Here is a 55523-nt window from a genome sequence, read left to right as displayed (position 1 = left end):
GGCGAGGTGCCGATGCTGGTGCAGGCGAAGCATTACCTGAATCCCGATTATGCCTATACCTGCTGGGATACTCTGTACCGCGCTCCGGATTACCATTTCGGGGGGACTCTCTGGCATCCGTTCGATCATCAGCGCGGCTATCATCCCGATACGTTTTACGGCGGTATTCTGGATGCGTTCCGCCAGCCGAAGCTTTCCTATTATGCGTTCATGTCGCAGAGGCCTGTCGAGCAAGGGCCGATGGTTTATGTGGCCCATTCGATGACGCCGTTTTCTCCGAAGGATGTGACGGTGTTTTCCAATTGCGACGAGGTGCGGCTGACGGTGCAGGATAAGCCCGCCGTGACGCAGCCGACGAAGAATACGGGGCGCGGCCTGCCGCATCCTCCCGCCGTGTTCAAGGATGTGTGGGATTTCCAGAAGAGCAAGCAGATGACCCGCAATGGGCAGGAGGGCAAGGACAGGATCGTGGCCGAGGGTCTGGTGAACGGGCAGGTGGTTTGCCGCCACGAGGTGGCTCCTTCCCGCAGACCGGACCATCTCAAGCTGGAGCTGGATACGAAGACGGAGCTTGTGGCAGACGGTTCGTCCGTGGCCGTGGTGGTCGCCAGCATGGTGGATGCCAACGGTTCAGTGAAGCGTTTGAATAACGAGGAGATCGTGTTCGATGTGCAGGGTCCTGCTTCGATTGTGGGCGGGGAAGAGCAGCAGCTTAATCCGAAGCGTATCCAGTGGGGTACGGCTCCCGTGCTTGTTCGCATGGGTACGGAGCCCGGCAAGGTGACGGTGAATGCCTCGCTGAAGCACCGCGGTACGCAGACGCCGAAGTCGGGTTCCGTGACGTTCGATGTGAAGCCCGATGCTGGCAGGCGCCTGTTCAAGGAGCAGTACGTTCCCGGCAAGGATGGCGAGCGTGCAACCGATGGTGCCGATTCCGCCCGAGTGAAGGAGCTGGAGAAGAAGCTTGAGACGGTGACGCACGAGCTGAACAAGCTGCGCAATAAGGAAGTGGAGCGCGATCAGGCGGATTTCGAAGGCAACGCCAGGAATAAGTAACGCATACGGTTTCCGGAAGAAGATGGAGCGCTCGAAGACGATCAATATCATGATGCTGGTCCTCCGCGTGGGGATCGGCGCCTTTTTCCTGCTGGAAGGGCTGCTGAAGGTGGCCGTGCTGGCGGGCTGGGGGCTTGTGCTGCGTATGATGGGCATCGTGCATGTGAATGCGATGGAGGCCGATCTCGTGCGGTTCGATGTGTTGCCCTCCTGGGCGGATTATCCTGTGGCCGGCATCGGGCTAGCCATGGAGATTGTCGTGGGCGCCTGTCTGCTGTTCCGGTGGATGTACCGGGGGGCGGCGTGGCTGGGTGTGCTGATGACGAGCGTGTATGTGATTCTGCTTTCGCAGGCGTGGGCGCGCGGGCTGGAGTTGAGCTGCCACTGTTTTGTGCAGGAGCATAGTATTTCGGATTATCCGACGGAGATCGCGCTGCGACTGCTGTTCCTTTCTGCGATGATTGTGCTGCTGTGGGATTCCGGCCGGAACCGGCAGACGCCTTGGCAGTACAAGCGTTACGATTTTAGCGAGGTGTGAGCGTTTTTCCACTTGCATTTTCATGCGGCGGGAGCAGAATGGCGGTGGAGGATATGTTTCCTCCACCGTTTTTTCTTTACCCTTTACCTATGAAAGCTTTTGTTGTTGCTTTATGTTGTCTGCTGCCAGTGTTGCGGGCGCAGGAGGAGCTCGCTCCGTTTCCGATGCCGTCCGGGGATGAGGAATATGTTGCCTTGTCGGCGGTGCAGAAACCTTTTTCGGATGAAGAGAAGGAGGCGCTGCATGCGCTGGTCGAGAGCCGGCTGCAGCAGTTGGAGAAGATGATTCCCGATGTGCGGCTGGCGACGGATGAGCAGCTGCAGCTTCTCCGTATGTGGGAGGAGGCGTACCGTTTTGCCCCGGGCAGGGAGGAGGAGTGGTTCACTGCCATTCTCGCCGACGAGGATGAAGGGAGGGGAAGAAGCGAGTTCGCCGTGGATTACCGGTACGATCTTGCCTTGAGATGGAGTATGGGGCAGGGGGATGAATGGTCGGGTCGATTGCTGGTGCATCGGTTCCGTTCGTCGGTAGAAGGCAAATGGATCGAGGAGAGGATGGGAAAGGCTTACAAGATTCAGCTGCTGTATGACGTATGGCAAAAGGCAACGAAGCCGGAAGTGGCCGGCCGTGTTTATCAAGCCTTTCAGAGGGCGTTTCCCGATGTGATGGCGGAGGGGATGTCACGCAAGGAGCAGATGGATGCGGCCCTCCTGTGGTATCATGAGCACTTTTCCAGGAAGCGTGATTGGGACTATGTGCCAGTGAATGGAAGCCGAAGCGGAGATGCCCGGCCTCTTTTTCGGTGGAAGGTGGATTGGAAGTCCATCAAGGATGAATATGGCTGGCCGGTCGTGATGAGTCCGGACGAAGAGTATGCGGTGATGTATCACTGCAATTTTTCCGGAGCGGTTTCATGGGAGTTGTATGTGTTTCGCCGATCAGCGCCGGAGCAGTACGAACATATTGCCGTGTACAGGGTCTGCACCCGGTATGCCAATACGATGGGCCGTGATGAGGAAGATGTCGGCAGCAGTCTTGTTTTTGCCGAAGATTGGTTGGAGTTTCTGCTGAAGGATGAGAAGGGTGTTCATCGGCATCGGTTTCCGTATGCTTCCGAGACGGGGAGCTGGCACTACCGTTCGGAGAAGGAACAGTAGTAATCATGTGATGGCGGTGGGTGCGGTTTTCCGTTGCTTTCGTCCGGAAACCCGTTAGAATGGCTGTATGGGTTTCATGGCCTTTTTATTCGGCGGCGCACGGGGCGATGCGGAGTTGCCGGATGCCGAGCGTTGGGAGAAGCGCGCTCCGGGCTGGCGGCTGCGCTGCCGCCGGTGTACATTCGACGAGCCGTTCGGCAAGTACGGTTTCCGCAAGTATGCTTGCGGGGCGAAGTTTCTGCTCCGCCGTTGTCCTCAATGCGGGAGGCTCGGCTGGATGAAGGTGTGCCGGTGAAGGGCGTTCGGTTGTGTGGACCGGGCGGAGTGCAGTGGGATCAGAGGTAGCGGAAGTAGAGGTAGATGCCCGCCATGACGATGGAGAGGAGCATCAGGGGGAAGGCGATTTTGAGGTATTCGATGAAGCTGACTTTGAGGCCCCGTTGCGAGGCCATGCTGAGGGCGACGACGTTGGCGCTCGCGCCGATGATGGTGCCGTTGCCCCCGAGGCAGGCTCCGAGGGCGAGCGCCCACCAGAGCGGTTCGAGGTTGGCCATGCCCATGGTTCCCATGTCCTTGATGAGGGGGATCATGGTGGCGACGAAGGGGATGTTGTCGACGAAGGCGGAGAGTAGGGCGCTCATGCTCAGGATCATCATGGTGCTGGAGGTGGTGTCTCCCTGGGTGACGGCCATGGCTTCGGTGGCGAGCATGTTGATGACGCCGCAGTGTTCCAGCCCGCCGACGAGCATGAAGAGGCCGATGAAGAAGAAGATGGCAGTCCATTCGAGGTGGCCGAAGGCGCGGTTGAGGATGCGGGGCTTGTCCGCCAGCGTGAGGAGCATGAGGAAGGTGGCCCCCCAGAGGGCGACGGTGCCGGATTGCAGGTGCAGCGAGCCGTGCAGGGTGAAGAGGGTGAGCGTCATGGCGAGTACGAAGAGGCAGCGGCGCAGCAGGGCGTGCCGTTTGATGGCTTTGCGGGCGTTGAGCTGCATGACTCGTTCCTTGAGGGCCTGCGTTGTTTGGAGGTCTTTCCGGTAGATCAGTGCGAGAATGAGGATGGTGGCGATGAAGATGAGTGTGCAGATGCCGCCCAGGTTGGTGATAAAGGCCATGAAGTCCAGTCCGGGCACTTTGCTGCCGATCATGATGTTCGGCGGGTCGCCGATGAGGGTGGCCGTGCCGCCGATGTTCGAGGCCATGATCTGGGAGATGAGGAAGGGGCGCGGGTTGACATGGAGCTGGCTTGTCATTTTGAACATGACGGGTACCGTGAGCAGGACGGTGGTGACGTTGTCCAGAAAGGCGGAGCAGACGGCGGTGAGGGTCGCCAGCAGGATGAGGAGCCAGAGGGGGTTGCCCTTCGCCAGATGGGCGGCTTTGATGGCCAGATAGTTGAAGAATCCGGTCTGCCCGAGTACGTAGACGATGATCATCATGCCGACGAGCAGGCCGAGGGTGTTGAAGTCGATGGCACTTAATGCCTGGTCCTGCGAGAGGATGCCCGTGATGACCATCAGCATGCCTCCAAACATGGCGGCGATGGTGCGGTGAATGCGTTCCGATACGATCAGTGCGTATGAGCCGATAAAAATGGCAATGGCCAGCCAGGCAGTGAAGTCCATAAACAACGAAGCGTTGAGCACGGGGTGCCGTGTTGGGAGGAAGAGGAAGGCCCAGCCCCGGCAGAGCATGCAAGCGCGTTATTCCTAGCAGGAAGCGGCGGGGGTGTCAAGATGGCTTTGGGGCATGTCGCCGATTGAGGCGATATTCTGCCTGTTTGGGTGTTGTTCGGCATATTGTGCTGTATGGCAATGGATGATGGTTTTTTGTTGTGCATCCGGTACGATCCTGTACAGGGGGCTGGCGGATGGTGGCCGGCTGCTGCCGGCGGGGGCTGAAATGGTACTTGACTTCACCGGGGCATGGCCTTATGATGACCTGCACCCAGATCATTTATGAATGACCGTAGAATTGTAATTACAGGCATTGGTGTCCTCTCCCCGCTCGGCAACGACCTCCAGTCCACATGGGAAGCCATGAAGGCCGGACGCAGCGGGATCGCACCCATCACGCTGATGGATACGACGGACTATCCCGTGAAGTTTGCCGGTGAAGTGAAAGATTTCGATCCCACTCCCTATTTCAAGAAGAATCCCCGCGATGCTCGCCGCGTCGACCGTTTTGAAGCGTTTGCGCTGGCCGGAGCCGCGATGGCGATGGAAGATGCCAAGCTCGATCTCGATGCGGAAGACAAGACCCGCATCGGCGTGATGATCGGCAGCGGTATCGGCGGTCTCGGCATCCATTCCGAAGAAGCCGAGAAGCTGTTCAAGGGCGGACCCCGCCGCGTGTCTCCCTTCCTGATCCCGTACATGATCACGAATATGGGCGCAGGCCTCGTTTCCATCGAGTACGGCCTCGGCGGCCCGAACATGAGCATTTCCACCGCGTGCGCCACTTCGAACCATTCCATCGGTGAAGCATGGCGCATCATGAAGTTCGGCGATGCCGACGTGATGATTTGCGGCGGTGCCGAAGCGACCATTCTTCCGATCGGTCTTGCAGGTTTCGCCAATATGAAGGCTCTCAGTACCCGCAATGATGAACCCGAACGCGCCTCCCGCCCCTACGATGTGGATCGCGACGGTTTCGTGATGGGTGAAGGCTGCGGCATCGTGGTGCTTGAGACGCTTGAGCACGCCCAGGCGCGCGGCGCGCGCATTTATGCGGAAATCGTCGGCTACGGCCTCAGCGCGGATGCCTACCACCTGACCTCCCCCCTTCCCGAAGGCGAAGGCGCGAGCCGCTGCATGCAGATGGCTCTCGACCATGCTGGCATGAAGCCTGAAGATGTGGATTACATCAATACGCACGGCACGTCCACCCAGCTGGGCGATGTGTGCGAAACGAAGGCGATCAAGCGCACGTTCGGCGATTACGCGAAGAACGGCCTTGCCGTCAGCTCCACGAAGTCCATGACGGGCCATCTTCTCGGAGCGGCCGGCGGCATCGAACTGGCTGCCTGTATCATGGCGATTCAGGACGGTGTGATTCCGCCCACGATCAATGTGGACAATCAGGATCCCGAGTGCGATCTTGATGTGGTGCCGAATGTGGCCCGCGAGGCCAGGGTGGATGTCGCTTTGAGCAATTCCTTCGGTTTCGGCGGACACAATTCGTCGATCATCGTCAAGCGCTTCGAGGCCTGACGCATTTTTTGCAGCCACTTTGCCCAGTGTGAGGTGGCTGCACTGTTTCCCGGGATAATTCCATGTTCCGCCATTCTCCAGCCCATGCGAAACGCCATGACGCCCTTCTTTTCTGGTGGGCCGTCTGGAGTTGCCTCGGCATGGTGGCCGTCTGCACGCTGTTCGGGCTGGGTGTGTTCGCCGAGTGGACGGAGGGGTTGGGATGTCTGTTTACCGGCAATCCGTTTTATTTGGAGCCTTCCGCGATGAATGCCCCGGTGATGTCGCCGGGAGTTGCGTTCACGGTGGCTTTGCTGCTGGTTTTCTATACTGTGGTCGTGATGCTGCGCGAGCCTTCGCGCCTGCGGCGGCTGTGCGTCTGGGCCGGGATGCTGAGCGTGCTGGCTCTCACCTGTATGGTCGGCGTGCTGTGGGATGTTTATTTCAATGTGCTGAGTTCCGTGACGGCTGTGGCCGTGGGCGGGTTGGGCGCGCTGTTTTCTCCCGGTATCCATGCTTCCGCCCACGCGGCGGATGCGCTTGCCGAAGAAGGGAAGAAAGAGGATGAAGGCTCTTGATTATCCGCAACCTGTGCAGGAGCTGATCGCTTCCCTGAAGAAGCTGCCGGGCATTGGCAGCCGTGGGGCGGAGCGTCTTGCGCTGTGGTTGCTGCAAGGCGGCAGGAGTACGGGGAGGGAGCTGGCTTCCGCTCTGGTTGCCGCCGCGGATTCCGCCGGGCGCTGCCCGGAGTGCGGTTTTTTTAGCTTGGAAGGGCAGCGGTGCGCCGCCTGTGCCGATCCCGAGCGTGACCGGCGTATGTTCTGCGTGGTGGAGCAGCCGACGGATGTGCTGCCCGTGGAGCGGTGCGGCGTGTACCGGGGGCTGTACCATTGCCTCGGGGGCAAGCTGTCTCCGCTGGATGGGACGATGCCCGAAGATCTTTCCGTGGAGCCTTTGTTGCGCCGCGTGCATGAGACGTCCGGCTGCGAGGTGATTCTGGCGATGGGGAGCGATGTGGAGGGTGAGGCGACGGCCTTGTATCTGGCGGAGACGCTTGCGTTGCTGCCCTGTACGGTGACTCGGCTGGCGCAGGGGATGCCTGCGGGAGCGGGGCTTGGCCATGCGGATGCGGTGACGCTGATGCGGGCGATGGAGGGAAGAAAGGGGGTTCTTTGAATGGACGCAGGGCATGCCGGTTCGGCGCGCCGCAAGGCATGCAGCTTTTTGATGGTGGCTCACGGGGGCGATGATCTGCTGTGGGAGCGGGATTTATGCCCGTGCACCGCTGTGGCCGCGGAGGACGGGCCACACAGGATTTACCGCGCATTCATGCGCAGAAGCGTTCTGCAGATGCTGGACGGTTTGCCTCCGGCCGATGTTCCAGTGGTCGTGCTGCCGTGGTTTTTGCAGAGCGGATGGATTGTGCGGGAGAATTTGCCGAGGGCTTTGGCTCATGCCTATGAGTCTGTCGGAGAAGTTCCGTCTTTCGTGATTCGCCCTGTGCTGGGCGGCGATCCGTTTTTGGCCCGTATGGTGGCGGATGCGGTGGTGGAGCGCATGAGGCCGGGCGATGCGCTGCTGCTGATGGCCCATGGGAACCGTTCTTCGTTCGGGTTGCCTCCTGAGCCCGAGTTGGTGCTGGGGCGTCTGCTCGATGTGGCGGCGGCGCGATTCGGCGAGCGGCCGGAGGGTACTGTGGCCTGTTTTGACGGTGAACCATCCGCTGCGGATGTGGTTTCCGGGTTGGGCGCAAGGAGGATCGCGGTGCTGCCCTATTTGATGGCGAATGGGATGCACGCGCGGGAGAGTATGCCCGGCAGTGCGCTGGGGGCTGCGCTCGGTTGCGAGTTCGAGGTGTTGCCGCCGATCGGCGTTTTGCTGCGCCGGAGGCTGGCAGGGGATGTTCTGCCGCTGCCGGAGGTTTGGCGCGTGTGAGGGGAGAGCCCTTTTTTAATGCCGCAGGTCGGCAAGGAGTTTGATGGCGAGGGCGGCTACGCTTTCGGGGTCGTTTTGCGGGCCGCGGGCGACGATGCGCCGGGGGATGCCATGGGGTGAGATGTGAAGGACGCGCAGGACGATGGTTTGTTCGACGATGCGGGCATAGGCTCCGACGGGGGTGGAGCAGTCAGCACCGAGGAGGCGGAGGAATTCGCGTTCGGTGCGGGCGCAGGTCATCGTGTCGGCATGGTTGAGCGGGGCGAGGATGTCGAGGACGCGGCGGTCGCCCTTGCGTACTTCGATGGCGATGATGCCCTGGCCGACGGCGGGCGGGAAGGAGTCCCGCGGGAGGTCGTGGACGGTGAGGGTGGCGCCGTCGATGGTGAAGGTGGGAGAGGTGTAGCCGAGGCGAGTCAGTCCGGCGCGGGCGATGATGATGCCGTCCAGCTCGGGATCGGCGGCCAGTTTGCGCAGGCGGGTGGGTACGTTGCCCCGCAGGTCGCGGCAGCGTGCGGTGCCGCCCCAGTAGGCTTTGGCGAGTTCGATGCGGCGGACGCTGCTCGTGCCGAGGCAAAGGCTGTTGATGTCGCACCCCTGTTTGAGGATGAGTGCGTCGTGGATGTCCGCGCGGGGCAGGACGGCGGCGAGTTCGAAGCGGGGGTCGAGTTCGCCGGGCATGTCTTTGAGGCTGTGGACGGCGCAGTCGATGGTTCCTTCGGCCAGAGCCTGTTCGATTTCCTTGATGAAGACTCCTTTGTCGATGATTCCGCTGGCTGCGGCGACGGCGGGCAGGGGGACATCCGTCCGTTCGTCGCCCAGGGTGCGGATGATCCGGCGGTTCAGGGAGAGGCCGGGGGATGTGGAGGAAAGCTGTTCTTCGACGAGTTCCGTCTGGCGCAGGGCCAGTTCGCTGCCGCGGGTTCCGATGGTGAGGGTGGTGCTCATGGACGATGGTGGAGGGATTCGATCAGGTCGTTGCGGTTTTCGTGGATCCAAGTATCGATCATCAGTTCGCAGTTGGCAATCTCTTTTTCCCGGTTCTTGCGGGTTTCGTTCGCCAGCTGGCTCATGGTGTCGATGTCGTAGACGTGTACTCCGTCCACATCGGCGCATACGGGGTCGATGTTGCGCGGTACGGAGAGGTCGATCAGGAAGTGGGGGCGCTGCCCGCGGCGTTCCTGAATGGGCTGGATGAGGGAAGGGGTGATGATGTAGTGGGGGGCGGCGGTGGAGACGATGACGATGTCGATCGTTTCGAGGAAGGGTATCCATTCGTCGAAGCGGATGGCTTTGCCGCCGATGCTTTGCGCAAGTTCGAGGGCGCGGTCGAAGGAGCGGTTGGCGACGAAGATGCTTTCCGCGCCGCGCGATTTGAGGGCCTGCGCGGTGACTCGGCTGACGTCTCCCGCGCCGACGATGAGGACGCCGGCGCCCGAGAGGTTGCCCAGGATGTTTTCCGCCATCTGGACGGAGGCCGCGCCGACGGAGGTGGGGCCGACGGTGATTCTGCTGTTGCTGCGGACGTATTTGCCGAGGGTGAAGGCGCGCTGGAAGATGCGGTTGGAGCGGCCGCTGGTGAGCCGGGCTTCAAGGGCGGTGCGGTAGGCATCCTTGACCTGGCCGAAGATTTCCGTTTCTCCGACGACCATGGAGTCAAGTCCGCTGACGACGCGGCAGAGGTGGCGCAGGGCGTTTTCTCCGTGTTTGAGGTAGAAGTGGGATTCGAGGTCCACACGGTCGGCTGCGCTGCCGAGGAAGTAGTGGAGTATGAGGTGGGCGGATTCCCGTGGCTGTTTCGACCAGAAGTAGACTTCCACGCGGTTGCAGGTGGAGAGGAGGACACATTCGTCCACGAAGGGGATTTCCCTGAGTTTGGCACCCGCTTCGGCAAGGGCCGTGCGGGGGACGGAGAATTTTTCGCGGATGGAGACGGGCGCCGAGCGGTGGTTCAGCCCGAGGCAGAGCATGTCCAGCATGGGTTCTAGTCCTTCTTTTGATCGCCCAGCGTGCGCTCGATGACGGCGTATGCCTGATGGTTGTGAATGGATTCGAAGTTTTCGGCCTCGACCCGGTACCAGCTGAAGGCGTTGTACGATTCGGTACGGATGGCGATGTTGCGCACGAGGTCTTCGACGAAGACGGGGTTGTCGTATGCCTTGTCCGTGACCCATTTTTCATCCGGCCTTTTGAGCAGGCTGTATACGGGGCAGCTCGCGCATGCTTCGATGAGGTCGATGAGGTCTTCGATCCAGACTGGGCCGGAGGTGAAGCGGACCGAGTAGGTGACGATGCCGCGCTGGTTGTGCGCGCCGCGTTCGCTCATGGCCTTGGAGCAGGGGCAGAGTGTGGTGACGGGTACGGTGACGGTGAGAAGGAAGTCCACAGGTTCACCCAGACGTTCGTCGATGACGAAGGAGACGCCGTAGTCCATCATGCCTTCCATGCCGGTGACGGGTGCCGCCTTGCTGCGGAAGAAGGGGAATTCGATTTCGACATGGGCCCGCTTGGCTTGCAGGCGTTCCAGCAGTTTGCCGGGAAGCTGGACGGCGGAGTGTACGTCCAGATGCCGCTTGTGGTCCTGAAGGACTTCGACGAAGCGGCTCATGTGGGTGCCTTTGAACTCTTCGGGCAGGTCGACCGCCAGCGAGATGGTCGCTACGGTGGATTGGCGGCGATGCTCCTTGTCGCGTACGACAATGGGGTATTTCAGGCCTTTGACGCCGACTCTGTCAATGGATACCTGCCGGGTATCGCGTTCGTTCTGCGTATCCTTGAGTTCTTTCATGGCACCTGTCGGATGGATGGAAACGGGAGTTTGCCCTCGTTGGACAAACTCCCGAAAAAAGTCAGCAACCTGCCGAAAATTCCCTTAAGTTTTCTTAAGGAAGGAGATTGACGGCACGGGCGCGGCGGATTTCGCGAGTGATCTTGCGATGCATTTTCGCGGAGACGCCGGTCACGCGACGGGGAAGAATCTTGCCCGTTTCGGAGGTGAATTTGGAGAGGAATTCCGGGTTCAGCATGTCCACGGCATCCTTCGGGATGTCGAGGCGACGACGAAGCATCGTCTTATTGCACGTACGGAAACGGATGCGGCGTTGGACGCTCTTGAATTCGTTGATCATATTGCTTGGTGAGTTGCAGTTGAGCGATTAGCGCATTTCGCGATGCAGAGTGCGGCGCTTGAGGAAGGGGTTGAATTTGACCTTCTCAAGGCGGCCGGGCGTGCGCAGGCTCTTCTTGTTGCGAGTCGTGACGTAGCGGGACGTGGGCTTGCCTTCAGCCTTCGCTTCGGTGCATTCGAGGATGATGATATCTCTGGGCATAATTGCGTATTGATGAATGTGCGGGGGCAGAGTATACACTATTCGGCGTCATCGTCAAGAGAAACTGTAGATTCGACATCATTTTGTACTCCCGCGTAGCCGACGAGGCGGGAATCCTGAGGCCGAAAACGGGCGGCGGTGCCGTGTTTCTTTTCGTATTCTTCCTGGCATTTGACGGTGAGGCGGCAGTACGGCCGTACTTCGAGTCTGCCTTTGGGGATGAGCTCGAGGGACATTTCGCAGATGCCGTAGGTGCCGAGGCGGATGCGCTCCAGTGCGGCATCGATTTCGTAGAGGGTTTCGCGGTCTTTGGCGAGGAGGTTCAGGGTGAGGTCGCGGTATTCGGCTTCGGAGCCGGCGTCTGCGGTGTGCTGTCCATTGGCGGATGCGGCGGCGGAGTCTCCCGAGCGGAGGGTGGAGCGGGTCGTTTCCGTGACGGTAGGAAGGATTTCATCGCGCAGGCGCATGAGTTCGTCTTCCTGCTGGGCGAGGAATTTTTTCCAGGTGCGGTCTGCTTTGAGGATAGCTTGGGCTTCTCGGATTTTCCGTCTGCGCTCTTTTTCCTCGGCTGCCGAGACGACGCTGTTATCCTTGGCGGGAGCTGTTTTCGGCGCGGCCGGCTGTGTGTTCTTGGCGGATGCGGCAGGCTTCCGGGCCGTGGACGGTGTGTTTTTGGGTGTGGCCATGGTAAGGAAGGATGGTAGGTATATGGATGGTTTTGATCGGGAAACGACGGAGTCACCGCTGTGGACGACACTGTAGTACGTACCAAAAATGACGAAAATGTTCAAGGTGAAATGATGTTTCGTGTGTCTTATTTTTTTTGGCACAAAAAAATAGGAGTGAAAGTTAGCGCTTGTCAAGAGGACGGAAATGTGGCAGTCTCTGGGGCGACCTCTCTCTATTTATCTGCGCGCACTATGAAGTTATCCATTATCGGCACCGGCTATGTAGGCTTGACCACAGGCACCTGCTTCTCCGAAGTAGGGCACGAAGTCGTTTGCGTGGATAATAACCGGGAGAAGGTGGAAGCCCTGCTGCGCGGCGAGATTCCGATTTACGAACCCGAGCTTGAGGAGCTGGTGACGAAGAACGTGAATGCCGGGAGGCTTCGTTTTACGACCAGCATTCGCGAGGGGGTCGAGAATAGCGATATTATTTTCATTGCGGTGCCGACTCCTCCCCAGCCGGACGGTTCCGTGGATCTTTCCTTTATCGAAAAGGTTTCCCATGAGATTGCCCTGTGCCTGACTCCGGAACTCGGCTACCGCATCATTGTGGACAAGTCCACCGTACCCGTCTGCACGGGCAGCAAGGTGATGCAGACGATCAAGCGCTACGCACCCGCCGGGGTGGATTTCGATATCGTGTCGAATCCCGAATTCCTCCGTGAAGGATGCGCTGTGCAGGATTTGCTGAATCCCGACCGCATCGTGATCGGCGCCGATTCCCAGCGCGCGATGGATATGATGAAGCGCGTGTACCAGATGTTCCATGCGCCGATCGTGGAGACGGATCTCAGTTCTGCCGAGCTGATCAAGCATGCGGCCAATTCTTTCCTGGCTCTCAAGATTTCCTATATCAACGCCGTTTCCGCCATTTGCGAACGCAGCGGAGGCGATGTCGAACTCGTCGCCCGAGGCATCGGGATGGACAAGCGTATTTCGCCCCACTTCCTTGCCGCAGGGCTGGGTTATGGCGGTTCCTGCTTCCCGAAGGATGTGAAGGCTTTCATCCACATCAGCGACGATCTGGGCGTGCCGTTTACCCTCTTGAAAGAGGTGGAGCGCATCAACCAGACGCAGCTCGACCGCTTCATGAACCGCCTGCGCGAGAAGCTGTGGATTCTGCGCGATAAGCGGATCGCCGTCTGGGGGCTTGCCTTCAAGGAGAATACGGACGACGTGCGCGAGTCCGTGGCTGTGAACCTTTGCCGCCGCCTGTGCGAGGAAAAGGCCATCGTGTCCGCCTTCGATCCGAAGGCCAACGAGACGGCTGCCCGCGTGCTGGGCGATGCGCCCGTGACCATCTGCGACGATATGTACGAATGCGCCCGCGGCGCGGAGGTGCTGATTATCGCAACGGAATGGAAAGAATTTGCCAATGCCGATCTGGTGAAACTCAAGGAGCTGATGCATCTGCCGATTATTTTCGACGGCCGCAATCTACTCCATCCGGCCAATGCGGTGCATGCCGGGTTCGAGTACCACTCGATCGGACGCGCATCCGTTTACCCTGAGAAAAAACAGTAATATAAAGGGCTCGTAGTTCAATGGATAGAACATCGGTTTCCGATACCGACGGTGTGGGTTCGATTCCCGCCGGGCCTACCACTGCTTCCTGACGGAAAGGTGGTTGATCGGATTGTTGCAGGGCGTTTGCGTGACGTGGGGAAGAGTTTTGATCTGCATCGAATATGGATAGGCCGTTGAAGCTTTTGGGTGAGTATTTTCTGATGCCTGCGCTGGATTCCGGCCAGCGGGAGTGGTTGAAGCTGGAGCTTTGGCTGGATGGGGAGAAGGCGCGTATTTATCCGAGGCTGTATGCGCGGGATGAGTTTCGCGTCGTGTCCGGCGACGATGAGCCGCGAGAGTTGAAAAAGTGGTTCTGGTTTGAGGAGTGCGGCTGGTTTCTGCCGTGGGGATGTGCCGTGCTGACTATCTCGGAGGAGGAAGCGGTATGCATCGTGCAGGAATATGTGGAGCGGCGTATGCGGGGGGAGGATGTGCCGGAGGAGGTTCAACGCATGCTGTATGAGGAGCGCTGATGGTTGTGTTCAAGAAAGAGCGGTGCGAGCTTGTCGAGCCGGAGCCGGGAGTATGGAGGCGGACGGTGCTTTACCGCGAGTTTCAGGGGGAGAGGGTTCTGTGTGTGGAGGAGTCGCTGGTTTCTTTCGATTTGCGGCCGGTCGGCGTGTGTTATCCGAGCCGGTGCCCTTGCTGGGTAGTGGATGATGCCGTGATTCGGGATGCACAGGATGAAGGCGTTTGACCGTGATGCATTTGTTTCCTTGATGTGGTGGTCTTGTACCGGTTTGGGGTCAACATCAAAATCGGTGGGAAGAGAAATTTTGGAGAAAGAAGCATCGATTAAATGCCCCGCATTCGGCCAGTATACGCAGACGGTAGTTTTCAAAGTTGAGATACCCGTACGCCTGCCCTGAATGAGGTTCATTTTTCTGTGGAATTCCTCTGTGATTCCATTGTTTTGACGATGCGTCAAGATTAAGTTATTTAATTTTATTGAAAAATAGGCTATTTTTATTAATATTAAATAAAATATGGAATTGATATTTTTAACCTTTACCAGACTAATACCGAAAGGCATGATCGCAGGGATGCTTTTGGCAGGGGCTGCGTGGGCGGACGATTCCGCGGCTACGGCTGCGAAGGCGGAGAAAGCGAAATCTCCGGAGGAGCGTATTTTCCCGTCGGCTCCGTGGAAAAAGCTGGATGTTGCCGTGCCTCTGGTCGGAGAAGGTGGGCCGCCTCTTTGGAAAGAAGGTGAAATACAGGAAGATACGGGAGAGCTCATGCTTTCCCAGCGGTTGCAGCGGGCCGATGAGCTGCTGCTGGTCTGCTATTTCGAGTCGAAGTATGTGCCGCAATACAATGCTCGAAATGGAAAATTTACATGGCGATGGAGAATCCATTCAAGAGGTCGCGTTGTGCAGGCTCTTCGCGGAAAAATCCCGGTGGGGAGCATCATTGAAGTGATACAGGCGACAGAAGAAACGCCGCCCGGCACATCGTACACCCGAAAGGATTTTGTCGCCAACAAGGTTCAGGAGAAGACCGTTTCAGAGCCTGGGGTTCTCGTGTATCTTCTGATGGAGCGCGAGGAGGTGAAGAAGGAAGGAGGCATTTACGTGTATCGTAAGTTGGATTACCTGACGGAACGCCCTGCAAAATTTTACACCGAAGATCTTGGACGTTTCATCAAGGTTCGTCCCGCCAGCATCGTGGAAGAGAGCGTGCATGCCAGGCTTCTGCCGGGAAGGTGACGGTTCTTTCAATCAACACACTGCCGACATGTGCAGTATAACACAGAAATAAAAATATGAAATCGATCTCTACAGCATTGATCCGGCAAATGCCGAAAGTAATGATCGCGTGGATGCTTTTGGCCGCGCCTGCATGGGCGGCAGAGTCCGCGGCTACGGCTGCGAAGGAGGAAAATGCACAATCTCAGGAGGATCGTATTTTACCTGCTGCGAAATGGAAGAAACTGGATGTTGCCGTGCCGCTGGTCGGAGAAGGCGGGCCGCCTCTTTGGAAAGAAGGTGAAATACAGGGAGATACGGGAGAACTCATGCTTTCCCAGCGGTTGCAGCGGACTGATGAGCTGGTGCTGGCCTGCTATTTCGAGTCGAAGTATGTGCCTTTATATAATGAGAAGAAAGGAAGACGTACATTGCGCTGGGATCTGCATACAAGAGGTCGCGTCGTACAATCGCTTCGAGGGAATATCCCGGTGGGGAGCATTATTGAAGTGATACAGGAGACCGACGAAACGCCGCCCGGTACATCGTACACCCCGAAGGATTTTGTCGCCAACAAGATTCAGGAGAAGACCGTTTCAGAGCCTGGGGTTCTCGTGTATCTTCTGATGGAGCGCGAGGAGGTGAAGAAGGAAGGAGGCATTTACGTGTACCGTAAGCTGGACCACCTCAGGGAACGCCCTGCAAAATTTTACACCGCGGATATGGAACGTTTCATCAAGGTTTGTCCCGCCAGCATCGTGGAAGAGAGTGTGCATGCCAGGCTTCTGCTGGGAAGGTAACGGTTGTTGCCATAAACTCGCTACCGGCATGTGCGGCAGCGAGTTTTGTTGAGGGTATGTATTCTATTTCCGGGGTTCGTCCCAACATTCCCGATGGAGTACCCAGACATCGCCTTTTGGCATGCTCGCAGCAACATGGAGGTTCCCATCTACAGTAAGTCCGGCATGTCCACCGCTAGCAAAGATGACGATATCGCCCATTTTGTCTTGCTCATAGCTGTCGTATTGCGCTCCCCCTTCATAATAATCCGGGGCAGTACAGGCAATTTTCTCGCGAAGGAATCTTTTCATGTTGGCTGCACTCTTAAGGATATGTTTTCCCCATGATGCATCGGGCGTGTCTGAAGGCGCTTCAGGATTTAGGACAATCAGGTCGCTCCCGATGGTTTGCATGTTGTCGGAAACCTGGTTGCCATTGATCATGTAAGCGCCGATGCGGTATCCTGCGCGATTAAGCGCCACGCTGAGGCGAGAGGCGCAGGGTTCATCGGCCAGTGCTTTTTGATAGGCTGCTTCAGGTAGGTTGAATTTTCCCCAGAAGTTTTCTCTGCCCGGAGCTCCGATATAATCCACCGGTCCGCGCGGATCCGATGCAGGATTTTGCTCAATCTGTTCAGCAGGTATGTAGGAGCCCGTATAGCCTTTTTTGATAGCTTCCGCTTTGTCTTTGGGCATTAAATTGACTGCTCTCAGTGCGCCGAATTTGACTCGGGAGCCATTGAGGCATACTTCGCATCGCGCCGCATTGCGCGATGCCGTGTATTCGATGTTCGTGTAGGATATTTTGACCCGGTAATACCCCTTGTACATGATGCCGAGTTCAACGGCGGAGCCCATGTAATACTGCCCACCACCGGCAGGGCCGGGGTTGGGCCGATCGACTGTAGCCTTTTTATCGGGAAATGCGTCAATGGAAAATTCTCCCAGATCGTCGGCACCAATCTGAATGTTGGCATTCTGCACAGTCTCGGCAATGTATATGTAGCCTGTCCATTCGTATTTGCAGGCGCCCCATTCGTGTCTGGAAAAGGAGGGGTTGGAAGGGATGGAGGTTTCGTCGGTGTTGACGGCTTCCGTAAATTGATGGCGAACAGCGTAAGGGACAAATATGTCTTGCATGTTGCTGCCGTCGGGTATGATTGTTGTATCGTTTGACATAATTTTGATTGGTATGGTGAAATTGTTTTCTGAAAAAGTATCAAAAAGACGGTGTGATTATTTACTGGTTTTGCTGTTTTGGCAAAGAATTCATTCACTGGGGCATTGATGCCTGTTTTTTGAGTTTTACCCAGATCGTATGTGCGAGAGGAGTTTCCGGTTGTTTCTGTCGCGGGTATGTGCCGTGTTCACCATTCCGGAGGAGGAAGCGGTGCGAGCTTGTCGAGCCGGAGCCCTTGCTGGATGGCAAATAAAGCTGGGGTGCACGAGGCTTCGGATGAAGGCGCTTGACGGTGGTGTGGCGGATGGGCTATATTCCGATGGATGCATGCGTTTGTTTCTTTGATGTGGCTGTCTTGCGCCGGTCTGATGATGGCGGGAGACGATTTTTCCATTTCGGACGAGGATTTGGAAAAGGAGATTTATCATTCGCGGTGGCAGGATCGCCTGTTGGAGGTGAGGTGGACGGTGGAAGCTCCGGAGGTGGTGGAAGGCGTTGCGCCGGGTGTGGCTCCCGCTTCGCTGGCCGGGAAGAGGGTGGTGTTCGATTTTTCCAAGGCGGAGGAGCGGTTGAAGCCTTGGAACGCGCCTGATGACGGATGGAGTGTTTGGGCTCCGGTGGAAGATGCCTCGAGGAAGGATGTGGTCGCGTTCGACGGAGGGGACGATTTGGATGTGTGGAGGCGTTTGAGTAACGGCGCCAAGGCGTCGGAGTGGCATTTGCATTATGCGCCGGGTGATGACGGGAAGACCGGGAGTGTGGGGTGGAGTTCGGAAACGGCCCCGGCAGGCGGGAGTGTGGATGAACGCCATCTCGTGTTCGAGGCGCCGGAATCCGGGTATGTGATGCCCTATCAAGATTTGGCTGCATGGGAGTTTCGACGGGAATTCCGCGGGGTAAGGTTTACCGTGGTCGATTGCCGTGCGTTGATACGGAAGGCTGCCGAGGCCTGCCGGGAGGAGAAGCAAACTATACGGGTGCATCTGTCTTTTGAGGCTGGTCCGCATGATTGGTATATGGAGCCGTGGAGTAATGATTTTTCTGCGGAGAAGGTCGTTGTTTCCGATGCGGACAAGCGGGCCCTGAAGCGGTTGCTGGCGGGTGTGCGTGCGGGAGACTGCAAGTCGTCCATGCGGGCGGATGTGCCTTTCTGGGTGATTCATATCGGCCAGGATGTGAGGTTGTCTTCTCAGGAATGGGCTTTGGGGATGATCGGTTTTGCTTCAAAGGAGGATGCGGAGGAGTTCACGAAGCTGATGGCGAGGTTGGTGAAGGTTCCCGTTCGTTTGTCTGAGGACGAGGCCGGGAGATGATGCGGATGTTTTGCGATAGGCGGTGATGTGCTGCGGAGGGCGGTGGAGGGCGGGGTGAAAATTCGCGTTTGTGTTTTGTTAGCGTGTTCGGGACTGTGTGTCTTTCGCCACACGGTGCAGGTGCGCAGAGTGGTGAATTCGGCGGCCCTGACGATGTGGTTCCCGTGCTTGTCTGTTGGGCATTTCGGGAGAATTTTATTCTAACTTTATTGTTTTCTTTTGTTAAACATGGGCTTTTTTAACTCTATCATATTGACTTTTTTGTCTAAAATTTTGCGACATAGAGCCTATTTTTTCGATGTTGTAACACAGTTGTTACAAAGTATTTGCGACTTTTTGAAAAAAGGATATTTGCACTCTTGACAAATGCGGCAAATGTCCCTAACGTTACTTGTCATGAAGATGCAACACACTGCCCATTCGCAAAGGTACGTTCACGTAGAGGATGAAAAAAAGCTGTTCAATTTGTATTTCGATCGGGAGACATTCGAGCGGGTCAAGAAGAATGCGAGGAAGAAGAAGGTGTCTTTGTCCCGGTGTATTCTGGAGCTTTCGAAGAAGTATTGCGAGAGCCAGGAGACGGCAAAATAATTTTTTACGGATTTCTCTTGACGGTGTACTACACCTATGATAATTTGTCGCCATGCCCAATGCCCCCGATCCAGACAAGACGATGCTCAGCGTTCGCATGCCGCGTACGCTGTATGAGCGCCTGCGAAAGCTTGCGCGGAAGAATAAGATGAGCATTACGGATTATGTGCTGCAGATCATTACCCTTGAAACAAAAAATATTACCCTCACTGCCGAAGACTATGAAAGAATTGCCCAACAAACAAGAGAAGCAGAGCGCAGATTGCGCAATCGTTGATTTCCGTGTGCCGCGCGAGCTGAAGGAGGCTTTGCGCAAGACTGCTGCTGCGGAAGGCCGTTCGCTGGAAGACCAAGTGCTCTTTTTTTTGCATAAGGGTGTAGTACACCTTTTCGAGGGTTTCTCTTCCGAGGCCGGTTGCGATCCGATCAACTAATTTTTTACTCAAGGTGTAGTACACCTATCCAAATTATTTGCCTTTTATGTTGTTTTATTCTGTGTTGTCCAGATTCGCGGTTTGTCTGCCGCATGGTTGGAGGAAGCGGCATGTTGCGCTTTCTCCGGGTTCCGCCCGCCTGCCGGGCGAAGGGTGTGCCGCCGACTGCGGTTGTTCCGATGGCCGGCGGCACACCCGAACGGAGAGTAGGCTTCGGCCTTTCCGTTCCTCCGGGGGATTCCGCTGTCGTTTCAGGGCGGATTCTCTGGATGTGCTGGAGGATTCTTGCGGTTCGGATGGTTCCGGCCGCGGCGGCAGGCCGCTGACGCATGATAGCGGAGAGTGTGTGCCTGATGATTCCGGCCGGGAAGGTCCGGGGGTGCTGGTGTTGTCTTTCGTGTTCGGGTGTTTGCTCGGGCTGGGAGTTTTGGTGGTGATGCTTCTTTTCAATCTGGGAGGTTTTTGAGATGGCCAGGGGTTCAAGATGTAAGGTGAAGGCCGATGGCAGTTGCCCGGATGCGGCGGATGTGTTTCGCCTGATGTTGTGCGCCGGGAGCTGGCGTGCTTCGCAGGGTGTGGGTTCTGTACCGGAGAGGTGTGGAGTATCGGCTCTGTGCCATGAGGTGGCTGCGTGCCTGTGCGGCGGAGCCGATGGGTGCGGGGATGAGGCGGCAGGCGCTGCGGCGTGGATTCGTGCGGAGGAGGAGGCTTTGTGCGCCCGGGTGTTTTCCGGTGGCAGGGATGGGGTTGTTTCGGCCCGCGGGCAGGAGTTGTCGTTGATGGCGGATGGCCGCGAGGTGTTGCGAGGGCGAGCGGATGCCGTGTTTTTGGATGAGCGGGGGTCGAGGGTTGTGGTGTGTGCGTACGATTGGGCGGCAGGGAGGGATGCCGATGGCTGCGGCGATGGGTGGAGGCTGGCTGCTTTGGCGGTACTGCTTGCCCGCGAGCTGGGGTGTGTGCCTCAGGTGTATGCGGCGGTTTTGCGTCCGTTTGCCGTGGAGAGGGAGGTGGCTCCGGTGTTTTTCTGTCCGGCGGATGTGGTGGCGGCGCGGGAGGCGATTCTGGATGTTTTGGCCCGGGCTGTGCGGGAGGATGTTCCGTGCGATGTTTCCGAGGCGGCGTGCCGAGGTTGCCGGGCCCGCGGCGTGTGCCGGGCGTTTTCCCGTGGTGTGGAGGAGTGGAGCGTGGCGGATGTGGAGAGGGTTTGGCAGGAGTTGCCGCCTTCGCGCAAGCTGGCGGCGTTCCGTTTGGCGCGGCTGGCGGAGGGTGTGGCAGCGCGTATCGATGCGTGCTGCGAGGCGGAGTTGAAGGCGGGCGGTGAGATTCCGGGGCTGGCTTTGTCTCCGGGGCGGCAGTTGTTTTCCGTGGCGGATGCTTCGGAGGCGTTTTCGCTGTTGTCGGCGCGTTTTCCCCGGCATGTGTCGGCTGTTTCGTTTGCCCGGGGCTGCCGCGTGAGTGTGTCCGATTTGGAGCGGCTGGTGCATGCGGCCCGCCGGGAGGAGGAGGCGAGTGCGTCGGTGAAGGGTTCCCGGGTTTTGCTGCGCGATTTGCTGGCTCCGTGCAGCGAGGTGCGGTTTTCGAGGGGTTCCCTGCGGGAGTGCGGCGGGGCCGGTGCGGCTCCCGGTTGTCCGTTCTGAGTGTGAGTTTTTTCTGTTTACCGTTATGCCCGATCGTATTTTACGAGCTTCGATTTTGACTTCGGATCGTCTTGCTTCTCTCCGTAATTGGGAGTCGGAGGTGTTTTACCGCCGCCTGTTTTCGGTGGCGGACGATTACGGCCGCTATGATGCCCGCCCGGCTGTGCTGCGCGCGCATTTGTATCCGCTGCAGATCGATAAGATGAGTGAAACTGGTATTGCCCGCTGTCTCCGTGAATGCGAGAGGGTGCGCCTTGTCCGTTTGTACTCGGTGGAGGAGAGGCCGTATTTGGAGATTGAGGATTTCGGGCAGCGGGTGCAGTCGAAGCCGAAGTGGCCGGGGCCTGGGGAGGATGAGCGGGGCAGGACGGCGGTTCACGGTGGTTTGCCGTTCCATTCGGAGGCGAAGTCGGATTCGGATTCGTTGTTCGTGGGGGATGTGGCGAGGGGAGCCGGGAGGAGGGGAGAGGCGGGTTCCGCTGCGCCGGATGAGGCGGGGTTCCGGAGGTTTGTGGCGGAGGTGTGTGCGTTGCGCCCTTCGTGGAAGAAGTTGCGGAGGCTGCCGATGGCGTGCGAGGAGGCGGCGCGCGATGCGGCGGCGGCTTTGGATTTGTCTTCCGGCGATTTTGCGCTGCTTGGTGCGTATTTTGCTTCTTCGATGGCGAAGGATCGGTTTGGTGCGGCGTTTTGGCGGCCGACCGGTCTCGAACAGTTTTTTCGCTCCATGGCCGATGTTCTTTCCCATGCGTATCGCTGGCGGAAGGAGTCGGGCTGGGGCTTTCCCAAATCCGCGGCGGCGGAGCAACCCGTTTTTACGGACGGGGGGCAGGCCGCCACTCTTGAGTCTTTTCGCCGTTTTCTCGACGAGGAGCATGATTCAAACCATATAAGTAATCAATAGACTATGAAACTTAATCTCAGTAAGGCAAGCCTGAAGCGCGAAAATCATCATTTGTTCCTGCAAACTCCCGGACGTACGGTGTGGTGGATCGGGTTGACGCTGCACGGGAAGGACGGTACGGTGACGAGGATTCGCCGCAGTTTGCAGACGCATGATGTGCAGGTGGCGCGCAAGAGGCGCGATCTGATTATCGGGGATTTGCTCAATTCGACTTCCGGCCATGGAGATTCCGTCGAATAATGGTGCGTCTTCTCCGCTGCGCGGGGAGGTGCTGCGCCGCAACCGGGCCGGGAAGGGCGGCCGGGGCGGTTCGTACAAGCTGCGCGTGCGGATCAGCCAGGGGAAGGGGATGGTGGGGCGCGTGATCGAGCCGGGGCTGGGGACGAACGATTTGCTGCAGGCGCAGGAGAAGGCGATTGCGATTTTGCTGACACTGCAGCAGGCGGGGTATCTCCAGAGGCCTCCCGAGTATGTGTTTACGCTCGGGGGGTATGAGGTGTCGTACGAGCGGCTGCTGGCATGGAAGGATGAGCTGCGCCGCGAGGTGCGGAGGGCGTCGCGGGGGAGCCGGAGTTCTTCAGGGGAGTTTTAGCCCCTGTGCGCAGGCTTTTCTTTGCGGAGGCATGCGGGTATTCTGGTTCCGGTTCCCGGCGGAAGGCCGCAGTCTGTTTGCTGCAGGGAATAGAGAGAGTAATTCAAGCATATAAAGCCACCCTATGAATGCCAGAGTATCCGCCGGGAACCGACCGCCGGGCAGACCCCGGAAGTATGATGAAGCCTTGGCCGAGCGTCTTTGCGGCGCGATTGCCGATGGTCTGAGTTTGACCCGCGCCGCCGTTTTGTGCGGCGTGGGTGCGACGTCGGTTCGCCGCTGGCTGGCTGCGGTGCCGGAGTTCAGGGCGCGGTATGCCTGCGCCTGCGAGTTGCGCCTGTTGCTGCTGGAGGAGAAGCTGCTCGATCTTTGCGAGGAGGGGCATGATGCGGCCGGAGATTCGGAGGGAGGGGGTGCGCGGTTGCGTGCGGTGAAGCTGGAGATCGATACGATCAAGTGGCAGCTTTCCAAGCTGCTGCCCCGGCAGTGCGGGGCGAAGGCTGCGGGAGAGGCGCCGGGTGCGTGCGAGGGGGCGACGGTGTCCGAGCGTGTGGATAGGGAGGAGTTGGCCGCGTTTGCCGAGATGCTGGCGGCGGCCCGTGCGAGGATTGGGGAGGGGTGATGAAGGCGCGTTTGTCTCCGGCGGAGTTTGCCGTGTTTGTGTTGGGCCAGAGGTTGTATCCCTGGCAGGTGGAGGTTTTGGAGGCAGTGGGAGCCGGGAAGCCGACTGCGCTGTGCGCGGCGAATGGGTCGGGGAAGACGGCGTCGGTGATTGCGACTCTGATTTTGTGGTTTCTGGATTCTTTTCCGAAGGGGCGGTGCCCGGTGACTTCCGGTTCGTGGATGCAGGTGCGCCAGCAGCTTTGGCCTGCGTTGCGCCGTTACCGGGAGCGTTTTCCGGGGTGGCGTTGGGCGCCTTCCGCCTGTGAGGTTTCGACTCCGCAGGGAGGCCGGGCGGTGGGGTTCGCGACGAATGAGGCGGGGCGCGCGGAGGGCTGGCACGGTACGCCGGATGCTCCGGTGATGTATGTGGTGGATGAGGCGAAGTCGGTGCAGGATGAGATTTTTACGGCGGTGGATCGTTGTACGACGCAGTTCAAGTTGTATGCTTCTTCCGCCGGAGGGGCTGCCGGGCAGCATTTCCGGTGTTTTCACGAGGATGCCGCGCTGTTTTACCGGGTGAGGGTGACGGCGTTCGATTGTCCTCATATTGCGAGGGAGAAGATCGAGTTTTTGAAGGCGAAGTACGGGGAGGATTCCGCGCAGTACCGGTCGATCGTGCTTTCGGAGTGGACGGAGGGGAGCGATTTGCTGATTGTGCCTCCGGAGCTGTTGCGGAGGGCGTTGGAGTGTCCGCCTGCGGCGCGGGCGGGGCAGTGTTTTTCGTTTTCCGATTTTGCAGCCGGACGGGATGAGAATGCGGTGGCGGTGCGCTGCGGGAATTCGATTCGGCTGGTGGAGGCATGGAGGGATGACGATACGGTGCGGATGCGGCGCAAGGTGGTGCGGCTGCAGGAGGCGCTGGGCGTGCCTGCGGTGCGGGCGTGGGGGGACGGTTCGGGAGCGGGGAGGAATGTGCTGCAGGATATGGCGGAGGAGGGGTTCCGGATGCGGGCGTTTCTGGGTGGCGCTCCTTCGGAGGATCGGGAGAATTATCAGGATTTGAATGCGGATGCATGGTTCGGGTTTGCTCGGGATTTGCGTGCGGGGAAGCTGCGGCTGGAGGGGGTGGATGGCGAGACGTTCCGGCAGTTGACATGCCGCCGGATGGAGTGGGACCGGAAGGGGAGGTTGCGCTGCGAGCCGAAGGAGGTGATGCGTGCGCGGGGGCTGCATAGCCCAGACCGGGCGGATGCGGTGGTGGGAGCCTGGTGGGCCGGGCGCAGGATGCTGTACGGGGAGGGTGACGGGGTGGTTTTGCCGGTGAGTGTGCCGGAGAATCCGTTCGCTGCGCCGGAGACTCCGTGGCTGTCTCCGTTTTAGGGCGCGGGCGCTTGCACTGTTCGGTGGTTTGTGGTAGAAACGGCGGTACCCCCTCTCATGAAGCGTTTTTTCGGTTTTGTTTTTTTCTTTATGCTGGTTTTGGCGTGGCCTGCATGTATGAATTTTTTCGGCCTGCCGGTGACGATTCGCCGCCTCGATGTGTTGCGCCCTGTGCAGGTGGAGGAAGAGTCGTTCAGGTGGGGCTGGCCGTCTCAGGAGCATGCATGGAGTGCGACGGGGTGGTTGAAGGAGGATGTGCGGTGCGAGTCGGCGGTGGCGGCATGCGGGTGGAAGTCGGCTGGGTGTTTTCCTGCGGATATGGAGTGGGATGATCCCGGTTGCGATTGGTATGAGGGGGTGAGGGAGTTTCATCGGTTGTTTCCGGAGAGGGATGTTCACCGTTTGCAGTTGTTTTGGGCGGAGACGGGTTTTCCCGGGATTGATGAGCGTTCTCCCTGCCGGATGGTGGTGGATGGGGAGTCGGGCTGGGTGCATGTGTCTTTGTGGGGGAAGTGGCGCGCGTGGGTTTGGCGGTGAGGTTGCGTTTTGGGCTGGACATGAGGAGTGTGTCGACCGTATGCTGTTAGGCAGGATGTCGTGGTTGTCTCGTTTGCTGTATGTCGGTTTGGTTGCCCTGACGGTGTGGGGGTTCCGGAGTTTTTCGTTTCCGGTGTGGTGGTCTCGGGAGATGACGTTTGCCTGTTTGTTTGCGGTGCCGGGGATTTTGTGCTGGTGGCCTGCGTTGGCGCATTTGCGCGCGCAGCCGTTGCGGTGGCGGCGGGTGTGGCTGTGGGTTCTGTTTCTTGGGCCTCCCTGCCTGCTGCTGGGCGGATGTTATGCGGTGGCTTTTGCGACGATGGATGCGGGGCTGGAGCAGTGGCGGGTGTGGATGGGGAGTGTGCGGTTCGTGTGGATGGTGTTCGTGCCGTATGTGGCGGTGGGGTGTTTGCTGAAGTGGGCTTTCGTGCCTGCTGTGGGGAGGAGCGGCACGCCGAGGGCGTGAGCGGGGGCTGTTTTCGCCAGGTATGACGGTGTTCCGCCTTTTTCGATGCCGGGATGGTTTGTAATGTATGGAGTAGCGATGCGTTCGCTCGCCCCCCAACGACGATGCCCAGGAAGTTTGAAGAAGAAGAGGAGCCCCAGTGGGGGAAGAATGTGAAGGTGCAGGGCAGGGATGCCTATCGACCCCGTGTGCCTTTGGTGGTGCGGGTGCTGGCGAGGCTGTCGGGCTACTGGTCTTTGTCGGTGGCAGTGGTGGCGATGTCGGTTATTTTGCTGGCTGGTGCGGCGGCGATTTTCGGCTGGTTTTTCGGACTGACGGCGAGTCCTCCTCTTGAGCTGGTGTCTGTGTGCCGATCGGGGTTTCTTTCCGAGGTGAAGGAGGCGATGGGACGTGTGGATGGCGTGAAGTACGAGAAGACGGTCGATCAGGATGACGGCAGGGAGGTGCATGTCTGGAAGTGTTCCGACTGGAAGGGCGAGTGGTCGCTCGTTTGCAGGCCGTGGAGTGATGGAGGATCGCAGATTCACCAGCCCAGGGTGTTTTACGAGGATTTTACCGGGAGGTTTGAGGTGGAGATTTCAGGGAATACGGAGGGGTTTGAGTTGATTTGGAAATGAGGTGGAGAGTGAGGCGTATCTGGCGGATGCGCGGAGCGTTCTGATTTTTTCGGGTTGCTTTTGATAGGTTTTTTCTGTATGATCCGGCTGCTATGGCGGCACAGGATTCGAGTTTGAGCCCGATGATGGATCAGTATCTGCGGATGAAGCAGGGGCTTCCGGAGGATGTGTGGCTTTTTTTCCGGCTGGGGGATTTTTACGAGATGTTTTTCGAGGATGCGGTGGAGGCTTCCGCCGTGCTGGGGCTGACGCTGACGAAGCGGCATACGGTGCCGATGTGCGGTGTGCCGTTTCATAGTGTGGAGGGGTATATCGGGCAGGCGGTGAAGGCGGGGAAGCGGGTGGCGATTGCGGAGCAGAAGGGTACTCCGGTGCCGGGGAAGCTGGTGGAGCGGGAGCTGGTGCAGGTGGTTTCCGCCGGGACGCTGGCGGATTTGGCTTTGCTGAATGAGGCGGAGCATAATTATATCGTGGCGGTGTTCCGCGAGAAGTCCGCGTGGGGGCTGGCGTGCGTGGATCATACGACGGGGGAGTTTTCGGTGGCGGAGTTCGGTTCTCAGGAGGCGCTGGCGGAGGAGGTTTCGCGGGTTGCGCCGAGGGAGCTGCTGGTGAGCGATGAGCAGAGGGATTCGTTTCCGCTGTTGCGGCCGACGCTGTTTTACGACGGTTATGCGTTTTTGCCGGGCGCTGCGGTGCCGGTGCTGGAGGCGCATTTTCAGGTGCATTCTCTGGAGGGGTTCGGCTGTGCGGGGTTGAGGGCGGCTTTGGGCGCTGCGGGGGCGGTGTTGCATTATTTGAAGCATCAGTTGAGGCGTTCGACGGAGCATTTGCGGAAGCTGGCGCTGCGGCCGACGGAGGGGGTGGTGCTGATCGATGCGGCGAGCCAGCGGAATCTGGATTTGGTGGATGCACGCGGCGGGGCGAAGTTTTCGCTGCTGGGTGCTCTGGACGGTACGTCTTCCCCGATGGGTGCGCGGAAGTTGCGCGATTGGGTGTTGCATCCGGTTGCGGATGTGGATGTGCTGCGAGGGCGGCAGGATGCGGTGGAGAGGTTTCTCGGGGAGCCGTTTCTGATGAGTAAGCTGCGGGATTCGTTGAAGGGGGTGCGCGATTTGGAGCGTCTTTCTTCAAAGCTGGCTCAGGGGGCGGGGAATGCCCGGGATTTGATGGCGCTGGGTTGTTCGCTGGGGCAGGTGCCTGCGGTGGAGGCGGATCTTTATGTGCTGGCGGAGGGGTGCCCTAAGCTGGGTGATTTGTGCGGGAGGCTGGGGGATTTCGCCGGGCTGGTGGAGTTGCTGGCGGGTGCGCTGGCGGATGAGCCTCCGGTGACGATCAAGGAGGGGGGGATGATTCGCGACGGTTATAGTGCGGAGCTGGATGAGCTGCGGCTGGCGTCGCGCGACGGGAAGGCGTGGCTGGCGGAGATGGAGGCGCGGGAGAGGGCTGCGACGGGGATCGATTCGCTGAAGATTCGTTTCAATAATGTGTTCGGCTATTATATCGAGGTGACGAGGGCGAATTATGCCAAGGTGCCGGAGCATTACCACCGGAAGCAGACGCTGGCGAATGCGGAGCGTTTCGTGACGGAGGAGTTGAAGAGGATGGAGGGGACGATTCTGGGGGCGGATGAGCGTTCGCGCCAGTTGGAGTATGAGTTGTTTTGTGCGCTGCGCGAGGAGGTGAAGGGGTTTCTGGATGCGATTCAGGTGTCTGCGGATGCGCTGGCGGAGGCTGATGTGCTGTTGGCGTTTGCGGAGTCGGCGCAGCGGCACGGGTATTGCCGTCCGGAGCTGGATTGTTCGCGCAATTTGTCGATTGTGAATGGCCGCCATCCGGTGATCGAGCAGGTGCAGCAGGGTGTTCCTTTCGTGCCGAACGATTCGCTGATGGATGAGGAGGGGAATCGGGTGTTGATTTTGACGGGGCCGAATATGGCGGGGAAGAGTACGTATATCCGCCAGGTGGCGTTGATTGTGCTGATGGCGCAGATCGGGTCGTTCGTTCCGGCGGAGTCGGCTCGTATCGGCGTGGTGGATCGGATTTTCTGCCGGGTGGGGGCGAGCGATGATTTGGCGCGGGGGCAGTCCACTTTCATGGTGGAGATGAGCGAGACGGCGATGATTCTGAATAATGCGACGGAGCGTTCACTGGTGATTCTGGACGAGATCGGGCGCGGTACGGCGACGTTCGACGGTTTGTCGATTGCGTGGGCGGTGGCGGAGCATTTGCACGATGAGCTGGGGTCGCGGACGCTGTTTGCGACGCATTACCACGAGCTGGTGGATTTGGTGCATACGCATCCGGCGGTGAGCAATTGGCATGTGGAGGTGCGGGAGTGGAAGGATGAGATTGTGTTTCTCCGCAAGGTGCTGCCGGGCCCGGCGGATAAGTCGTACGGGATTCAGGTGGCGCGGCTGGCCGGGATGCCGGAGAGTATCGTGAGCCGTGCGAAGGAGATTTTGACGCATTTGGAGATGTCTTCGACGAGGCGGGAGCCGAAGGCTCGCAAGCGGCAGAAGCCGGGTATGCCCGTGGCACGCGAGGCGGAGGTGACGCAGCTTGAGCTGCTGTGGGACGAGGAGGAGTGACGGGCGGTGCGCCGTGGGTCAGTGGCTGCGACCGGAGAAGAGTCGTTTGATGAGTCTGCCGATTTTCCGGAAGGTGGGGAAGTTGCCGTATGGGATGTGCTGCTGCGTGTTTTCGAGGATGTTCAGGTTGTGCAGGGCCTGTTCGTCTCCCTGCGCGGCAGCCTGCCGGAGCCAGTGGATGGCTTGCTGTGTGTTTTGCGGGACGCCGTGTCCTGCAAGGTAGAATTCGGCGAGTATGGATTGGGCGGCGGGATGGCCTTGTTGCGCGGCTTTTTCGAGCCAGAAGGCGGCCTGTTTTGCGTTCGGTTCGGTGGCAGAGGCCAGCCGGGCGGCGAGGTGGTATTGGGCTTGAACGAATCCCTGTTCGGCGGATTTGGTGAACCAATGGAGGGCTTTTTTCCGGTCGGCTTCCACTCCATGGCCTTTTTCATAGGATAAGGCGAGGTTGTACTGGGCGGTTTCGTTTCCGTTTTCCGCTGCGGCCAGGAGCCAGCGGATGGCCTGTTCGATTTCGTCGGGCGATTGGCTGTGTTCGAGGTAGGTTGTGGATAATAGCATGCGGGCATCCTCATGGCCTTGTTCGGTGGCTTTTTTGAGCCAGTAGACGGCTTTGTCGATGTCGTGCGCGGCTGCGAAGATGTCGCCGAGGCTGTATTGGGCCTTGGCGAATCCCTGGTTGGCGGATTTGGTGAACCAATGGAGGGCTTTTTGCTGGTCGGCTTCCACTCCACGGCCTTTTTCGTAGGATATGGCGAGGTTGTACTGGGCGATTTCGTCTCCGGTTTCCGCTGAGGCAAGGGTCCAGCGGATGGCCTGTTCGATTTCGTCGGGCGATTGGCTGTATTCGAGGTAGAGTCCGGCCACTTGTATGCGGGCGTGCTCATCTCCCTGATCGGCAGCTTTTCTGAGCCAGTAGATGGCTTTGTTGATGGCGTGTGCGGATAAGAAGAAGTTTCCGAGGCTGTATTGGGCGCCGATATGGCCGAGCCGGGCGGCCTGTTCGCGGTATTTGAAGGATGCGGCCATGTCGCGGCGGGCGGCGGTGCTTTCCTGGTAGATGTCGGAGAGGGTGAGAAGCGCCCCGATGTGTTGCCGATCTGCGGCCTTTTTGAGCCAGCGGATACCTTGTTTGGCGTTTTGAGGGATGCCGGTTCCTTCAATCAGGAGGCAACCCAGTTCGTGCTGGGCGTCGGCATCGCCTTGTTCGGCCATGTGCCGAAGTGCGTCGGGCGCGGGGGCGTTATTCATGGGTGGGGGTATCGTACGGCAGGAGTCGGTTGTTTGTCAAGGATGGTGAGGCTACTGGGTGGTGATGCGGGTTTTATCGCGCGAAGGGGGTGTTCATGTCGGTTCGTCAGGCGGGTCAATAGTGGTTGCGGGGGTGTTTGATGTTTTCCTGGACGCGGAGGACGGCAGCGGCAGCTTGTTTGTTTCCTTGCGCTGCCGCTTTTCTGTACCAGGCGAGAGCCAGTTTGTTGTTTCTCAATCCCGGTCGTTCGTAGTATCGACCCAGTGTGTTTTGGGCTTCGATGTTTCCGTTCAATGCTTTTCGGATTAAGGGCAAGTCTTCCGGGTCGCGGGGGATTTCGGCGGCGGATGGCAGGTCGTTCGGGGCCGGGTAGCTCCGTGGGCTTTCCTCCGGTATGACGGTGTTCCAGAATTGTTCTATTTTGAAGATGAGGGGGCCTTGTTTGTCTGCCCGGGCGTACCAATGGGCGGCGAGTGCAGCATTTTCCTCTATGCCCCAACCGAAGGCATAGCAGTGTGCGAGTTCGATTTGCGCTTGCATGACGCCTTGTTCGGCGGCTCGCCGGTACCAGTAGGCTGCCTGTTTTTCATGTTGCTGTTTTTGGCTGTTGAGCGGGTCGATGCCGAATGCGTAGAGTTGTGCCAGTGCAAGCTGGGCTTGAGGATGGCCTTGTTCGGCGGCTTTTTGGTACCAGTAATGGGCAGACTGTCCGTAGTAGTTGTTCAGGATTGTGCCGTTTTGATAGTGTTGGCCGAGGCGGTACTGGGCGTCCGCCTGTCCGTTTTCTGCGGCTTCACTGTCCCGTGCGATGCGGCGCAGGCGTTCCGTTTTTGATTTTTGTTCCCATTCCTGTGCGCTATGAGCGTTTTTCAGGGTGCCGATGCCGTGCTTGTAGGCGTAGGCCAGTGCGGTTTGGGCGTCGGGGTTGCCTTGTTGGGCCGCCTGCCGCAGGCATTCGATGATTTTGAAGGGGGCGAGCTGCGCGGAGGTTTGGTGTGTGCCCGGTATCCATGCGGGGTCGATGCATGGGCTGTCCGGGTAGATGTAGGGTGTAGCAGGCGTTGCGTTGGTTATGTCTCCGCATCCATAGGCAGTGGCGGCTTTGAGGTACCATTCGGCTGCTTGTTCGGGGGAGGGTTCCGTTCCCGTGCCTTGGTTGAGGCAATCGGCGAGCCTGCGTCTGGCTTCCGGGTAGCCTTTTTGTGCCAGTTCCCGATAGATGGAGACGGCTTGTTCCCGGTTTTGCGGTGTGCCGATTCCTTGGAAGGCGCATTCGGCGAGGATGAATTCGGCTTCGGGGCAGCCCTGTGCGGCGGATTTGCGGTACCAGTGCAGGGCCAGGGGGATGTCTGCCGCGGTGTTTTCCGTGCCTGTGTGATAGATGCGGCCCAGGTTGTACTGGGCTTGGGGGTGGCCTTGTTCTGCAGCCAGCCGGAAGTATTCGAGTGCGGCGGCGCTGTGGTTAGGTTGTGTGGCCGGCGGAGGAAGTTGGTGATGGAATATGAGGTAGCCGAGGCGGTTGCGGGCAATCGGATTTCCGGCGTTTGCTTCGGTTTGCAGGGTTGCGATCGTTTGTGCCGTTAAGTTGGCGGGGCAGTCGTAGTCAAGGGGCAAGGGTTGTGTTTCCTGTCCGATGAGGAGGGAGGCTGAGAAGTGGAGGGCGCAATACGCCGCGATGAGTATTGTGGTTTTCATGGAGTGCAGAGGGGGGTGAGTTTTGATGTTAGCAGGTTGTGAGGCTGTGTCAATAAGGAATGTTTTGTCAATGTGGAGGGATCGGGATGTTGTTCGTCAGGATGGGTGATGATGCGCGCGCGTGTTGACTGTCACGGGCGATCATTGACTTGGTGGGCGTTTTTTGGTATCGCTCTGCGCGATGAATCGTTTTGTTGCCGCGTTTGTTTTCTGCGCTACAACTTTGGTTTCGCTGGTTCTGGTTTCCGGCTGCAAGCCGCAGGAGGATGTTTCGCGTACGGAGGTGCGGATCGGATGTTTTCCGAATGTGACGCATGTGCAGGCTTTGGTGGCCCGATATATGGCCCGGATGGGGGAGAATTGGGTGCGCCAGCCGGATGGCGGCTGGGTGAAGGCTGCGGGCAAGGGCTGGTTCGAGGAGAGGATGCCGGGGCATTCGTTCGTGTGGTCGACGTATAATGCGGGGCCGAGCGCGATGGAGGCTATTTTCGGGCGGTCGATCGATGTGACGTATGTGGGGCCGAGTCCGGCGCTGAATGCCTACGGGGTGTCTCAGGGTACGGAGGTGCGGGTGATGGCGGGTGCGGTGAACGGCGGCGCGGCTTTGCTGGTGCATGCGGGTTCTTCGATGAAGGAGGGTAAGGATTTTTACGGGAAGCGTGTGGCGACGCCGCAGCTTGGGAATACGCAGGATGTTTCCGCCCGGGCATGGCTCCGGAAGCAGGGGTTGCATTTGACTCGGAACGGTACGGGCGATTGCCGGGTGTTGCCGACGTCGAATGCGATGCAGCTTCCTTTGTTCAAGCAGGGTGAGCTGGATGCGGTGTGGACGGTGGAGCCGTGGGTTTCCCGGCTGGAGGCGGAGGCCGGAGCGGTGCCGCTGGTGGAGGATTCCGAGGTGGCGACGACGGTGCTTGTGGGGCGCGATGCGTGGCTGAAGGCGCATCCGGAGCTGGCGGCGAAGCTGATTGCCGCCCATAAGGAGTTGACGGAGTGGGTGGCGGCCCATCCCGAGGAGGCGCAGAGGATGGTGGCGGATGAAATGAAGCTGCTGACTCGCGCCAAGGGTGATGAGATGGAGAAGATTGTGCGTTCGTCGTGGAAGCGGTTGAAGCTGACGACGGAGGTGGATGTGCCGGGTCTCCGGCAGTTTGTGAAGGATGCGCAGGATGCCGGTCTGCTGCGTTCCCGTTTTCCCGATGTTGCCGGTATTGTGTATCAACCAGATTCCCCACGTTAAGCCGTTTTTTTGCCATGCCCCTGACTGAAGAGTTGCAGGTGATTGCTCCTGCCAAGCTGAATATCGAGAATGTGACGAAGGATTTTACCTCCCGCCGCGGGACGGTGCGCGCGCTCGAGAATGTGTCGCTGACGATTAATGAAGGCGAGTTCGTGTGTTTCGTGGGCCCTTCGGGCTGCGGGAAGTCGACTTTGCTGAATATTATCGCCGGGCTTGAGACGCCGGATAGCGGTGTGGCGCTGATGGACGGGGTGCCGATTCCCGGTCCTGGCCGCGACCGGATGATGATGTTTCAGGAGCATGCGCTGTTCCCCTGGCTGGATGTGATCGGGAATGTGATGTTTTCGCTGAAGCTGAAGCCGAATTTGAATGATAAGGAGCGGCTGGAGGTGGCGAAGTATTATTTGCATCTGGTGAAGCTGGATAATTTCATTCATGCGAATATTCACGAGCTTTCCGGCGGGATGAAGCAGCGCGTGGCGCTGGCTCGCGCGCTGGCTCCGAATCCCCGTGTGCTGCTGATGGATGAGCCGTTCGCCGCGCTGGATGCGATGACGCGCGAGCAGTTGTACGGCGATATTCAGGCGATTTGGGAGAAGAGGAAGAAGACGATTATTTTCGTGACGCACAATGTGCGCGAGTCGGTGTGCCTGGGGAACCGGGTGGTTCTGTTTTCACCGCATCCGGGTAAGATCCGGGAGCAGTACGAGATCGATTTGCCGCGCCCCCGGGATATCAATAGTGTGGAGCTGGCCGGGTATTCGGTGCAGATTACGAGTGCCCTGAAGGGGTATGAGAAGGAGAGTCACGAGTAATTCGATAGTTCAGGTTTATTTTTTTGGAGTTATGAAGCGTACGTTTTCGACAGTTGTGTTTTTCGTGGTGCTGATCGTGGTGTGGCATTTTCTGTCCGCCGCGGGTATCTGGTCTCCCTATGTGGTGCCTTCGCCGGAGGCGGTGGGGCAGTATTTGTACGATGAGTGCATGGACGGGGAGATTCCCGCCGCGATCGGTGTGACGATGAGCCGCCTGTGCATCGGGTATGCGATCGGGCTGGTGATGGGGATTCCTCTGGGGATGCTGGCGGCGCGGTTCCGCTGCGTGAACGATACGCTGGGGATGATGGCTTTGGGGTTTCAGGCGTTGCCGAGCGTGTGCTGGGTGCCGCTGGCCTGTATCTGGTTCGGGCTGACGGAGAGCGCTTTGCTGTTTGTGGTGATTATGGGTACGCTGTGGTCGGTGATTCTTTCGACGGAAAACGGGCTGCGTAATGTGCCGCCGATTTATGCGCGGGCGGCGCGGACGATGGGTTCTTCGCCGTTCCATACGCTGGTGTTCGTGACGCTGCCTGCTTCGGCTCCTTTTGTGGTGTCAGGGATGAAGCAGGGCTGGGCGTTTGCCTGGCGTTCGCTGATGGCAGCGGAGATTTATGTGTCGATCGCGGGCAGTTTCGGTCTCGGCCAGCATTTGCATTTCGGTCGCGAGTTGCAGCAGATGGATCAGGTGATGGGGATTATGCTGGTGATCGTGCTGATCGGTTTGCTGGCGGATAAGATTCTGTTTTCTCCGGTGGAGAGGTGGCTGCACCGCCGCTGGGGTACCGATCGGGGCTGATCGTCCGAGCGGCGGCTGTGTGGCCGTCTGCCGTTTGTCGGTTATGCGGGGTTGAGCGCCGCATAGGGGCTCCGGGTTCGCTGCAGGAGGGGGAGGATGCGCGTTTTGTATGCGCGGAGGAGTGCGGGCCGGTTTGCGGCCGGTTCTATTTCATCTTCCCGGAAGTCGCGGATGGTTTGTTCGTATCTGGCCGTTTTCATGAAGTGCAGCCAGCAGGGGAGGGTAACCGTTTTTTTGTTCGGGTGCGGGGCGGTGTCGATTTCGTAGTGTTGGGCGATGCCGTATCGGGGAAGGTTGCCGGAGCCGCAGATGAGGGAGTCGCATCCTCCGTTGCGGGGGCGAGGTTTGTAGAGGCCGAAGCGGCCGTTGAGGACGGCTGTGTTGTGGCCACTGATTGAGATGCAATCCATGGGTGTGCGGATGTGGGAGAAGGCTTGCCCGAGGTGTTCGGGAAGGTAGATTTGGTCGGCATCCACTTTGACGACGGCGTATTCCGATTTGCCGAATAGTTGGTTGATGTGGTTCATGCCGAATTGGTAGTAGGTGTCTATACGGTTTTCTTTCGGCAGGGTGCGGAGGTCGCATGCCGAGTGCGGGCGTACGATGTGGTGGGGGTAGTGGAGGAAGTGGCATCGGCAGCCGTATTCGTTTTCCAGAACGGGTTTCCATTGTTCCGCCAGTTCGATGCTTCGGTCGTCCATGTCCGCCCAGAGGATGAGCAGGTCGTCGAGGATGGGAGCGACGCTGAGCATGCAGGCTGCAATGGTGTGTTGTTCGTTGAGGACGCGCATGTAGCCGATTTTTCTGATGTTGCCGTGTTTCGGGGCGGTGCCGGTGGACGGTGCGGGCTGTACCCAGTGGTACCATTCGCCCGCCCCCCGGACGAAGCGTTCTTTGCCCCAGCGATCCCATTGGAGCTGGAGGGTTGTTTCATCGCGCTGCAGGATGAGGGCTGCATCTTTTTGTGAGAGGCGTGCGCCACGGTTGCCGATGATGCGGAAGTCGTCGCTCCATTCGGGGTGCCAGAGGCGGAGTGTTTCTGCAGGTTGGATGTTTGCGGGAGGCAGGAGTCGCTGGCTGGTGTGGATGGAGGGTGGTGCCACCGGTGATGAGCCGGCGCAGGAGTATCGGTGTTCGGGTTCGCTGTCTTCAAGGATGGGGATGAGGCGCCCGCTGGAGATCATGGATTGTATGAAGGCGTTTTCGGGTTCGGGCTGATGCTTTCCTATGCGGGAGACACGCTGGTTCATGTCGCAATCGCCGAGATAGTAGATGTTTGCGTTCGGATATAGGTGGTAGGCCAGCAGGATGCCTTTGCTGAGGGTGGTGAAGTTGTATGTGCAGCGGCTGACGTCCGGCGGGATGGTTCGCCAGTGCGCGAGGTTTTCGGTGTAGGCGTATGCCTGCGTGCGGTTCGGGTCTTCGTCGTTGAAGTAGAGCATGGGTATGCCTGGCAGGATGTCTGTGTTTCTTTTTTCGCGGGGAAAGACCATGTAGGCGCCGCAGCAGGAGATGAGGGCTATGTCGGTGCGTGTGCCGGTGAGGCCGGTGGCGATGTTTTCCATTTTGTTGATGCGCATGACGAGGTCGCAGGAGTCGACGAATTCCGAGTAGTTGCGTTGCAGGTTTTTTTTATTGGAGATGAGGCATATTCGCATGGTTCCGGTCGGGCGGGGCAGGAGGTTGCGGAAGTGGGTGGAGGCGCACAGGTGGTCGAGGGCGGCGAATTCCTGTTCCGTGTCGATTTGCAGGTTGCAGGGGAAGGGGTTGTCGTGGATGCGGGAGTCGTCTCCGAAGAAGGAGTCTCTGGCGAGGAATCCGGCCTGTGAGGTGAGGGAGATGTTTCCGTCGAAGAAATGGAGGAAGCGTTTGGCGTCCTGGGTGCGGAAGGAGTGCTGGAAGGTGCCGTCGAGGTGGCCGATGACTTTGATTTTCTGAGAGGTGTAGCCGGACCATTCGTTGTGTGTTTCCGCATGGCGGAGCATGGTTCTGAGGAGTCCATGCTGCCGGAGCGGGGAGGTGGGCTGCAGGATGGCGAAGTAACGGCAGGTGTATGTGTTCAGGACCTGACGGATGCAGAAGGTCATTTTGCGGTCATAGACGATTTCCCGATGGTGCAAGATGTTTTTTTCACGGCACAGGGCGATGATTTCTTCGCTGTCCGTGCTAACGACGGGTGTGAATCCTTCCTGTATGGCATAGTGAACGGAGTGCAGGAAGAGGGGGGTGCCGCCGAGGAGGCGGGTGTTTTTGCCCGGGCAGCGTTCGGAGTGCGCTTTTGCGGGGATGATGGCGAGGTAGGGGATGCTGTTCATTTGCGGATGGGGGGTGGTTGCGGCTGTTGTGACGATTGTTCCGGAACGGAGGAGCCGTACCCATAGTCCTACCATGCTTCGTTTTCAGCAGGAAGGGGGAAGGCTGCCACGCCGCAGAACATGGCAGGCTGGCCCGCGAGCGGAGTGTGGCGCGAGCCTCCGTCAGCATGTAGAAAACTGATAGAACTATTTCTTGTGCATGGTGCTGCGGAGGGTATACTTGTGATAGTTTACGAAGGAGATTTTCCATGGCAATATATGATGAACTGAGTATTCGAGATATTGAAGTCCTGTTTCGCCCGTTCCGGTCCCGCGCTCTGGATTTGCCGACGCGTGTGGTGATGGCTCCGATGACGCGCTGTTTTTCGCCTGGCGGAGTGCCGACTCTGGAGGTGGCGGATTATTACAAGAGGCGCGCGCAGAATGAGGTGGGCCTGATTGTGACGGAGGGGACGCTGGTGAACGAGCCGGCCGCAGGCAATGCGATGGGGGTGCCGAATTTTTATGGCGGTGCGGCTCTGCGCGCATGGAAGAAGGTGGTGGAGGCGGTGCATACGACGGATGCGAAGATTGCGCCGCAGCTCTGGCATGTGGGGATGGCCCGCAAGCTGGAGGGTGATTACCCGAATCCGGATGCTTCTCCGATCGGGCCTTCCGGGATTGATCTGGAATCACTGGAGAAGGTGGCGGAGCCGATGAGCCGGGCGAAGATCGAGGAGTTGATCGGGCAGTTCGCCCAGTCCGCGCTGGATGCCAAGAAGCTTCATTTCGATGCGGTGGAGATTCATGGCGCCCACGGGTATTTGATCGACCAGTTTTTCTGGGACAGGACGAATCTACGGACGGATGAGTACGGCGGCGATCTTGTGGGGCGTACGCGTTTCGCGTGTGATATCGTGCGTGCGGTGCGGCAGGCCGTGGGCAGGAATTTCCCGATTCTGTTCCGTTTTTCGCAGTGGAAGGTGGGGCATTACGATGTGAAGCTGGCGCAGAGTCCGCAGGAGCTGGAGGCTTTTCTTGCGCCGCTGATGGATGCCGGTGTGGATGTTTTCGATTGTTCGACGCGCCGCTACTGGGAGCCGGAGTTCGAGGGGTCGCCGCTGAATCTGGCGGGTTGGACGAAGAAGCTGACGGGGCTGCCGACGATTTCAGTGGGTTCCGTCGGTCTGGATAAGACTTTTACGGAGACGTTCGGAGATCCGGCGGTGAAGGTGAGTCATTCCTGTATTGATCCGCTGATTAAGAGGATGAGAGATGAAGAGTTCGATCTGATCGCTGTGGGGCGTGCCTTGCTGGCGGATCCCGCATGGGCTGCCAAGATGCATGCCGGGCGTGCCGATGAGATCGAGGTGTTCACGGAAGAATCGCTCCGCCGTTTGAGCTAGAACAAGAAACGGCTGGTGGTACTGAGTCATGGATGGTACCGCTGATGGGTAGAGGCCTGCCTGTTCGTTGGGTGTTCAGGCAGGTCTCTTTTATGAGGTTTTTGCTTGCCTTTCGTGGTGGCTTGGATCATCCCCGCAAGGCTTATCGCCTGCGGCGGCGTATGGCGAAGATGAAGGTGCCGATCAGGCTGAGGGTGGCGGTGGCCGGTTCAGGGACGATATCCGAGCGAAGTGTCCAGCCGAGCATGCGCAAGGTGGCGAGGTCGAGGTCGGAGAAGGCGACGGGGGAGGCAGTGCGGGGGTTGCCGGAGTAGTTGAGGATGGAGTCGGTGAGGTTGTATCCGGTACCGTCCGTGGGGTGGGCGAAGCTGGAGCCCTGGGCGTAAGTATTTGGGTTGTAGACCTGGATTTGCGTGGTGCCGTCCGAGAGGTAGATGTCCTTCCCGAGTACGGAGGAGCGTGAGGTGTAAAGATCCGAGGTGGCGACGGAGTTGCCGTCGGCATCGACAAGCAGGCTGTCCCATTTGTTGTAGACGCTGCTTCGCTTTTCGTCTCTGTTATTGAAGAGGGAGGATGAGACGCCGAGGGCATGGCCGATTTCATGGACGAGGACGCGTGTGAAGCCGTTGTCCGTGAAGTCGAAGTCTTTTCCGATCTGGATGAAGATGTCCCACGGGGTGCCGGATTCCCACAATTCGTCTGTGTTGATGCCGAATTTCCATTTCAGTTCGGTAGCGGTCGCTTCATTGTAGAATGGTGCATTGTCTTCAATGCCCACATTGGATCTGAAGGAGAAGGAGCTGCTGCCGCCGATGATGTTGGGGTCTCCGAATGTGGTGTAGACGAGGTTCAGGTTGATTTTACTGGTGGAGAAGGTGTCGGCTATGGTGTCGATCCAGAGCTGGCTGGCGGCCAGGGTTTGTTCGATGCGTGTTTCCGACCAGTCCATGGTGCTGGAGATTTGGTTTTGGAAGGTGTCGCCGTTGTTGTAGAAGTTGATGCTGAAGACGCTGTTTTCCCTCGTCGTGATTTCGGCGGAGGCCTGTACGGCGAAGATGAGGAGAGCAGCGATGGCTGTGCGCCGTGCAAGGCGGGAGAAGGAGGGTTTCATGGCGAATCGGTGTACGTAATGAATGGAGAGCGGGATAATGACTGATTTGATTATCCGATACTATTTCTTTGGGCGGCGGTATGTCAAGCTATTTTTCGATTTTCGATCGTTTGTTCGTGTTTGTTTTTTCTTGCAGGTGATGATGTTCCGAATGATGGGGAGTAGTAGAGGGAATTCTTATGACAAAAGTTAGTGTTGCGGCTTTTGGCGGTTTGCTGTATGCATTCGTGCAGATGCAAGTTTCCTTGTTCAATTCACAGTTTTCCTCAGCAGCCCGGCAGCAGAGCTGGAGCTGGTGGTATTACTTTATGGATTGACACACTGGGGAAGCCTCCGTGCGTAGGAAACTGCACAGATTGATATATCGATTTTCTACAAGCCGCTTTGACTTCCCCGAGGTCAAAGCGGTTTTTTCTTTTTCCGATTTACCAAGCCACCATCAAACGACAAGTTTCAACACCAAATATACCAAGCCACCATGTCCACCAAGATTTCTCTTCAACAGTCCAGCCGCAGGCTCGGCGCCGATACGCAGACGCCGATCAGTCTGTTTATGCAGTTGTCCCGTGAAAATGAGTTCGCCCTTTTGCTGGAGAGCGCGGAGGTGGACGGGCGCTGGGGGCGTTTCAGCGTGATTGCGAGCGATTTTTTGCTGGATGCTTCGTGCCGCAGCGGTTTGCTGCATGTGGAGGTGGCCGATGAGCGGCTGAAGCCGCTGGAGGCTCTGGAGGGGCGGCCTTTCATGGAGGGGGTGCGCGAGTTGATGGAGTCTCTGTCGATCGTGCCGGCGGATTTTTCGCAGGCTCCGATTACGCGGGCTTTGTACGGTTATTTCGGTTATGAGATGGCGGCGGTGTTCCAGCCGAAGCTGGCGCAGTCGCTGGATGTGGCGGATGCGGAGGCGCGGCTGGTGGTGGCGGGTACGGTGCTGGTGTTCGATCATGTGTATAATCATTTGACGCAGTTGAGCTTGGGCGAGCATCGCGAGATGAGGCCGGTGCTGCATCCGGAGCCTGCGCCGATTCGTGTAGGCGAGGTGACGCGGAGGCCGGATGAGGAGGGGTATAAGGCGGCGGTGCGCCGGGTGCGCGAGCTGTTGCATCAGGGGGAGGCGATTCAGGTGGTGGGTGCGACGCAGGCTTCGGCTCCGTTCGAGGGGGATGCGTTTACGCTGTACCGCCGGATGCGGAGTATGAATCCGTCTCCGTATATGTTTTTCATGCGTTTTCCGGGGTTGACGCTGTTCGGTTCTTCGCCGGAGGTGATGGTGCGCTGTACGGACGGGCGTTTGCAGCTTTCCCCGATTGCGGGGACGCGCCGACGGGGGCAGGACGATGTGGAGGATGCGGAGCTGGCGGCGGATTTGCTGAAGGATCCGAAGGAGTGTGCGGAGCATGTGATGCTGGTGGATTTGGGGCGGAATGATTTGGGGCGGGTGGCAAGGCCGGATTCGGTGAAGGTGGAGCGGCTGATGGAGGTGGAGCGGTTTTCGCATGTGATGCATATGACTTCGCGGGTGACGGCGAGCCTTGCACAGGGGAAGGATGCGCTGGATGTGCTGGCGGCGACGTTCCCGGCGGGGACGGTGAGCGGTGCGCCGAAGGTGCGGGCGATGGAGATTATCCATGAGCTGGAGGAGGTGAAGCGCGGGCCGTATGCCGGGTGTATCGGCTGGATCGGGCTGGATGAGGATGCGGTGCATATGGATACGGGGATTACGATCCGGAGTATGTGGGTGCGCGATGGCCGGATTTTCTGGCAGATGGGCGCGGGGCTGGTGTACGATTCAGATCCCGAGAAGGAGTGGCAGGAGTGCCGCAATAAGGGCAGGATTATCGATGCGATTCTTGCTGCCGACGAGTCTCTTTAATTTTTACCTTTTTTCAAGACGATGTTTCTTTTTATCGATAATTACGATTCTTTTACCTACAATATCGTGCAGATTTTTCAGGGTCTGGGGCGCAATCCTCTGGTGCTGACGAATGACGATCCCCGGATTCTGGATATGGCGGCGGATCCTTCGCTGGAGTGCGTGTGTATTTCTCCGGGGCCGGGTAATCCGAAGACGGCGGGGTTCTGCCTGGAGTTTCTGGCTCGGCTGCCGAAGCATGTGCCGGTGCTGGGTGTGTGCCTGGGGCACCAGTGCCTAGGCGAGTTCGCCGGGGCGAGTGTGGTGAAGGCTCCGTTCGTGATGCACGGGAAGTGTTCGGAGATTACGCACGACGGTACGGGGCTGTTTTCCGGGATCGAGAATCCTATGAAGGTGGGCCGCTACCATTCGCTGGTGGTGGAGTCGAAGGATGATTTTTCGAATCCGATGTTTTCGGTGACGGCGCGCGCTCCCGAAGGGGAGGTGATGGCGCTGCGCTATAAGGATAGGCCGTGGGTGGGGATTCAGTTCCATCCCGAGTCGATTTTGACTCCGGAAGGCCGGAAGCTGCTGGCGAATTTCCCCCAGGCGATTCAGCCGGAGGGGAGCGCTGCGGCGAGTGTGCCCGCAGTGCTGGAGGCTTTGGCGCAGGGCAGGGATTTGTCTGCGGAGATGGCGGCGCATGCGTTTGCCGCGTTGATGGATGGCAGGATGTCCGATGCGCAGGCGGGTTCGTTCCTGATGGGGCTGCGGATGAAGGGGGAGAGTTCTCTGGAGATCGCCCATGCGGTGAATACGGCGCTTGCTCGTTCGCTGCGTGTGGACGGTATTACGGGCGCGTGTATCGATATCGTGGGGACGGGCGGCGACGGGAAGCATTCGTTCAATTGTTCGACGGCGGCTTCGCTGGTGATGGCGGGGCTGGGCTACCGGGTGGTGAAGCACGGGAACCGGGCGGTGTCGTCTTCCTGCGGGAGTGCGGATGCGCTGGAGTCTTTGGGGGTGCCGCTCGATGTGTCGCCGGATGAGGCGGCGCGGATGGTGGAGCGGAGCGGGTTTGCGTTTTTGTTTGCGCCGAAGTTCCATCCGAGTTTCCGCAATATCGGGCCGATCCGCAAGGAGTTGGGGATGCGTACGCTGTTCAATTTGATCGGGCCGCTGCTGAATCCCGCCCGTCCTTCGCATTTGCTGATGGGTGTGGCGAAGCCGGAGCTGGTGGATCTGATCAGCGATGCCCTTCGGCAGTCCCATATCGAGAAGGCGATTGTGGTTTGCGGCGCGGGCGGTTATGACGAGCTGACGCAGCTCGGCAAGGCGACGCTGAAGCTGATCGATCATGGCCGGGTGGTGTCGATGGAGCTGGATCCCGCCGAGTTCGGGTTCAAGCCGTGCGAGGAGGCGGAGCTTGCGGTGGAGTCACGCGAGGAGGCGGTGAAGGTGCTGAAGCGTATTCTCGCCGGGGAAGGCCCTGCTGCGATGATGGATATGCTGGCGCTGAATGTGGGGCTGGCGATGTTCCTGATGGAGGCTCATGCCGAGCTGCGGAGCTGTATGGCCCGCGCCCGCGAAGCGGTGTATGCCGGAGTGGGTCGCCGTGTGCTGGAAGGAATTGAAGGATAAGAAAGGATTTGAATGCCATGAATTTGCAACGTTTTATCGATGCCAAGCAGGATGAGCTGGAGGGGCTGCGCCGGGCGAAGGCTGCCGGGCTGCTGCGCCCGAAGGATATTCGGCAGAGGCCGGATTTTCTGCAGGCTTTGCGTGCACCCGCTCCGGCAGGGCAGCCTCTGCGTGTGATTGCGGAGTTTAAGAGGTCGTCGCCGTCGATGGGGGTGATCAATGATTCCCTGACGCCGGAGGATGTGGCCCGACAGTATGCGGAGGCGGGGGCTACCTGTATGTCCGTGCTGACGGAGGAGAAGTATTTTACCGGCTGTGTGGGCGATTTGTCCCGCGCGGTGATCGCCGGGCTTCCGCTGCTGCGCAAGGATTTCATTTTCGATGAGTTGCAGGTGCGGCAGACGGTGTCCACCCCGGCGGCGGCGATGCTGCTGATTGTGGCGCTGACGCCGGATGCCTCTCTGCTGCGCGGTCTGCGCGAGATGGCGGAGAGCGAGGGTATCCATGCCGTGGTCGAGATTTTCAATGAGCGTGAGCTGGAGATCGCCCGGGAGTCGGGCGCACGCATTCTGCAAGTGAATGCGCGCAATCTTGAGACGTTCAAGACGGATCGCGAGGAGGGGCTGAAGCTGGCTGCTCTGCGCCGGCCGGAGGAGCTTTGGATTGCGGCCAGCGCGATGAGCGAGCATGCGCACCTCGTGGATGCGAAGGGGGCGGGTTATGATGCCGCGCTGATCGGCACCGCCCTGATGCAGTCTTCCCAGCCGGGCAAGAACCTAAACAGGATTATTCAATCATGAACAAGAAAACACCATTTGTCAAAGTATGCGGCCAGACTTCCCTTTCTTCGCTGGATACGAGCTATTCGATGGGTGTCCGGTTCTGCGGTTTCATTTTCCATCCGCGCAGTCCGCGTTCCGTTTCGGTGGAGCGTGCCGCCCGCCTGAAGACGACGGGGATGAAGCGCGTGGGCATTTTCGTGGAGCAGGGCAGTGAGGAGATTGTCGCTGCCATGGAGAAGGCTCAGCTCGATTACGCCCAGCTTCACGGCAATCAGGATGAGACTTGCGCCCGCGCCATCGGCCCGGAGCGGGTGATTCGCGTGCTGTGGCCGCAGCGGTATGCTTCGATGGAGGAGCTGCAGGAGGATATCGACCGTTTTGCCGATTCCTGCGCCTATTTCCTGCTGGATGCGGGGACGGCGGGCGGAGGGTCGGGGAAGACGCTGCCGGTGGATTCTCTTTCCGGTCTCCGCTTCCCTCGTCCGTGGATTCTCGCGGGCGGCCTGAATGCGGAGAATCTTTCCGAGATGCTCGGGAAGTGCCACCCGGACGGTATCGATCTGAATTCCGGGATTGAGTTCGCTCCCGGCCTGAAGAGTCCCGTGAAGCTGCTTTCCGTTTTTCACGAACTTTCACAACCTGCTTAAAATTTTATTATTCATATGACCAATACACCATTATCCGATGCTTCCCGCGAGGGGTATTTTGGCGAGTTCGGCGGCATGTATGTGCCCGAGCTGCTGGTTCCCCCCTTGCGCGAGCTGGAACAGGCCATTGCCGATATCATGCCCGGCGCCGTTTATACCGAGTCTTTGCGTGATCTGCTGGAGAATTACGCTGGGCGCGAGACTCCGCTGACCTATTGTCCGAATCTTTCCGCCGAGTTGGGGTTCCAGCTGTGGCTCAAGCGTGAGGATTTGCTGCATACCGGAGCGCACAAGATCAATAATGCCCTCGGGCAGGCTCTGCTGGCGAAGATGATGGGCAAGACCCACCTTGTGGCCGAGACGGGTGCAGGCCAGCACGGCGTGGCGACGGCGACGGCTGCGGCTCGTTTCGGGATGCGCTGCACGATTTTCATGGGTGCGGAGGATGTGGAGCGGCAGGCGCCTAATGTGATGCGTATGAATCTGCTGGGTGCGGAGGTGGTGGCTGTGGAGAGCGGTTCCCGGACGCTGAAGGATGCGATCAACGAGGCTTTGCGCTACTGGATCGCCCATCAGGATGATACGCTGTATTGTTTCGGTACGGCGGCGGGGCCGCATCCGTTCCCGTCCCTTGTGCGCGAGCTGCAGAGTGTGATCGGCCGCGAGGCCCGCGCTCAGATGCTTGCCCGCGTCGGTAAGCTGCCGGATTATGTGGTGGCCGCTGTGGGCGGAGGCTCCAATGCTATCGGTATGCTGCATCCCTTTGTCGGCGACGAGGAGGTGAAGCTGATCGGTGTGGAGGCCGGAGGTACTGGGGAACCGGGTTGCCTGAATTCCGCGCCGATCAATCTCGGTTCTCCCGGGGTGCTGCATGGGCAGCGGACGATGCTGCTGCAGGATGCGGATGGGCAGATCATGGAGTCGTCTTCCATTTCCGCCGGGCTGGATTATCCCGGCGTGGGGCCGGAGCATGCGCATCTTGCCGCGATAGGCCGCGTGCGCTACGATGTGGTGTACGATTTGCAGGCGTTGCGCGCCTTTCACCGCCTGACGCGTTCGGAGGGTATTCTCCCGGCGCTGGAATCGTCGCACGCAGTCGCGTGGGTGTTCGAGCATGCGGCGGAGGTGCCGGCGGGTAGCAATGTGCTGGTGAATCTTTCCGGCCGTGGCGACAAGGATCTCGGCATCATTTCGAAGTATGCCGCCATGGAGGGCAAATGAACTTTCCATCCGTTTTTCCAACCAATCAATTATTCATTCCATGATGAGTTTACAAGAAACAATCGCCGCCGCCCGCGAAGAAGGGCGGCTGGCCCTGATTCCCTTCCTGACTGCCGGATTTCCTTCACCTGAGAGGTTCTGGGATGTTTTGGCGGAGATCGATGCGGCAGGTGCGGATGTGATCGAGATCGGCGTGCCGTTTTCAGACCCCGTGGCGGATGGCCCCGTGATCGAGGAAGCGAGCCGGGAGGCTCTTGCGCAAGGCGTTTCGCTGAAGTGGATTATCGACGGGCTGCTGGCCCGGAAGGGGCAGTATCGCGCCCGGCTGGTGCTGATGGGGTATGTCAATCCATTCATGCAGTACGGTTATGAGCGTCTGGCGAAGGATGCCGCCGAAGCGGGAGTGTGCGGTTTCATCGTGCCGGATATGCCGCTGGAGGAAGCTGGGGAGTTCCGCGCCGCCGTGAAGCCGCACGGGATCTCCATTGTGACTCTTGTCGGCCTTAATACCTCTTTGGAGCGCATGCAATCCTATGCCGCAGGGGCGGAAGGATTCGTGTATATTGTGTCCACGCTGGGCACGACGGGCGGCACGAACAATGCTATCGATCATGTGGCGGATACGGTCCGGAATGCCCGGCAGGCTTTCACTTTGCCGCTGGCTCTGGGCTTCGGTCTCAAGCATCCTTCGCAGCTCGATGTGCTGCCGCCGGATGCTCGTCCCGATGCTGCCGTGTTCGGTTCGGCTCTGTTGAAGCATATTGCCGACGGGCTGCCCGTGGCGGAGTTTTTTGCTCCGTGGAAGGCTTGATTCGGGCCGGAAGTTTTCCCGGAAGCCTCTCCTTTTTGTAAGAAGGAGAGGCTTTTTGTTGATGGCGAAAATGATTTTTGATGTCAACAAGAGGAATAGGTGATGCCGGGATAGTAACAAGAATATTTGTTGATATTAAAAGTTCCATCGGATATCATCAAGGTGATTTGATGTGATTCGAATAGGAAGAATGTGTTTTGTTGATGCTGAAAGGTGGTTTGGATGTCAACAAATATGGTTGATGATGGGAGAATAACAAGAAGAGGTTTTGTTGATACTATATATGTATTTTAATGTTTAGAAAGTTGATTGCTGATGTTAAAATTGTATTTCGGTATCAATAAATGAGAATTCGGTGTTGACGAATGATTCTTCATTGAATAAAATAATACGCATGAAAACTCCCTTCATTCCCGTGGAATTGCCGCCGCATACTCTGGACATTAATCGCTTTGTTCAGATACTCGGCGAAGCGAACAGATCTCTGTCGCGCTATGACGGCATGATTCACACCATCATCAATCCGGATGTATTGCTCTCTCCGTTCATCACGGAAGAAGCGACGCAATCTTCGATGATCGAAGGGACTTTGGCCACGGTCGATGATGTGTATGCCTGTGAAGCCGGCGTCAATCTTGGCGGCGGCAAGGAAGCCGATATCGTGGAAATCGAGAATTACCGCAAAGCTTTGGAATACGCATCGGCGAGCATTGGCGACAGGCCGTTCTCGCTCGGTCTCATTAAGGAATGCCATCGGCTGCTGCTGGACGGCGTGCGCGGCAGCACGAAAACGCCCGGCGAATTCCGGCAGGAACAGAATTGGATCGGCAGGCCGGGAGCCTCGATGGAAAATGCGACTTTTGTTCCGCCTTCTCCTTTGATTGTGGAAGCGTGCCTGGACGGTTGGATGCGGTATTTGCAGACGGATCATGTGGATCCTCTGGTGCAGAGTGCGATCATGCATGCCCAGTTCGAGATCATTCATCCGTTTCTCGACGGCAACGGCCGCATCGGCCGCTTGATGATCCCTCTTTTCCTGTATGTCAAGGGAGTGCTGCACAGGCCCATGTTTTACCTGAGTGCGTATCTGGAAGCGCACAGGGACGAATACTATGCCCGGCTGCATGGCGTACATGAATATGACGAATGGGAGGCGTGGATTCAGTTCTTCCTGAGAGCAATCGATTCGCAGGCCAAGGAAAACGTGCGCCGCTCGGCTGCAATCATTCGATTGTATGAAGACTTGAAAGAGCAATTCCGCCACGCGACGCATTCGGAACATGCTCAGAAGGTGCAGGATGCCATCTTTACCATGCCTACGTTCACGATTCCGAAGATGGTCGAACGGTTGAAAGAATGTCCGACGACGACGGCCCGCAGCCTGTTGAACAAGGTGGTGCAGGCCGGGATCGTGGAGCTTCGGTATGAAGCGAGCGGGCGGCGTCCGGCGGTGTACAGGCTGGCTTCTCTGCTGGATATTGCATCCGGCAGGGATGTAGCGGGATACGGCTATTGACGGAATTCGCTTGCATGAACTTTCTGCATGCAGGCGTTTTTCGGAAATTTGCGCTTGATTTCGCGGTAAAAGGTGCTAATGTAGTGCCGTAACCCGTTTGTGCACGGATAGCTCAGTGGTAGAGCGGCTGTTTTACACGCAGTTGGTCGGGGGTTCGAATCCCTCTCCGTGTACCATTATTTTTGATCAACCTTGAGCATGCTGTGTGTTCGAGGTTTTTTTGTGGTGTGGATTAGGATTTGTCTGACGATTGTCGCGGTTCGTTTCCAGGGTGCTAATTGTTAACGATGCTTGTTGACAAAGATATGCGTCGTTTTTAAACTGGCAGCAAGGTTCTATCAGAAAACGCTATGAGTGATGACGATGCAATCAAGACAAAGGATGTGGACGGCGTGGAACATGCAGCCGAGGATTTCGCCTATGTGCCCGATGCCGAGAAGCCGTCGACATGGAAGCTGCCCATTTTCGATACACACCATATCGGAGGGGCGCTGGCTGCAATGACCAGTGATTATCGAGGTCACAGGGTCGAGATTCCGGAGGAGGATCGGGATGCTGTGTTGCGGCGTATTCTCGACCGAAAAGCCGAGTTGGAGGAGGGGAGGTGATTGGTTGTATTGCGGCTGTTTCTGGTTGTTCTGTCCCTGTTTGTTTTCATGTTTTCGTCGGACATGTCCGTTAGTGGTGCGGGGAGAGTCGATACGACGGAGGGAACAGTGAGCAAAGGGTGTGGCCGATGTTTTGGGCAGGGTAGGAGTGTGGCTGATGAGGGATGACGCAGATGTTCGTTTTGGTTAGGCTTGACTGGGTGGTGGTGGTCGTATAGCCTAGAACATCCCTTATGATGACGTTTTCTCTTATAAATGATGTGCGGCGGTTTTGCCGCATGTGCCGTTTTGGTGTGGTTGTACTGGTTATGTGCTGCTGCCTTTGTTCCTGTTTTCCATTTTTGAGAACTGGGGAGAAGATAGGTGAATGCGGAGTGACTCATTCCGTGAGAGGTGCTGCTGTTGGAGATGCGGTGTATGTAAAGCGTGAGAAGGATGGGAAGGATCATTTTTATGTGCAGGTGGAAATGTTGCCATATGATCGCAGTCCCCATTGGTGGGGTACGGCTTCGTTCGGTACTTCACAGCCTGTGACTTATACGCGTGATCATGAGCGCCCGGTAGAAACGGCTTATGTGGAGGTCAGCCGATGGGTGGCTGATCGTTTGTCGGAACGTTGCCGCGCATCGGAGGCCGATGAAAGAAGAGGAACGGAGTGGCTGGTGTTGTCGGCGTCTTCGTTTGATCCGAAGGAAGCGAGGATTTATGGGAAAATAGGTAAGAAGGGAAGAATGCTGTTTGCCGATCCGCCCGAGTCGTACGAGTCGAATGTGTATCTGGAACGCCTGATGACAGGCAGGACATCCACTTATTCGGTGAATGGACAGGCAAGTTTGCTGGTGCGTGCGACCCAGGGGGTAGCGATCGTATGTGTCGATGTGCCCGTGACGATGGTTCTGGCTGTGACGAGTCCTGTATGGGGCGGGGTTTATTACCTTTTCAATCCCGGTTGTTTGCAATAGACCGGATTTTCCGGTATGGTGGCTTGACGCGGGCGCTGTGCGGGGGTAGCATCGGCTATGTCTTTTTTGACCCATTCTACTCTGTTGTTAGCCGTTGCGGTGGCTCCGTTGTTTGTTGCTCACGCTGAAGATATTCAGGTGAAAATGAAGGGGGGCGGCGAGGCTTCCAAGGAGTTTGTTCTGTTGAACGGCCGTTTGAAAGTTCGTTTGCCGCAGGGATGCCGGATAGAGGGCCGCCAAAGAGGGTTGATGGAGCCGGAGGCCAGCGGCGCTTCCGAGGCGAGGATGGTACTTGATCGGGATGGGAAGAGGATGGTGTTTTTTGCCCGGGAGTTGTTTTCCTATGCGCAGGATGGTTATCCGGAGGCAGAGTTGAAGGCGATGAAGAGTCTGAATGATAGGGGCGAGGTCTATCGGTTGGGCAAGGCGGGTGAGGATGTGACGTATGCCTTGCGCAAGGAAAAGCCGGATTTCGACGGTTCGAGCGGTTATCTATATGCGGTGGCTAATGTGCGCCAGAAGGACGGCAGTTTGCAGAGGGTGCAGCTGTTGTTCGATGAGGAGTTCGCCACGAATCATGCCGCTTGCATGAAGATGGCCGAGGAGGTGGTGATGTCTCTGACGCCAGGTGGCGGCGTGTTGCCGCTCGACGCGCGGGTGCAGTCCTTGCCGTCATACGAGGAGGGGAAGCGGTATGCAGTCGATGTGCCGAAGGGGTATGTATACCATATGCAGGAGGGAGACGGTTTTTATATTGCGGTGTTCGAGAAGATGCGCCGTGCCGGAAGCGACGATTGGGGTGGTCTGAGTGTGTTTCTGGGCGATCATCCCGGGATGTCGTACCCGGAGTATGGTTTGAAGAAGGATGATGCCGTGGAGACGAAGAAGGCAGCTCTGGCCGGATCGGAGGCGGAGTGGATGCTGTTCGAGATGGAGGAGGGATGGATGGCGGAGGCTGTTGTGCCTGCCGCCCGGAGAGGGCGTGAGGAGATTTTTCTTCATGTGACGATTATGGCTCCAAGCCGTAAGGAGGCGGAGGGGCTGATGAATGTTGCCCGGTCACTGAGGATTGTGCCGTCGAAGTGAGCTGGCGACTGTTTTTGCTCGGTGTTGGCGCGAGTTGGATGTAATGGGCTATCGATGAAGAAACCGGGAGTTGTGAGGCTCCCGGTTTTTTCGATGTTTGCGGATTGCGGTGAGTGGCTGGTGAGGTTCGTCCGCTGTTGCTTTATGCTATTCTTCTGCGGCGGACGAGGAGTCCTGCTGCGCCGAGGAGGATGAGGGCTGTGGTGGCGGGTTCTGGGATGTTGGAGGTGCCGTTGGCCGTGTTGTAGGCCATGGAGGCGAGCCTTGGTGCGAATATGGCCTGTATGCCTGTGGCGGAGGCGGTCGTTCCCTGTCCTGTGATGGTGATGTAGGCGAGTTGGTTGTTTTCGTCGATGTTTTCGAATTGGAGGGTGTAGGTGTTGGTGTCGAGTCCGGCGAGCCAGGCGGGGAGGTTGTTGCCGTTGACGGTGAAGGAGGTTCCGGCCAGTGTTTCCGTGTCGAGGGCGCCGTAGGCGATGTTGAGGCGGATGCTGAGGTCGCGTATGTCGTTCGTGAGGACGAGGCCCGTGCCTGCGGTAGCGTCCGTTCCGGTGAGGAAGGTGACGTAGGATGAGTGGTATGCGAGCTGGCTGATGTCGATGCTGTTGCTGTTGTCCAGCGTGAGGCTGCCCTGTAAGACGAATAGTTTGGGATCGTTGCCCGTGCCAATGTATTCCAGTGTGGTGTTGGCGAGGCTGAGGGTGCTTTGGCTATCGCCGAGTGTGATGTTGCCGATGATGGAGGCCCCATTCATGGCGAGGGTGCCGATTCCCGTTTTGACGATGGAGACGCTGCCTGTGACGGTGCCGCTGAAGGTGGTGTCGACCGCCGATGCGACGTTGAGCCGGCGCGGCGGGACGACGACGGGCTGACCGGAGGTGTTGCCCGCATCGATGATGCTGTGTTTGTTGCCGGAGAGTCCGGCAACCGTGGTGTTGGTGGTGGCAAGTATGAGGGAGGCTTTATGCTGCGCATCTTGTCCGTTGAGCGAGACGATGGCATTGGCGGCTCCCTGCTGGTGGTTGAGGACGGTGGTGCCGATGGTGTTGACGGTTCCGGTGAATGTGTTGGCGGTGTTGACGATGGCGATGGCTCCCTGTTCGATTCGCAGTTCTCCGTTTCCGGCGATGTTGCCGTTGAGGCGGGCCGTGGTTTCGATGGAGAGGGCGGCATTTTGAGCGATGGCGATGTTGCCGGAGATGTCGGCGGCGTTTCCGTTGAAGCGGAGGGCCAACGTGCCTTGCGAGACGGTGGTGCCCCCGGTGTGGGTGAAGGCGCCGTCGATGCGGAGGAGGCCTGCTCCTGTTTTGGTGAGGCTGCCGTTTCCGGTGATGGCGTTGGCCATGGTGATGGTGGCTGTATCCGTGTTGAAGGAGCGCGTGCCGTTTGTGCCGTTCAGGATGATGGCGCCGACAGTGCCTCCCTGGTAGTTTTTCCATCGGAGCGTTCCTTGGGTGAAGGTGAAGTCGCCCGTGCCGAGGGATTGGCGGTTGGTGATGCAGAGCTGGGTGGCGGCTGAGTTGAGGGTGACGCCTCCGGTGAAGGTGTTGGCACCGGAGAGGAGGAGGATAGGTGTTTCACTGCTGCCGGTGATGGAGATGGAGCCCGTGGCTCCCGCCGCATCGCTGATGGTGCCGGAGAGTTCGGTGATTTTTCCCCATGTGAGGGCGATGTTGAGTTTTCCTCCGAGGGTGATGTCGCCCGTGAGTTTGTAGCTCGGCGCGGCGAGGGTGCCTCCGGCTCCGTCATAGACGGCCAAGGTTGATCCGTTGGCGAAGGAGAGGTCTGTGGCGTGGGTGGCTGTGCCCGATTTGAGGGCGAGGGTGGCTCCGGATGCTATGTTGATGCGCCCGTGGCCGAGTGTGGAGACGGCGGTGTTTTTGTCGATGCCGAGTTGCAGGATGCCCTGTGCGACGTCGATGGTTCCCGTCCATGCCGTATTTTGCGTTTTGCCGATGATCATGCTGCCTGTCCCCTGTTTGGTGAGTGTGCCTTCGCCGAAGAGGTCGCCGTTCCATGTGAGGTTTTTGCCGTTGGTGTGGATGGTGCCCGTGTCTCCGGCGGCGATGGCGATGGTTCCTGTGGCGGTGCCCGCTGCGGTGAGGAGCCATGTGCCGTTGTTTTTCATGGTGACGAGTCCGGCTTTGGAGATTCCGGCTGCGCTTATTTCGGTGCGGCCGCCTTCAAGGGTGAGGTTGTTGCCGGAGAGTGCGGCGTCAGTGGCTTTGAGTGTGCCTCCGGTGCGTACGATGATGCCTCCCGTGCCGAGGGCCCCAGCCGTTTGTGCATTGACGATGCCCTGGCGGATGTCGGTGCCTCCCGTGTAGCTGTTTGCCGATGACAGTGTGAGGGTGCCGCTGCCTTCTTTGGTGAGGGAGGCGGTGCCTGTGATGGCTGCTCCGGTGACGGTGTAGTTGTCATGCCCGGTGACGAGGATGGAGGCGGGGGCTATGCCGCTGCCTCCGAGGGTGAGGGTGTGGCTGGCTGTGGTTGCGGAGGATTGTTCGGCAAGGGTGAGGTTGTCGAAGTTGTAGTATGTGTTGTCGGAGGAGGTGATGTTGGCCGTGTTGGCTACCGAGGTTTCGAGGGTGCCCGTTCCTTTCCAGACGACGTTTTCCGGCAGTCCTCCGGTGATGTTGAGGATGAGCCGGTTGTTGTTCGTGCCTCCGAGGGTGAGTGCGACTTTGGTGCGGGATTGTACGGAGGCACCGGATAGGGTGAAGGAGCCGAGGTCGAGTGGCCGGGTGCTGTCGATGAGGGTGTAGCTGCCAAGGCCCAGTCCAGCTGTGGGGTTTAGGCCGATGGTGACGGTGCCGGATGCGATGAGGTTGACGGATGCCAGGCTGTCGATGAGGAAGGTGCTTCCCGAGAAGGCGGTGTTGTACAGGAGGGTGTTTTGCCCGGAGAGGGTGAGGGTGGCTCCGTGCATGTCGAGGTTGGTGATGCCGCTGCCTCCGAGGTCAAGCACGGTGCCGGATGCCATGGTGGTGTTCATGGATCCCAGTGCATTGGTTCCTATGGCACGCAAGGTGCCGCCGGAGATGAGGAGGTTGCCTGTTTTGCCCGTGTTGTTGCCGGAGAGGACGAGGGTGCCTGTGCCGTTTTTGGTGAGCTGGGCAGTGCCGGAGAGCTGGCCGGACAGGGTGAGTGCGGTTCCGGCGCCGGTGTCGATGGTGGTGGTTCCGTTGATTTTGACGGTTCCGGCCAGTGTCTGCGCTCCTCCCGTGATGTTGAGTTTGCTGTTGGCATTGAAGACGAATCCGTTGGCATAGGTGTATTCTGCGCTTGCGGCGGATGAGGCCAGGTTGAGCGTGGTGCCGTTGATGAGGGTGACGGTTCCCGTGCCGAGGGCGGTGCCTGCCGTGGCGGAGGTGGCCGATCCGGAGATGGCAAGTGTGCCGCCGTTGATGTTGAGGTTGCGGAATGTGTTGTTGGATGCTGCGTTCAGAGTGAGCGTGTTGCCGTAGAGCTTGGTGAGGTCGTAACCTGTGCCGATGATGTTGCCGTTGATGGTGGCGGCTCCGTTGTAGGCGCCGATGGAGACGGATTTCATCATGGTGATGTTGCCGTTGATGGTGCCTCCGTCAACGCGAAGGGCTCCCGCTTTGGCTACGTCGCTGGCGTTCCATCCGGTGCTGTTCAGGATGAAGTTGTTGTCGAAGGTGCCCGAGAGGTAGGCCTGTGCACCTTCATTGACGACGATGGTGCAGCCTGTGCCGATGTTGTTCTGGGCGAAGGTGTGGCGACCCGCATTGAGGTTGAGGGTGCCGCGGAAGTCGCTGGCCGTGTTGGTCAGGAGGTTGCCGCTCATGGCGACGTTGAGGTTGAGCGTGCCCGTTCCGGTGAGTTTTTGCCCGAGTGCAACCTGTGATGTGATGTTGAGGGTTGCTCCCTGGGTGATGACGAGCGTGTTGGTATTGCTGCCGAAGGCTCCTGCCGCCGTGAGGTTGTAGGTGCCTGAGGCGAGGGTGGCGGTGCCGGTGTATGTGTTGGCTCCGGAGAGGGTGACGGCTCCGGGCAGGGTGGTTCGGTAGGTGACGTCGAGTTTTCCGGCGAGGCCTCCCTTGAGTTCCGTGCGGTTGACGAATTCAAGGCCGAGGGTTGCTGCGGTGGCTGAGGTGTTGCCGACGGTGCCTCCTGCAAGGTCGAGGTCGCGCAGGGTGGCGGCGCGGCCGTTGAGGTCGAGGATGCCGCCATTCAGGATGCTGGTGCCGGAGGCCTGGTCAAGCGCATGGTCGGTGTCGAGCCGGAGGGTGATGCTGCCGGCTGCCGATTGGTCCCGGTTGCCCCTGATGATGATGTTGCCTGTGGTGGCGGAGGCTGATTCAAGGGCGATGATGCCTCCCTGCGTTCCCTGAGCATCGATGAGGATGCCGTTGGTTCCGTTGGCGGCCAGCGTCTGGCCGAGGATGAGTGTGCCGTTGCCTCCGAATCGGTAGGTTTGGTTGGCGCCGACGGTGATGTTGCCCGTGTAGCGGACGGTTCCCCATGCGCCGAGGGCTGCGGAGGGTTTGGATGTCATGTCGAGGTCGGCAGTGGCGGAGGCTCCTTCATTTCTGATGAGGAGGATGCCTTCCGATGAGGCGGATGTTTTGCCGATCATGAGCTGGGGCGTGTTGCCCAGCGAGGCCATGGTGCCGTAGTCGAGGTTGACCTGGCCGGAGCCGAGGGCCGCGATGTCCGTGTAGTCGAGGATGATGCGGCCTTTGATGTCGATGCCTCCGCTGAATGTGTTGGCCGTGTTGGTGAGGACGACGGTTCCGGTTCCGTACCGGTTGCCGACGGTGAGTTTGCGGGCTGTGCCGTCTGCGCTGTCTTCAAGCCGGAAGTTGAGGTTGAGCGTGCCTCCTCCTCCGCCGACGGTCCAGTCGCCGTTGACGGCTCCGAGGGTTTCGGATGTGCCGTTTTGGCCGTATTCGATGGTGCGTCCACTGGCTGCACCGACGATGAGGCCGGAGTGAGTGGAGAGGTCAATGGCGCGGTCCTGA

General features: G+C 58.6%; 54 protein-coding genes and 2 tRNA genes (2 of these 56 cut by a window edge). 43 read left to right on the top strand and 13 right to left on the bottom strand.

Annotated features, from left to right (window positions below; genetic code table 11):
- The 4 genes from AC781_RS05070 to AC781_RS05055 all read left to right on the top strand — a co-directional run.
- Positions 1 to 1056 carry the 3' portion of a glycoside hydrolase family 2 TIM barrel-domain containing protein gene (locus AC781_RS05070; protein ID WP_197677896.1) on the top strand. The gene continues 1638 nt to the left of window position 1, outside the view, so only the last 1056 of its 2694 coding nucleotides appear in the window; the start codon falls outside the window, past its left edge; its stop codon occupies positions 1054 to 1056.
- 49 nt (positions 1057 to 1105) lie between these two features.
- Positions 1106 to 1594 (top strand): MauE/DoxX family redox-associated membrane protein, encoded by a 489-nt coding sequence (locus AC781_RS05065; RefSeq protein WP_141675764.1) that lies wholly within the window; start codon positions 1106 to 1108, stop codon positions 1592 to 1594.
- Positions 1595 to 1683: 89 nt separating this feature from the next.
- On the top strand, positions 1684 to 2751 hold the full coding sequence (locus AC781_RS05060) for a hypothetical protein (RefSeq protein ID WP_141675763.1): 1068 nt from the start codon (positions 1684 to 1686) through the stop codon (positions 2749 to 2751).
- A 76-nt stretch (positions 2752 to 2827) separates the two neighbouring features.
- Positions 2828 to 3046 (top strand): hypothetical protein, encoded by a 219-nt coding sequence (locus tag AC781_RS05055; protein WP_141675762.1) that lies wholly within the window; start codon positions 2828 to 2830, stop codon positions 3044 to 3046.
- A 40-nt stretch (positions 3047 to 3086) separates the two neighbouring features.
- Here AC781_RS05055 and AC781_RS05050 read toward each other — a convergent pair whose 3' ends face one another.
- A complete protein-coding gene (locus AC781_RS05050) occupies positions 3087 to 4373 on the bottom strand; it encodes an ArsB/NhaD family transporter (RefSeq protein WP_067774519.1) in 1287 nt (428 codons plus the stop codon).
- A 333-nt stretch (positions 4374 to 4706) separates the two neighbouring features.
- Here AC781_RS05050 and fabF point away from each other — a divergent pair, with 333 nt between their 5' ends.
- The 4 genes from fabF to AC781_RS05030 all read left to right on the top strand — a co-directional run bounded on the left by fabF (position 4707) and on the right by AC781_RS05030 (position 7874).
- Complete coding sequence (gene fabF / locus AC781_RS05045) at positions 4707 to 5960, top strand: beta-ketoacyl-ACP synthase II (RefSeq protein ID WP_067774456.1); 1254 nt, start codon at positions 4707 to 4709, stop codon at positions 5958 to 5960.
- Between the two features lie 62 nt (positions 5961 to 6022).
- On the top strand, positions 6023 to 6517 hold the full coding sequence (locus AC781_RS05040; protein ID WP_067774453.1) for a hypothetical protein: 495 nt from the start codon (positions 6023 to 6025) through the stop codon (positions 6515 to 6517).
- Complete coding sequence (gene recR / locus AC781_RS05035; RefSeq protein ID WP_067774450.1) at positions 6504 to 7115, top strand: recombination mediator RecR; 612 nt, start codon at positions 6504 to 6506, stop codon at positions 7113 to 7115. The genes AC781_RS05040 and recR overlap by 14 nt, the downstream gene beginning before the upstream one ends.
- Before the next feature lie 153 nt (positions 7116 to 7268).
- Positions 7269 to 7874 (top strand): sirohydrochlorin chelatase, encoded by a 606-nt coding sequence (locus tag AC781_RS05030; protein WP_172801789.1) that lies wholly within the window; start codon positions 7269 to 7271, stop codon positions 7872 to 7874.
- Positions 7875 to 7889: 15 nt separating this feature from the next.
- Here AC781_RS05030 and hemC read toward each other — a convergent pair whose 3' ends face one another.
- From hemC to AC781_RS05000, 6 genes are all read right to left on the bottom strand, one after another.
- Positions 7890 to 8822: a hydroxymethylbilane synthase gene (gene hemC, locus AC781_RS05025; protein WP_067774440.1), complete on the bottom strand. Its 933-nt coding sequence runs from the start codon at positions 8820 to 8822 to the stop codon at positions 7890 to 7892.
- Complete coding sequence (gene hemA / locus AC781_RS05020) at positions 8819 to 9853, bottom strand: glutamyl-tRNA reductase (protein ID WP_245741022.1); 1035 nt, start codon at positions 9851 to 9853, stop codon at positions 8819 to 8821. Before hemA ends, hemC begins: the two co-directional genes overlap by 4 nt.
- Positions 9854 to 9858: 5 nt before the next feature.
- The gene (gene folE2 / locus AC781_RS05015) at positions 9859 to 10662 is read right to left on the bottom strand and encodes a GTP cyclohydrolase FolE2 (RefSeq protein WP_067774431.1); all 804 of its coding nucleotides are present in this window, start codon (positions 10660 to 10662) and stop codon (positions 9859 to 9861) included.
- Between the two features lie 94 nt (positions 10663 to 10756).
- Entirely contained in the window at positions 10757 to 10942 is a 186-nt protein-coding gene (gene rpsR / locus AC781_RS05010) for a 30S ribosomal protein S18 (protein ID WP_067774515.1), read from the bottom strand.
- Between the two features lie 87 nt (positions 10943 to 11029).
- Positions 11030 to 11203, bottom strand: a complete 174-nt coding sequence (gene rpmG / locus AC781_RS05005; RefSeq protein WP_067774429.1) for a 50S ribosomal protein L33 — start codon at positions 11201 to 11203, stop codon at positions 11030 to 11032.
- Between the two features lie 38 nt (positions 11204 to 11241).
- Entirely contained in the window at positions 11242 to 11889 is a 648-nt protein-coding gene (locus AC781_RS05000; protein ID WP_067774427.1) for a TraR/DksA family transcriptional regulator, read from the bottom strand.
- A 234-nt stretch (positions 11890 to 12123) separates the two neighbouring features.
- Here AC781_RS05000 and AC781_RS04995 point away from each other — a divergent pair, with 234 nt between their 5' ends.
- The 6 genes from AC781_RS04995 to AC781_RS04970 all read left to right on the top strand — a co-directional run bounded on the left by AC781_RS04995 (position 12124) and on the right by AC781_RS04970 (position 15985).
- The gene (locus tag AC781_RS04995; protein WP_067774425.1) at positions 12124 to 13455 is read left to right on the top strand and encodes a UDP-glucose dehydrogenase family protein; all 1332 of its coding nucleotides are present in this window, start codon (positions 12124 to 12126) and stop codon (positions 13453 to 13455) included.
- 6 nt (positions 13456 to 13461) lie between these two features.
- A tRNA-Arg gene (locus AC781_RS04990) sits at positions 13462 to 13536 on the top strand.
- A gap of 83 nt (positions 13537 to 13619) precedes the next feature.
- A complete protein-coding gene (locus AC781_RS04985; RefSeq protein WP_067774423.1) occupies positions 13620 to 13970 on the top strand; it encodes a hypothetical protein in 351 nt (116 codons plus the stop codon).
- A complete protein-coding gene (locus tag AC781_RS04980) occupies positions 13970 to 14194 on the top strand; it encodes a hypothetical protein (protein WP_067774420.1) in 225 nt (74 codons plus the stop codon). Before AC781_RS04985 ends, AC781_RS04980 begins: the two co-directional genes overlap by 1 nt.
- A gap of 289 nt (positions 14195 to 14483) precedes the next feature.
- A complete protein-coding gene (locus AC781_RS04975; protein ID WP_067774417.1) occupies positions 14484 to 15206 on the top strand; it encodes a hypothetical protein in 723 nt (240 codons plus the stop codon).
- Between the two features lie 56 nt (positions 15207 to 15262).
- Positions 15263 to 15985 (top strand): hypothetical protein, encoded by a 723-nt coding sequence (locus tag AC781_RS04970; protein WP_071133381.1) that lies wholly within the window; start codon positions 15263 to 15265, stop codon positions 15983 to 15985.
- A gap of 63 nt (positions 15986 to 16048) precedes the next feature.
- Here the strand turns inward: AC781_RS04970 and AC781_RS04965 are convergent, their stop codons facing one another.
- Positions 16049 to 17143, bottom strand: coding sequence for a hypothetical protein (locus tag AC781_RS04965; protein ID WP_067774409.1), 1095 nt, complete (start codon positions 17141 to 17143; stop codon positions 16049 to 16051).
- Between the two features lie 345 nt (positions 17144 to 17488).
- Here AC781_RS04965 and AC781_RS04960 point away from each other — a divergent pair, with 345 nt between their 5' ends.
- The 14 genes from AC781_RS04960 (at position 17489) to mutS (ending at position 28803) form a co-directional block, all read left to right on the top strand.
- Positions 17489 to 18457 (top strand): hypothetical protein, encoded by a 969-nt coding sequence (locus AC781_RS04960; protein ID WP_071133382.1) that lies wholly within the window; start codon positions 17489 to 17491, stop codon positions 18455 to 18457.
- Positions 18458 to 18853: 396 nt separating this feature from the next.
- Entirely contained in the window at positions 18854 to 19048 is a 195-nt protein-coding gene (locus AC781_RS04955; protein ID WP_141675760.1) for a hypothetical protein, read from the top strand.
- Positions 19049 to 19100: 52 nt separating this feature from the next.
- Entirely contained in the window at positions 19101 to 19325 is a 225-nt protein-coding gene (locus AC781_RS14195) for a hypothetical protein (RefSeq protein ID WP_141675759.1), read from the top strand.
- Complete coding sequence (locus AC781_RS04950) at positions 19270 to 19482, top strand: FitA-like ribbon-helix-helix domain-containing protein (protein WP_067774402.1); 213 nt, start codon at positions 19270 to 19272, stop codon at positions 19480 to 19482. Before AC781_RS14195 ends, AC781_RS04950 begins: the two co-directional genes overlap by 56 nt.
- 467 nt (positions 19483 to 19949) lie before the next feature.
- Positions 19950 to 21119 carry a DUF2800 domain-containing protein gene (locus AC781_RS04945; RefSeq protein WP_067774399.1) on the top strand — a complete coding sequence of 390 codons (1170 nt, stop codon included), beginning with the start codon at positions 19950 to 19952 and terminating at the stop codon, positions 21117 to 21119.
- A gap of 25 nt (positions 21120 to 21144) precedes the next feature.
- Positions 21145 to 22020 carry a hypothetical protein gene (locus AC781_RS04940; RefSeq protein WP_067774396.1) on the top strand — a complete coding sequence of 292 codons (876 nt, stop codon included), beginning with the start codon at positions 21145 to 21147 and terminating at the stop codon, positions 22018 to 22020.
- A 3-nt stretch (positions 22021 to 22023) separates the two neighbouring features.
- The gene (locus AC781_RS04935; protein ID WP_067774393.1) at positions 22024 to 22260 is read left to right on the top strand and encodes a hypothetical protein; all 237 of its coding nucleotides are present in this window, start codon (positions 22024 to 22026) and stop codon (positions 22258 to 22260) included.
- The gene (locus AC781_RS04930; RefSeq protein WP_067774390.1) at positions 22241 to 22612 is read left to right on the top strand and encodes a hypothetical protein; all 372 of its coding nucleotides are present in this window, start codon (positions 22241 to 22243) and stop codon (positions 22610 to 22612) included. Before AC781_RS04935 ends, AC781_RS04930 begins: the two co-directional genes overlap by 20 nt.
- A gap of 124 nt (positions 22613 to 22736) precedes the next feature.
- Positions 22737 to 23234 carry a terminase small subunit-like protein gene (locus AC781_RS04925; protein ID WP_067774387.1) on the top strand — a complete coding sequence of 166 codons (498 nt, stop codon included), beginning with the start codon at positions 22737 to 22739 and terminating at the stop codon, positions 23232 to 23234.
- Complete coding sequence (locus AC781_RS04920) at positions 23234 to 24595, top strand: hypothetical protein (RefSeq protein WP_067774383.1); 1362 nt, start codon at positions 23234 to 23236, stop codon at positions 24593 to 24595. The genes AC781_RS04925 and AC781_RS04920 overlap by 1 nt, the downstream gene beginning before the upstream one ends.
- Before the next feature lie 117 nt (positions 24596 to 24712).
- Positions 24713 to 25132, top strand: a complete 420-nt coding sequence (locus AC781_RS04915; protein WP_141675758.1) for a hypothetical protein — start codon at positions 24713 to 24715, stop codon at positions 25130 to 25132.
- Positions 25133 to 25187: 55 nt separating this feature from the next.
- On the top strand, positions 25188 to 25598 hold the full coding sequence (locus tag AC781_RS04910; RefSeq protein ID WP_141675757.1) for a hypothetical protein: 411 nt from the start codon (positions 25188 to 25190) through the stop codon (positions 25596 to 25598).
- Positions 25599 to 25702: 104 nt separating this feature from the next.
- On the top strand, positions 25703 to 26215 hold the full coding sequence (locus AC781_RS04905; protein ID WP_071133386.1) for a hypothetical protein: 513 nt from the start codon (positions 25703 to 25705) through the stop codon (positions 26213 to 26215).
- 92 nt (positions 26216 to 26307) lie between these two features.
- Positions 26308 to 28803 carry a DNA mismatch repair protein MutS gene (gene mutS, locus AC781_RS04900; RefSeq protein ID WP_246777962.1) on the top strand — a complete coding sequence of 832 codons (2496 nt, stop codon included), beginning with the start codon at positions 26308 to 26310 and terminating at the stop codon, positions 28801 to 28803.
- Positions 28804 to 28821: 18 nt separating this feature from the next.
- Here the strand turns inward: mutS and AC781_RS04895 are convergent, their stop codons facing one another.
- Together AC781_RS04895 and AC781_RS04890 are read right to left on the bottom strand one after the other, a co-directional pair.
- On the bottom strand, positions 28822 to 30051 hold the full coding sequence (locus tag AC781_RS04895) for an SEL1-like repeat protein (protein ID WP_083076584.1): 1230 nt from the start codon (positions 30049 to 30051) through the stop codon (positions 28822 to 28824).
- A gap of 115 nt (positions 30052 to 30166) precedes the next feature.
- Entirely contained in the window at positions 30167 to 31747 is a 1581-nt protein-coding gene (locus tag AC781_RS04890; protein ID WP_067774371.1) for a tetratricopeptide repeat protein, read from the bottom strand.
- 181 nt (positions 31748 to 31928) lie between these two features.
- Between AC781_RS04890 and AC781_RS04885 the strand changes: the two genes are divergently transcribed.
- From AC781_RS04885 to AC781_RS04875, 3 genes are read left to right on the top strand one after another with little or no spacing between them, the layout of a single operon-like run.
- Complete coding sequence (locus tag AC781_RS04885; RefSeq protein WP_067774368.1) at positions 31929 to 32987, top strand: ABC transporter substrate-binding protein; 1059 nt, start codon at positions 31929 to 31931, stop codon at positions 32985 to 32987.
- Positions 32988 to 33001: 14 nt separating this feature from the next.
- Positions 33002 to 33802, top strand: a complete 801-nt coding sequence (locus tag AC781_RS04880; RefSeq protein WP_067774367.1) for an ABC transporter ATP-binding protein — start codon at positions 33002 to 33004, stop codon at positions 33800 to 33802.
- 31 nt (positions 33803 to 33833) lie between these two features.
- Complete coding sequence (locus tag AC781_RS04875) at positions 33834 to 34601, top strand: ABC transporter permease (RefSeq protein WP_067774365.1); 768 nt, start codon at positions 33834 to 33836, stop codon at positions 34599 to 34601.
- Between the two features lie 41 nt (positions 34602 to 34642).
- On the opposite strand, the gene AC781_RS04870 is transcribed toward AC781_RS04875, so the two are convergent.
- Positions 34643 to 36916: a cytidylyltransferase domain-containing protein gene (locus AC781_RS04870; RefSeq protein ID WP_067774363.1), complete on the bottom strand. Its 2274-nt coding sequence runs from the start codon at positions 36914 to 36916 to the stop codon at positions 34643 to 34645.
- A 248-nt stretch (positions 36917 to 37164) separates the two neighbouring features.
- On the opposite strand from AC781_RS04870, the gene AC781_RS04865 reads away from it, so the two are divergent.
- On the top strand, positions 37165 to 38301 hold the full coding sequence (locus AC781_RS04865; RefSeq protein WP_067774361.1) for an NADH:flavin oxidoreductase: 1137 nt from the start codon (positions 37165 to 37167) through the stop codon (positions 38299 to 38301).
- A gap of 142 nt (positions 38302 to 38443) precedes the next feature.
- On the opposite strand, the gene AC781_RS04860 is transcribed toward AC781_RS04865, so the two are convergent.
- A complete protein-coding gene (locus AC781_RS04860; RefSeq protein WP_067774360.1) occupies positions 38444 to 39412 on the bottom strand; it encodes a PEP-CTERM sorting domain-containing protein in 969 nt (322 codons plus the stop codon).
- Between the two features lie 478 nt (positions 39413 to 39890).
- Between AC781_RS04860 and AC781_RS04855 the strand changes: the two genes are divergently transcribed.
- The 11 genes from AC781_RS04855 to AC781_RS04805 all read left to right on the top strand — a co-directional run bounded on the left by AC781_RS04855 (position 39891) and on the right by AC781_RS04805 (position 50535).
- Positions 39891 to 41282, top strand: coding sequence for an anthranilate synthase component I family protein (locus AC781_RS04855; RefSeq protein WP_067774359.1), 1392 nt, complete (start codon positions 39891 to 39893; stop codon positions 41280 to 41282).
- A gap of 21 nt (positions 41283 to 41303) precedes the next feature.
- Entirely contained in the window at positions 41304 to 42902 is a 1599-nt protein-coding gene (gene trpD / locus AC781_RS04850; RefSeq protein ID WP_067774358.1) for an anthranilate phosphoribosyltransferase, read from the top strand.
- Between the two features lie 17 nt (positions 42903 to 42919).
- On the top strand, positions 42920 to 43702 hold the full coding sequence (locus tag AC781_RS04845; protein ID WP_067774354.1) for an indole-3-glycerol phosphate synthase TrpC: 783 nt from the start codon (positions 42920 to 42922) through the stop codon (positions 43700 to 43702).
- Positions 43699 to 44331, top strand: coding sequence for a phosphoribosylanthranilate isomerase (locus AC781_RS04840; RefSeq protein ID WP_067774351.1), 633 nt, complete (start codon positions 43699 to 43701; stop codon positions 44329 to 44331). The genes AC781_RS04845 and AC781_RS04840 overlap by 4 nt, the downstream gene beginning before the upstream one ends.
- Before the next feature lie 15 nt (positions 44332 to 44346).
- Positions 44347 to 45552, top strand: coding sequence for a tryptophan synthase subunit beta (gene trpB, locus AC781_RS04835; RefSeq protein ID WP_067774348.1), 1206 nt, complete (start codon positions 44347 to 44349; stop codon positions 45550 to 45552).
- Positions 45553 to 45592: 40 nt separating this feature from the next.
- Entirely contained in the window at positions 45593 to 46363 is a 771-nt protein-coding gene (gene trpA / locus AC781_RS04830; protein WP_067774346.1) for a tryptophan synthase subunit alpha, read from the top strand.
- Positions 46364 to 46757: 394 nt separating this feature from the next.
- Positions 46758 to 47879 carry a Fic family protein gene (locus AC781_RS04825; protein WP_067774343.1) on the top strand — a complete coding sequence of 374 codons (1122 nt, stop codon included), beginning with the start codon at positions 46758 to 46760 and terminating at the stop codon, positions 47877 to 47879.
- Positions 47880 to 47980: 101 nt separating this feature from the next.
- A tRNA-Val gene (locus tag AC781_RS04820) sits at positions 47981 to 48055 on the top strand.
- A 174-nt stretch (positions 48056 to 48229) separates the two neighbouring features.
- Positions 48230 to 48487 (top strand): hypothetical protein, encoded by a 258-nt coding sequence (locus tag AC781_RS04815; protein ID WP_067774340.1) that lies wholly within the window; start codon positions 48230 to 48232, stop codon positions 48485 to 48487.
- A 467-nt stretch (positions 48488 to 48954) separates the two neighbouring features.
- Complete coding sequence (locus AC781_RS04810; RefSeq protein WP_141675756.1) at positions 48955 to 49449, top strand: hypothetical protein; 495 nt, start codon at positions 48955 to 48957, stop codon at positions 49447 to 49449.
- A 138-nt stretch (positions 49450 to 49587) separates the two neighbouring features.
- On the top strand, positions 49588 to 50535 hold the full coding sequence (locus AC781_RS04805; protein WP_141675755.1) for a hypothetical protein: 948 nt from the start codon (positions 49588 to 49590) through the stop codon (positions 50533 to 50535).
- A 142-nt stretch (positions 50536 to 50677) separates the two neighbouring features.
- Here AC781_RS04805 and AC781_RS04800 read toward each other — a convergent pair whose 3' ends face one another.
- On the bottom strand, positions 50678 to 55523 hold the 3' portion of the coding sequence (locus AC781_RS04800) for an autotransporter-associated beta strand repeat-containing protein (RefSeq protein ID WP_071133388.1). Its footprint extends 1772 nt past the window's final position; 4846 of the gene's 6618 nt are visible here — the last part of the coding sequence; the start codon falls outside the window, past its right edge; its stop codon occupies positions 50678 to 50680.

Source organism: Neoakkermansia glycaniphila, from assembly GCF_001683795.1.
GTDB classification, from domain to species: domain Bacteria; phylum Verrucomicrobiota; class Verrucomicrobiia; order Verrucomicrobiales; family Akkermansiaceae; genus Akkermansia; species Akkermansia glycaniphila.
Note: the sequence above shows the minus strand (reverse complement) of the source record. Positions and strands in the feature narration are given on the sequence as shown.

Coding starts and splice junctions, on each gene's coding strand:
- AC781_RS05065 (WP_141675764.1), top strand. CDS start 1,106: ATGATGCTGGTCCTCCGCGTGGGGATCGGCGCCTTTTTCCTGCTGGAA.
- AC781_RS05060 (WP_141675763.1), top strand. CDS start 1,684: ATGAAAGCTTTTGTTGTTGCTTTATGTTGTCTGCTGCCAGTGTTGCGG.
- AC781_RS05055 (WP_141675762.1), top strand. CDS start 2,828: ATGGCCTTTTTATTCGGCGGCGCACGGGGCGATGCGGAGTTGCCGGAT.
- AC781_RS05050 (WP_067774519.1), bottom strand. CDS start 4,373: ATGGACTTCACTGCCTGGCTGGCCATTGCCATTTTTATCGGCTCATAC.
- fabF (WP_067774456.1), top strand. CDS start 4,707: ATGAATGACCGTAGAATTGTAATTACAGGCATTGGTGTCCTCTCCCCG.
- AC781_RS05040 (WP_067774453.1), top strand. CDS start 6,023: ATGTTCCGCCATTCTCCAGCCCATGCGAAACGCCATGACGCCCTTCTT.
- recR (WP_067774450.1), top strand. CDS start 6,504: ATGAAGGCTCTTGATTATCCGCAACCTGTGCAGGAGCTGATCGCTTCC.
- AC781_RS05030 (WP_172801789.1), top strand. CDS start 7,269: ATGCGCAGAAGCGTTCTGCAGATGCTGGACGGTTTGCCTCCGGCCGAT.
- hemC (WP_067774440.1), bottom strand. CDS start 8,822: ATGAGCACCACCCTCACCATCGGAACCCGCGGCAGCGAACTGGCCCTG.
- hemA (WP_245741022.1), bottom strand. CDS start 9,853: ATGCTGGACATGCTCTGCCTCGGGCTGAACCACCGCTCGGCGCCCGTC.
- folE2 (WP_067774431.1), bottom strand. CDS start 10,662: ATGAAAGAACTCAAGGATACGCAGAACGAACGCGATACCCGGCAGGTA.
- rpsR (WP_067774515.1), bottom strand. CDS start 10,942: ATGCTTCGTCGTCGCCTCGACATCCCGAAGGATGCCGTGGACATGCTG.
- rpmG (WP_067774429.1), bottom strand. CDS start 11,203: ATGCCCAGAGATATCATCATCCTCGAATGCACCGAAGCGAAGGCTGAA.
- AC781_RS05000 (WP_067774427.1), bottom strand. CDS start 11,889: ATGGCCACACCCAAAAACACACCGTCCACGGCCCGGAAGCCTGCCGCA.
- AC781_RS04995 (WP_067774425.1), top strand. CDS start 12,124: ATGAAGTTATCCATTATCGGCACCGGCTATGTAGGCTTGACCACAGGC.
- AC781_RS04985 (WP_067774423.1), top strand. CDS start 13,620: ATGGATAGGCCGTTGAAGCTTTTGGGTGAGTATTTTCTGATGCCTGCG.
- AC781_RS04980 (WP_067774420.1), top strand. CDS start 13,970: ATGGTTGTGTTCAAGAAAGAGCGGTGCGAGCTTGTCGAGCCGGAGCCG.
- AC781_RS04975 (WP_067774417.1), top strand. CDS start 14,484: ATGGAATTGATATTTTTAACCTTTACCAGACTAATACCGAAAGGCATG.
- AC781_RS04970 (WP_071133381.1), top strand. CDS start 15,263: ATGAAATCGATCTCTACAGCATTGATCCGGCAAATGCCGAAAGTAATG.
- AC781_RS04965 (WP_067774409.1), bottom strand. CDS start 17,143: ATGTCAAACGATACAACAATCATACCCGACGGCAGCAACATGCAAGAC.
- AC781_RS04960 (WP_071133382.1), top strand. CDS start 17,489: ATGTGGCTGTCTTGCGCCGGTCTGATGATGGCGGGAGACGATTTTTCC.
- AC781_RS04955 (WP_141675760.1), top strand. CDS start 18,854: ATGAAGATGCAACACACTGCCCATTCGCAAAGGTACGTTCACGTAGAG.
- AC781_RS14195 (WP_141675759.1), top strand. CDS start 19,101: ATGCCCAATGCCCCCGATCCAGACAAGACGATGCTCAGCGTTCGCATG.
- AC781_RS04950 (WP_067774402.1), top strand. CDS start 19,270: ATGAAAGAATTGCCCAACAAACAAGAGAAGCAGAGCGCAGATTGCGCA.
- AC781_RS04945 (WP_067774399.1), top strand. CDS start 19,950: ATGGCCAGGGGTTCAAGATGTAAGGTGAAGGCCGATGGCAGTTGCCCG.
- AC781_RS04940 (WP_067774396.1), top strand. CDS start 21,145: ATGCCCGATCGTATTTTACGAGCTTCGATTTTGACTTCGGATCGTCTT.
- AC781_RS04935 (WP_067774393.1), top strand. CDS start 22,024: ATGAAACTTAATCTCAGTAAGGCAAGCCTGAAGCGCGAAAATCATCAT.
- AC781_RS04930 (WP_067774390.1), top strand. CDS start 22,241: ATGGAGATTCCGTCGAATAATGGTGCGTCTTCTCCGCTGCGCGGGGAG.
- AC781_RS04925 (WP_067774387.1), top strand. CDS start 22,737: ATGAATGCCAGAGTATCCGCCGGGAACCGACCGCCGGGCAGACCCCGG.
- AC781_RS04920 (WP_067774383.1), top strand. CDS start 23,234: ATGAAGGCGCGTTTGTCTCCGGCGGAGTTTGCCGTGTTTGTGTTGGGC.
- AC781_RS04915 (WP_141675758.1), top strand. CDS start 24,713: ATGAATTTTTTCGGCCTGCCGGTGACGATTCGCCGCCTCGATGTGTTG.
- AC781_RS04910 (WP_141675757.1), top strand. CDS start 25,188: ATGTCGTGGTTGTCTCGTTTGCTGTATGTCGGTTTGGTTGCCCTGACG.
- AC781_RS04905 (WP_071133386.1), top strand. CDS start 25,703: ATGCCCAGGAAGTTTGAAGAAGAAGAGGAGCCCCAGTGGGGGAAGAAT.
- mutS (WP_246777962.1), top strand. CDS start 26,308: ATGGCGGCACAGGATTCGAGTTTGAGCCCGATGATGGATCAGTATCTG.
- AC781_RS04895 (WP_083076584.1), bottom strand. CDS start 30,051: ATGAATAACGCCCCCGCGCCCGACGCACTTCGGCACATGGCCGAACAA.
- AC781_RS04890 (WP_067774371.1), bottom strand. CDS start 31,747: ATGAAAACCACAATACTCATCGCGGCGTATTGCGCCCTCCACTTCTCA.
- AC781_RS04885 (WP_067774368.1), top strand. CDS start 31,929: ATGAATCGTTTTGTTGCCGCGTTTGTTTTCTGCGCTACAACTTTGGTT.
- AC781_RS04880 (WP_067774367.1), top strand. CDS start 33,002: ATGCCCCTGACTGAAGAGTTGCAGGTGATTGCTCCTGCCAAGCTGAAT.
- AC781_RS04875 (WP_067774365.1), top strand. CDS start 33,834: ATGAAGCGTACGTTTTCGACAGTTGTGTTTTTCGTGGTGCTGATCGTG.
- AC781_RS04870 (WP_067774363.1), bottom strand. CDS start 36,916: ATGAACAGCATCCCCTACCTCGCCATCATCCCCGCAAAAGCGCACTCC.
- AC781_RS04865 (WP_067774361.1), top strand. CDS start 37,165: ATGGCAATATATGATGAACTGAGTATTCGAGATATTGAAGTCCTGTTT.
- AC781_RS04860 (WP_067774360.1), bottom strand. CDS start 39,412: ATGAAACCCTCCTTCTCCCGCCTTGCACGGCGCACAGCCATCGCTGCT.
- AC781_RS04855 (WP_067774359.1), top strand. CDS start 39,891: ATGTCCACCAAGATTTCTCTTCAACAGTCCAGCCGCAGGCTCGGCGCC.
- trpD (WP_067774358.1), top strand. CDS start 41,304: ATGTTTCTTTTTATCGATAATTACGATTCTTTTACCTACAATATCGTG.
- AC781_RS04845 (WP_067774354.1), top strand. CDS start 42,920: ATGAATTTGCAACGTTTTATCGATGCCAAGCAGGATGAGCTGGAGGGG.
- AC781_RS04840 (WP_067774351.1), top strand. CDS start 43,699: ATGAACAAGAAAACACCATTTGTCAAAGTATGCGGCCAGACTTCCCTT.
- trpB (WP_067774348.1), top strand. CDS start 44,347: ATGACCAATACACCATTATCCGATGCTTCCCGCGAGGGGTATTTTGGC.
- trpA (WP_067774346.1), top strand. CDS start 45,593: ATGATGAGTTTACAAGAAACAATCGCCGCCGCCCGCGAAGAAGGGCGG.
- AC781_RS04825 (WP_067774343.1), top strand. CDS start 46,758: ATGAAAACTCCCTTCATTCCCGTGGAATTGCCGCCGCATACTCTGGAC.
- AC781_RS04815 (WP_067774340.1), top strand. CDS start 48,230: ATGAGTGATGACGATGCAATCAAGACAAAGGATGTGGACGGCGTGGAA.
- AC781_RS04810 (WP_141675756.1), top strand. CDS start 48,955: ATGTTGCCATATGATCGCAGTCCCCATTGGTGGGGTACGGCTTCGTTC.